Below are 57671 nucleotides of genomic sequence, written 5' to 3'. Positions count from 1 at the left end.
GGCGCTTCGCGCATCGGCTGGGTGATGGGCGGCGACTCGGCCAACAACATCCTGTTCGCCCGCGAGGTCGTCTACCGCGGCGGCATAGTGTTCGGCCCAGAAGAGAACCCGGTTCCGCTGACGTCCGTGCTCATGGGCGTCTCCATCGCCTCCGGGCGCGACGGGGTCGCCCCGCAGCAACTGCTCGAGCACGACCTCTCTGCATTCGCCGGGCTGTGGGCGTTGCTCGTCGCCCTCATCTGTGTGCTCGCGGGTACCGTCGCCGCATCGATCGTGCGGTCGCTGACCCTTCGCCCGCTCACCATCGGAATCGTCGCGGCTGGCGCATCCTGCCTTCCCCTCACCTGGTTCGTGTCCGGCTACCCGATCGAGTTCGGCTTCTTCAACACGATGGTCGCCCTGGTGGTCGTGCTCGCCGCGTTCCTGTGCTTCCTCAGCTATCGCACGGGCCCCGCTCTGGTGCTCGCCGTGCAGGCCTTCGCCGCCACGCTGCTGCTCGCGGTCTGGAGCCCGCTCGTGCTGCTCCCGGCCGCGCTGGGGCTCGTCGTCGTCGCATTCAGCTGGCGCGGGCTGCTCTCCGTTCGCCGCCTCGGGCTCTGGGTGCTCCTGTTCGCGTTCGCACAGATGCTCGCCTTCGGCATCGCCGTGGTCCTGCCGAGCGTTCTCGCTCTGGGCGACTTCCTCACGGCGCAGGGAGGCGCGCACGGCTTCCGCAAGGTCATGCTGCCCTTCTTCGGGCTGGCCGCCGCCGTGCTCGCGATCATCGCCCTCCGCGGGCACCGCAGCTCCGCGCTTGCCGGCACCCTTGCGTTTGTCGCAGCGTCAGGGGCCGGGCTGGGCATCCTGCTCTTCATCTCCCGTAACGAGCCGTCACCGTGGACGTACTACCCCCTCAAGTTCGCGTGGCTGGCATCCGTCGTTCTCATCGTGATCCTCGCGGGGCTGCTCCCGGCGCTCGTCGTGCGCGTGCTGCGGTCGCACACGGCGCAGAATCTCGGCGTCGCGGCAGCAATGGTCGTCACGGTGTGTGCCGTCATCGTCATGCCCGCCGTCGCGTTCGGCCTCGACACGCGGGCACCCGCGGCGCGCATCATCGACGGCGACTACCTGGGGGAGGGCGATGTCGTGGCCGAGCAGGTGGTGGCGCTCGCCGACCCCGAACAGTCGCACATCCTGTGGGACTCGGGGGAACACTACGAGCCCGCCGTCAACTTCTGGCTGATGACCATGTGGGCCGACTCGATGAACGAGAACTTCGATCTGCGCTCGGCCGCATACGGCCTGGAAGGCACAGAAGACCTTGCCGTGCTCTGTCGCAACATCGAGCTGATGGGTGGCGGCACCATCGTGCACAGCCGTGTCCCGGGCCTTCAGCAGCAGCTCGACGAGGCCTGCCCCGGAACCGGGGCCGAGGTCGTCGATGCTCAGGCCGCGGCGGGCTGAGCGGCCCTACTCGGAGGTTTCGCGTTCCTTCTGCGCCAGCTCGAGCAGCGCAACACGCTCCGCGAGTGTTCGCGTCTTGCTTTCGAGTTGGGTCAGTTCGGAGCTGTGCTGCAGGCACACGAGGAACAGGATGGCGATGCTCACGAAGAACACGAGGTTGATGGGCACCTCGACCCCGACCAGATGCGACGCCCACACCAGCGTGTCGGGAAAAACCCCGGCGATGAGTGCCAGCAGCCCGGCGACGAACCACCAGATCGCGTGCCGCTCGCGCAGGTGGCGGCGGCGCAGCAGTTCCACCACGACGGCCAGGATGAGCAGGGCCGAGACGATGCCGAAGATGTAGCTGGTCAGGGTCATACGCTGCCTCCCACGCGGTAGGTGGACTTGGGGCGGATGAACGCGAAGACGAGCGCCAGCGCGGCACGCCCCAGGTAGGTGGCCGCCTTGAGCGGGTTGTGCGAGGGCACGCCGCCCGCGCGGGGCCTCATGGCGACCGGAACCTGGGCGACGCTGAGGCCGGAGCGGGATGCGATCACGAGGGCCTCGATCGTGTCACCCAGGTACTCGGCCGGGTAGTGCTCGGCGAACAGGGCGATCGCGCGGGGCCCGGATGCTTTGAATCCGGATGTCGTGTCGGTCAGTTTTGTGCCGGCGGTGCGGCTGAGCACGGCGGCGAGAAGTTTCATCGCCCACTGCCGCGGCCCGCGCACCGCGTAGTCGCCCTCGCCGGCGAAGCGGGCGCCGAGCACGAGGTCTGCCGAGTCGAGGCCCGCGAGCAGTGCGGGAACGCCCGCGGGGTCGTGCTGGCCGTCGGAGTCGACCTGCACGACCGCGTCGAAGCCGTTCTCCAGGGCGTAGCGGAAGCCGACGCGCATGGCCCCGCCGACTCCGAGGTTGAACGGCAGGGTGGCGACGAGGGCGCCGGCTTCTGTGGCGACCTGTGTTGTCGCATCCGCTGACCCGTCGTCGACGACGAGCACCGTCACTCCGGGGAGTTTCTGCTGCACTTCGCGCACGACGTCGCCGACGGAGGCCTGCTCGTTGAATGCGGGCATCACGATGAGGGCGCGGCGGTTGGGGGAAGACACGCTGACGATTCTACCGAGTCGCACCCGAGCGGGTTGAGTAGGCCCGCCAGGGCCGAATCGAAACCGCGCCCCGGCAGCTAGTACGGCAGCCCGAGAACGTGCCGCGTGAGGGTGCGCTTGCCGGTCTTGTTGTTTTTCACGATCGCACCGGGCAGTTCGGTGAGCGCGTTGAGCCGTGAGGTCACATGGTTGCGCGCGACGCGCGCGGCGCGCGCCCAGCCGAGTGCGCGGCTGGCGTCGGCGGCTTCGTAGAAGAGGGTGCGCTCCTGCCGGAACTTGGAGCCGTCGGGCCCCGTCACGGCCGAGACGCTGTTCGAGTGTCGCCGGTAGTTGAACACCACCTGGTCGTCGAGCACGAGTGTGCCGCCGGCTTTGGCGATGTCGAACAGCATGGCGAGGTCTTGCACGACGTCGAGGTCGGTGCGGAATCCGCCGCTGAGGCGGCTGGTGCGCCACACGAGTGACGGAAAGTAGGTCCAGTTGCCGCGCAGCAGGCTGACGGCGAGCGCTTCGCCGCTGAGGGTGCGCACGCCGGTGCCGCCGAGGCGGTACCAGCCTTTCACCCGGTCGGCGAGCGGCTTCGACGCTGCACCGTTTTCGTCGATGACGCTGACTCCGGGCTGGATGATGTCGGCATCCGGATGCTGTCTGATCAGTTCGCGCACGCGCCCCACGTAGCCGGGCAGCATCACGTCGTCGCAGCCCATGATGACCACGAATTCGCTGCGGGCGAGGCCGACACTTTTGTTGTAGTTGCGGCTGGGGCGCAGGTTCTTCTCGTTGCGGATGTAGCTGACGCGCGGGTCGTTGATGGCTTTCGCCCATTCGCCGGGCGCGAGGTCGGGGTAGACGTCGTCGACGATGGTGAGGCGCCAGTTCTGGTCTTCTTGCGCAAGCACGCTCTCCACGGCGAGCCGGAAGTGCTCGAAGCTGCCCCAGAACGGCATCATGATGTCGAGCGGTTCTGTCGCTCCCGGGTGGGTGGTGTTCTCAGCGGTCACGGTGATCCAGCCTAGCTGCGGCTACTGTGCGAGCGCCGCGCGGAAGCTGTCGAGCGTCTCGCGGGCGACTCGCTCCCACGAGAACTGTTTCGCCCGCTCCCTGCCGCGCACCGACAGTTCGGCCAGCTGCTCGGGTGCCGCCATGAGTTCCTGTACGACGCGGGCGAGGTCGGCCGGGTCCTGCGCGGAGTAGAAGACCGCAGCATCCGCCCCCACCTCCTTGAGTACGGGGGTGTCGGCGAGCACGGGCGGCAGGCCGATGTTCATCGCCTCGAGGGTGGGCAGCGATGATCCGCCGGCGAGCGTCGGGTCGATGATGGCGGTGGCGGTGTCGAAGAGCCGGGTGAGTTCTTCTGTCGACACCCACTCCTTGAGTTCGACGGTGTCTTCGAGTCCGAGTTCGCGCACGAGCGGCACGAGCGGGTCGTCGCCGTGGCTGCCGGTGATGACGAGTCGCGGCCGCCGATCGGCAGGGATCTCGGCCCAGCCGCGCACCACGTTCTCGAAGCCCTTGTAGGGGCTGCGCTGCCCGATCGAGATGAAGAGGTCGCGTTCGCGTTCGCCGCCGCCCCCGCCGAGGGTGTTGGTGCGGCCGGCGAGCGGAATCAGGTCGATCCGGTCGGCCGGGAACCGCAGGTGTTTGCGGATGGCCGCGGCCGACACTTCGCTGATGGTGATGAGGCGGGCGGCTTTCGCGGCGGCGCGCCTCTCCATCCATTTGACCGGCTCGGTGAAGAGCTTCGTCTGCATGAGGTGCGGATGCGTGAAGTACAGCAGGTCGTGCATGGAGATGACGACGGGCACGCTGGGGTTCAGCGGCCCGAGCATTGCCGGCCCGTGGATGAGGTCGGCCCCGGCGCGGCGGGCGGCTTTGGCGACGCTGAACAGTTCGCCGAACGCCCAGCTGAGGCGGTTCTCGCCGCTGATGCCCGAGTCGATGACTTTGCCCGGAAACCAGGGGGCGCCTTTCGCGGCCAGCTCGCTGCTCGCGTAGGCGACGTACTCGAATTCGCTGTCGACGGAGGCGAGCGTTGAGTACAGTTCGCGCGCGTAGACCTCGATGCCCCCTTTGGTTCCCGTGGATTGCAGCAGGTTGACGAAGACGAGAGGCATGCAGCAATGGTATCGGCGGGCGGGTGCGCCGGGCCGCGCCCGGTAGTCTCGTGCCGTGGTCACCATCTCCGTCGCGCTGTGCACCTTCAATGGCGCGCGCTTCGTCGAGCAGCAGCTGCGCAGCATCCTGGACCAGTCGTTGATGCCGCGCGAGGTGATCGTCGCCGATGACGGGTCGACGGATGCAACGCTCGAGCTGGTGCGCGCCGTCCACGAGCAGTATGGCGACGGCGTCGAACTGCGCGTTCTGCCGTCGGAGCGCAATCTCGGCGTGACGGCCAATTTCGAGCGCGCCGTTCGGGCGTGCACCGGCGAGTTCGTGGCGCTCAGTGACCAGGATGATGTGTGGCACCGCGACAGGCTTGCCACGGCGGCCGCCGCACTCGACGCGGACCCGGCGCTGTTGCTGCACCACGGCAATGCGCGCCTTGTTGATGCGGAGGGGCATCCGCTCGGCGTCTCGCTGCTCGATGCGTTGTCGGTGTCGGCGGGCGAGCGCGAGCAGATCGCCTCGGGTCATGCCTTCGACGCTCTCGTGAGGCGCAACCTGGTGACGGGTGCGACGGTCATGTTCCGGCGTGAGCTGCTCGAGCACGCGCTGCCGTTCCCCAGCGAGTGGGTCCACGACGAGTGGCTTGCGATCGTCGCGGCCGCCGTCGGGGGAGTGCGGCTCGATGATGCGGAGATCATCGACTACCGGCAGCACGGCGGCAACCAGATCGGTGCGCAGAAGCCCACCCTCCGGTACCGCATCGGCCGGATGCTCGAACCTCGCGGTGACCGCTACACCAGGCTCGCCGCCCGTGCGGGGGCGCTCGCCGGCCGCATCGACGCGCTGCCGACCAGCAACCACAACCGGCAGCTGGCCCACGACAGGGCGCGCTTCGATGAGCTGCGCGCAACGCTGCCCGCCTCGCGGCCGGCGAGGCTGCGCACGGTGGTGCACGAGTGGCGGGCGGGCTCCTATGCGGCGCTCTCCAGCCAGGGCAACCTCGACGTTGTGCGCGATCTGCTTCAGCCCGCCTGACATCCTTCAGCCCCCGCTAGTCTTGACGAAGCTGAAACGCGCAACACCCCCACGACACGACGGAGAACTTGGATGCCTCGGGCCCTCATCACAGGAATCACCGGCCAGGACGGCCTCTACCTCGGTGAGCTGCTGCTCTCGAAGGGGTATGAGGTATTCGGTCTCATCCGCGGCCAGAACAACCCCAAGCGTGAGCTGGTCGAGACCACCCTGCCGGGCATCACGCTACTCACCGGCGACCTGACCGACCTCTCCAGTCTCATGCGCGCGCTGCAGGCGAGCCAGCCGGATGAGATCTACAATCTCGGCGCCATCTCTTTCGTCGCCTACTCGTGGGAGAACGCGAGCCTCACCACCGATGTGACCGGCAAGGGTGTGCTCAATATGCTTGAGGCGGCCCGCATGTATGCCGGCGATGATGTGAGCGGCATCCGTTTCTATCAGGCGTCCAGCTCGGAGATGTTCGGCAAGGTGCAGCAGGTGCCTCAGAGTGAGGAGACCCTGTTGTGGCCGCGCTCGCCGTATGGTGTGGCGAAGGTCTTCGGTCACTACATGACCATCAACTACCGCGAGTCGTATGGCATGCACGCGTCGTCGGGCATCCTGTTCAATCATGAGTCGCCTCGCCGTGGCCCCGAGTTTGTCACGCGCAAGGTGTCGCAGGCGGTCGCCCGTATTTCGCTGGGTCTGCAGGATGAGATCGTCATGGGCAACCTGGATGCGAAGCGCGACTGGGGTTTCGCCGGCGACTATGTGGAGGCCATGTGGCGGATGCTGCAGCAGCCCACCGCGGATGATTACGTGATCTCCACGGGTGAGACGCATTCGATCCGTGAGCTGCTGGATCACGCTTTCGCCGCGGTCGGCATCGAGGACTGGTCGGGTTATGTGCGCCAGGATCCGGCGTTCATGCGGCCGGCTGAGGTTGATCTGCTCATCGGCGATGCGAGCAAGGCGCGCGATGTGCTCGGTTGGACGCCCACGGTCAGCTTCCCTGAACTGGTGAAGATGATGGTCGAGTCGGATGTTCATGAGCAGAAGGCGTCGGCGACCCGCTGAGCGAGCCCACACAGAGCAGACCCATGTCGATCGCATTTGTCACCGGAATCACCGGCCAAGATGGCAGCTACCTCGTCGATGACCTTGTCGCTGATGGCGTCGAGGTTCACGGGCTGGTGCGCTCCTCCGACGAAGCCGTCGAAGAACTACGTGCCCGCCACCCCGGAATTGTGCTGCACGAGGGAGACCTTGCCGAGTCTGCGTCACTGAAGCAGCTTGTGCTCGATGTGGGCCCCGACCGGGTCTTCAATCTAGGCGGCATCAGCTCTGTGGCTTTCTCGTGGCAGCATCCGGAGCAGACGGCCCGCATCACGGGGCTGTCGGTGGCGACGCTCCTGCAGGCCTGCCTCGAGGTGCAGCAGCGCGATGACCGGCCGGTGCGTTTCGTGCAGGCGTCGAGCAGCGAGATTTTCGGCAACCCGCCGAGCTCTCCGCAGGATGAGAGCACGCCTATCCGGCCGACGTCGCCGTACGGCGCGGCAAAGGCGTATGCCCACCATCTGGTGGGCGTGTATCGGGCGCAGGGGCTGCACGCGTCGTCGTGCATCTTGTACAACCATGAGTCGACGCGCAGGCCGGAGGCTTTCGTGACGCGCAAGATCACCGCTGGTGTGGCGCGCATCGCCGCCGGGCGTCAGGATGTGCTCAGCATGGGCAGCCTGGATGTGCGTCGCGACTGGGGTTGGGCGCCCGACTATGTGCGAGCCCTGCAGTTGGCGCAGCAGCACGAGACCGCCGATGACTATGTGGTGGCGACGGGCGAGACGCACACGGTGGAGGAGTTCGTGGGCGCTGCCTTCGCGGCGGCCGGTATCGATGATTGGCGGCAGCTGGTCGAGATCGATCCGAGGTTTATCCGTCCGGCCGAGATTTCTTCTATGCAGGGGGATGCGTCGAAGGCGCGCGAGGTACTGGGTTGGTCGCCGTCGGTCGCGTTCGATGAGCTCGTCGCGCGCATGGTGCGCCACGATCTGACTCTGGTGGAAGACACGCGGCACTAGCCAGCACGGCACGCACCGCACCGCACGCACCGCACCGCACCGCACGCACAGCACCGCACAGGCCTGCCTGCCTGCCTGTCTGCCTGCCCGACCGCCGCCACGCCTACGCGGCCAGCCCGCCCGCCAGCACGCCCGGCTGCCCAGCCCGCAGCCAGCCTGTTTGCCCAACTGCCCGTGTCGTCGATGGTGCAGCCGCGCATACAGCCGTGCGCCGTGGCTGTCGGGTGTCGCTTGCTGCCGGCATCGAGTCACCCGGCTTCGCTTTGCAGGTCGCGCAGCGCCGCGCTCTTGTGCGGCATCGGTTGCGGGGTCTGGTGCGGGTCTTCGCTCGTCGGTGGGATGAGCCAATAGTTTGCTCCGGTGCGTGTGATCTCCCAGCGGTTGTTGTGGAGCAGCAGGTGGTGGTGCCGGCAGAGAAGTATTCCGTCGGCAAGGTCGGTTCTGCCGCCGTCGCGTTTCCATTGGTCTATGTGGTGGGCTTCTGACCAGGAGGGCGGCCGCTCGCATTCGGGCCAGCGGCATCCGCCGTCTCGCGCTGCGAGGCCGAGGCGTTGTCGAGTAGTGAACAGCCGGTGCTCGCGGCCGACATTCACGCACTGCCCATCGTCATCGAATGCGATCGGAACGATTCCCGTCTCGCAGGTGATGCGTTCGACTGTCTCGATCGACACCGGATAGTTCTGACCTTCGATTCGCCCGAAGTACGCCTCGCCCGGGCCCGGGCCCGGGCCCGGGCCCGGTCCCGATGCCGATGCCGCGCTATCGTCCTGGTTCGCTTTCCCGAGTGGACCTGACTGGTTGTGTGCTTCACGTTCGCGGTGCTTCTGGGTGGCACGCCCGCGCAGGGTGCGCTCGGTGACGAGTACTCTCATCGCGGGGCGGCGGGTGCCGAGTACTGCGGTGCCGGCGGAGCTCTGGTCGGTGTCGGCCCCGATGCGCAGCACTGCGAGCAGCCCGTCGAACGCGAGCTGTTCGTGACTGCGCGGGTCGCGGCTGATCGTCTGAGCGTGCGCCCGATCGTCGGCGTCGACCATTCTGACGGCGCCGCGCCGCGGTGAGGTGAGTTGGTCGTAGACGTCGTCGAGGAAGGCCGCGTTCTCGGGGTCTGCCAGCAGGCTGTACGACGTCATGCCGTCGGGTCGCCGGTATCTCTTGAATGATCGCTGCGCGTGCCTGATGGCTTCACGTTCGGCTATGCCGGCGGCGTCCAGTTCGTCGCGCATCATTCGGGCTTCTGACAGCATCTGGTCGGCGTTCAGTGTCGAGGCCAGCTGCACCAGCACCTCGGCCGCCCGTCTCAGGGCTGAGGCGGTCACTCCGGCCGCGTCTGGATGAGAGTCAGGCCCGCCGGTCGGCTCGCCCAGCCCGATGCGGATGCTCTCTGCCGCGTCGAGCGACAGCTTGCCTTCTGCGACCGCCTGGCCGACTGGGGTGAGCCATTGCCGGGGAAAATGGCCCAGAGCATCCGGAGCTGGCTCGACGATGCCACTGGCGATCTCAACGTCGCGCATCATGCCGCCGATGCGCACGAGCCGCCCGGCCTCGCGGCTGCTCACGCCGGTGACGTGTTGCAGTAGTTTCTCGGGCGTACGAAATCCGGAGCGCTGCGCCAGGCCGTCGGAGCCGATGCTCACCGCCGAGCGGCGGGCGACTTCGCCGGCTGCTGCTGCCGCACTGGCCTCGATGGTGCGGCGAACGGCGGCGAACACGCTCGTCACCTCGAGCAGATGCTCGGCCTCGAGTTCTTCGTAGGCCGCTGAATCGACGGGCAGCATGGATGCTGCCTTCGCCAGGCTGGCGAGCGATTCGGTGAGGGAGGACATGCATCCATCCTCACAGATTCGAACAAACTTTCGAAGGAATGCCGGCAATCTGTGGAGAACTACTTTTCGAACGCACCGGTGAGGAGTAGAGCCGCCAGAGCGGCCGCGCCGACCACCGGGCATGTTCCGGATGCTCGGCGCAGCAGCCCAGCCCGCGCAGCAACTCGGGGTCTGCTGAAAACGAAGGAGAATCGCCCGTTTGTGGCCGATTACGGACGTTCTGGGGTCATTCCGGCGAGGAACTCCTTCGTTTTCAGCAAGGCACGATCGGAGTGTGCTCCTCAGGGCGAGCGCCGCCACCTCACCCCAGCGGCTCCTGCTCCAGCGGCCGCTCGAACGCTCTCCGCCAGCTGAGTTTCTGTGATGCTTTGACGCAGCAGATCACGAAGGTGAGCCATCCGAATTCGACCAGCAGGCTGCTTTCGGCCAGGCCGGCGGTGATGAGCGCCGCCAGTACGATGGCCGGCCACGTGTACATGACGCTGCGTTGTCGTGCCGCGAGCAGCCATGAGCGCGTGAATGCGAGGCCGAGTACGCCGATGAAGGCGACCAGTCCGACGAATCCGAGCTGGAACCACACGTCGAGGTAGGCGTTCAGTGCTGAGCTGGTTTCGCGCATGTCGCCGGTGACGAACAGCACGTAGGGGGGCAGTTGGTTGTTCCATTGTCCGATGAAGCCCCAGCCTTCGAGCGGGTGCAGCGGGATCAGGTCGAGCATTTCGCGCCACCGGGTGAGGCGGTAGGCGAGTTCGCCGCCTCCGTTGAGCGCGGTGATGATGGGTGTGCGGAAGCTCCATGCGAGCACCGCCAGCACGGCGGCGAGGGCGAGCGTGCCCAGCTGCCAGTACCGCCGGTATCGTGGCGCCAGTTTGCGCACCCCGTACAGCACTGCGGTCGCTGCGGCCGCGACGAATGCGGTACCCCACGCGATGGGAGACGCCGTCAGAACGAGCGTCACCCCCGCCAAGGCCAGAGACCCGACCGCGAATGCGGGTTCGACGGCGCGGGTGCGCCATTCGATCACGAAGCTGATTCCGGCGATGACGGCGAGCATCCCGAGTTCGTTGCGGTTGCCAATGATGCCGGAGATGGGGCCCAGCTGGTCGAGGTGCGCGCCGATGCCCAGGAACCGGATGGGTGTGTCGATGAGTAGGCCCGACAGCACTTCGAGCGCGAGCGACACGATGAAGGTGAACCGCAGCACGTCGGCGAATGCGCGGATGATCTGGATGGTGTCTCGTAGCAGCGCCACGTGCATCCCGAGCACGCCGAAGCCGAACAGGTAGGCGAGGCTGCCGAGTGTCGCCCACTGGTATTGGCTCCAGAAGACGGATGCGGCGGCCCACAGCACGAAGACGGCCAGCGAGATTGGCACCAGGCCGGTGAGGTTGAGGCTTTCGCGGCGTGCCCAGAGCGACAGCAGGCTGAGTAGTGCGAGCAGGCCGAGCATGGCGTGCAGCGCGGGCCAGCCCATGGTGCGGTGAAGTGCGAATGCGAAGACGCCGAGGCCGACGGATGCCGTCGCCAGCGCGGAGGCGAGCCGCGGGCTGCTGAAGAACGCGGTGTAGGCCTCTTTGGCGGCGGCGGCGTGGGTCATCGCCTAACGTTATCGTTTCGTTGAGTGCGGCTGTGGCTGTGGGCGGGTACAGCCGCGGGCGGGTCCAATTGGGGAGTGTTCATGCTGGCTGAGCCCGCCGTTGGCGCGGCGAGGTCACACAATCCAATATACGAGTCTCGCGTTTGTGACACGCATCAAACCGTCGCCCGTGTCTTCTGTGGCAAACTGATTACCGCACACCTTTGTTTTTCGGCGGAACCATGTCGTTAGAGGGGTCGGGCTGACATTGCGGGATGCTGGATGCATGACGTCGGGCAGTCACCGGATGGTCAGTTCGTTTTTTATTGAATTCACCGTCGACGTGCGATGAAATACAGGAAGGCGAGTACTCTCTCGTGGCAGTAACCGAGCCGGAGTTGTCAGCCAAGGGTTCTGAGGTCAAGTACGCGGGCGGGCCGATGTCGCGCGTGTGGGCGAAGTTCCTTGTGGACGCCTTCGCTTGGGTCGTGGCGATCGTGTTCGCCGTGGTGCTGCGCTATGACCTCGATGTGAGCAAGGTGGTCTGGGAGCCGATCGCGGTGCTCTGTGTCGCCGCCGTTCTCGTGCAGCTGGTCGTCGGCTGGTTCGTCTACCTCTACCGCGGCAGGCACCCCTACGGCAGTTTCAGCGAGGTTCTGGCGCTTGTCTGGGTGATGGTGGCCGGAGGCGTGGTTCTCGGGCTGCCTGTTGTTTTGTTCGGCGTGCATTGGCAGATTCCGCGCAGCACGGTTCTTCTCGCTCTGCCGATCGCTTTCGTGCTGATGGGTGCGGTGCGCTATCTGAAGCGGCTGGTCACTGAACAGCTGATCACGCCGTCGGCCGCTGCAGAGAAGGCCTTGGTGTTCGGGGTCGGCTATCTCGGCGGCGTCATCGTGAAGCGCATGCGTACTGACAGCAACTCGCCCTATGTTCCTGTGGGTCTGATCGACGATGACCCGTTGAAGCGCAATGTCTGGCTTCATGGGGTGAAGGTCATGGGCACCCGCAGCGACCTCGGTGAGGTTGCGGCCCGCACGGGGGCGACCGTGCTGGTGATCGCTGTCGGTCGTGCCGATTCGGTCGTGTTCAGAGCTATTTCGGATGCCGCAGATGCCGCAGGGTTGAAGGTGAAGGTTCTGCCTCCTCTGCTTCAGGTGCTTGAGGGGCATTCTCGTCTGCGTGACCTGCGCGATATCTCGATCGAGGATCTGATCGGCCGGCATCCGGTCGACACTCAGATGGAGTCGATTGCCGGTTATCTGCAGGGCAAGAAGGTTCTGGTGACGGGCGCTGGTGGTTCGATCGGTTCGGAGTTGTGCCGGCAGATCACTAAATTCCGCCCGGCGGAGCTGATCATGCTTGATCGTGATGAGACGGGGCTGCAGTCGACGCAGATCTCCATTTCGGGTCATGGTCTGCTTGATACGAAGGATGTGGTGCTGGCCGATATCCGTGACGCGGATGCCCTGGCCAAGATTTTCGCGGAGCGCCGCCCAGATGTGGTCTTCCATGCTGCGGCGTTGAAGCATCTGCCGATGCTGGAGCAGTATCCGGAGGAGGCGTGGAAGACGAATGTGATCGGTTCGCTCAATGTCTTGCAGGCGGCGATGAACATTGGCGTCGATACCTTCGTGAATGTTTCGACCGACAAGGCAGCGAACCCGACGAGCGCGTTGGGCCATTCCAAGCGTGTCGCCGAGAAACTCACCGCCTGGGCTGCCGAGACGACGGGAAAGGCTTACGTATCGGTGCGCTTCGGCAATGTGATCGGCAGCCGTGGTTCGATGCTTCCGACGTTCACGTCGTTGATCGAGGCGGGGGGGCCGTTGACCGTGACGCATCCGGATGCGACGCGCTATTTCATGACGATCCCTGAGGCGTGCCAGTTGGTCATCCAGGCGGGCGGCATCGGCCGGCCTGCAGAGGTGCTGATTCTGGACATGGGGGAGCCGATTCGCATTCTGGATGTCGCGGAACGCATGATCGAGATGTCTGGCAAGGACATCGCAATCGTGTATACGGGCCTGCGCCACGGCGAGAAGCTGCACGAGATTCTGGTTGGGGACAACGAATCGGACAATCGGCCGATCCACCCCAAGATCTCGCACACTACGGTGAAGGTCATCACGCCTGAGCGGCTGAATCAGCAGGAGTGGGAGGCTCGGTGTCGAGTCGAAGACGGTCGCACTGAAGTCGAGCCTGCGACTTTGGGTGGCAGCTAGTCGTGATCATCGGCGTCGGCGCGGGTGTCTGCCTCGTAGTGAGTCTCCTGCTGCCTCCACTTTTGAGGCCGTTGCTGCGTCGTGTGGGTGTGATGGACGTGCCGAATGGGCGCTCGTCGCACACGACCCCGACGCTTCGGGGGGCAGGATTGGCCGCGCTGCTGGCACTCGCAGTGACCTTCGGCGTTGTGCTGCTGCTCGTTGACCCGAGGGTCGAGTCCGGGGCGATTCTGCTGGTGCTGCTCGTATCGTTGGCGGCAGGCGTTCTGGGCTTGTGCGAGGACGTGTGGGGCGTGCCAGTAGCGATTCGCGCGGCCATCCAGCTCGCGCTGGGGTTGGGCGGCGCGCTGGCGGCGGCCAGCCTGTTCGGCTTGGACTGGTGGTGGGTTGCCCTCTTTGCTGTGGGAATCGCGGGCTATATCAATGTCGCCAATTTCATGGACGGCATCAACGGTATTTCGGGTTTGCACGGCGGGGTCGTGGGCGGGGCTCTAGCCGTGGCAGGCGCATTCACCGGAGAGGTCTGGCTGGCCGTGGCGGGCGTTGTTATCGCAGCCGCATTCGTGGGCTTTTTGCCGTGGAACTTTGTGCGTTCGGGCATGTTCTTGGGCGACGTGGGCAGCTACCTGCTGGGCGCGAGCATCGCCATCACGATGACCGTCGCGTTCGCGCGAGGCGTGCCCTTGCTTGCGCTTGTCGCCCCGATCTCGATCTACCTAGTCGACGCGGGAGTCACGCTGCTCCGCCGGGTTCTGCGGGGTGAGAAGTGGTACGAGGCTCACCGAAGCCACGTGTATCAACAGCTGACCGGTGGGGGGCGGCCGCATGCCCCCGTTGCGATCGTGGTTGCCGTATTCTCCGCTCTGGCTGCCGCCGCCGGGCTTCTCTCGCTGGCCGGGCCCCAGGGTGGGCTTATCGGTGGCGCGCTCGTCATCGTTGTGGCCTTGGTTTATTTGGGGCTTCCGCGACTTGTTGGCACTGAGGCGGCGGAAGTCGTGGCTTTGCCTGAGTCGGAACTTCCGCGGAATGCGGTCATGGATGGTCCGCTTCGCTGGGCGGTGGTCGGTGCTTCGGGGTTCATCGGGTCTGCTGTTGTCCGCGCGCTCGAAGCAGAGGGGGCGGATGTTGTCGAGGTCAAAGCCCCCAGGCTCCGTGTTGAGGGAGGCGCGTCCGTGCCAGAACTGCTTGCCCTCGCCGAGAAGTCTGAATTGGCGACCAAGGAGCTTGCAGACCAGCTGAGGGGTGTCGATGTAGTGGTGAATGCTGCTGGGCTCGCCACCCCGGATGCTTCGGATGCAGCTCCGCTGTTTGGAGCTAATGCTCTTCTCCCCGTCGTGCTGTTGACCGCCGCGGGCCTGGCTGGTGCGATGCGCGTGATTCATTTGAGTTCTGCAGCCGTGCAGGGGCGGACTCCTCAGCTGGATGAGACGGCGACTTTTCGGCCGTTCTCCGCGTACTCACGTTCGAAAGCGCTCGGGGAGATGGCGCTCTTCGCGCGAGTAGAGGACGCTTCAGATGGTCGTAGCCCAGAGCTTGTGGTGTTGAGGGCGACCTCGGTGCAGGGCGTGGGGCGGGAGACGACGCGTCAGCTGCGGCGTCTTGCTCGGTCGCCATTGTCATCTGTTGCGGCCCCTGGCGATCGGCCGACCGTCGTTAGCTCTGTAGATGGACTCGTTAGCTTCATTCGATTCGTTGGAAGCCACATATCGTCGGTGCCGACTGTTGTGCTTCAGCCCTGGGAGGGGATGACGACGGCAGAGGTGCTTCATGCGGCGGGCGGCCGGGCCCCGCGCATGCTACCGAAGCCACTATGCCGTTTCTTCGTTTCATCAGGTTTTCTGCTCGCCACGATTGTCAGGCCGCTTCAGGGGGGCGTTCGTCGTGTGGAACTCATGTGGTTCGGCCAAGAACAGGATGCGGCGTGGGCTCGTCGTGTCGGGGCTGAGGGCGTCTCGTTCGTGGTGGAAGCATTTCAACACGGGCAGGACAAACTCGAATGAAACTCGGCGTCCTTTCCCAGTGGTTTGACCCGGAGACCGGGCCGGCAGCTCTCCCGGGAGTCTTCTCCCGAGAATTCATGGCGGCGGGCCATGAGGTGAGCGTGCTCACCGGCTTTCCCAACTACCCCAATGGTGAGATCTATCCGGGGTTTCGACAGCGGCTTCGCCACAGGTCAAACGTCGATGGCATCGATCTCACCAGAGTTCCTCTCTACGCAAGCCATAACTCTTCAGCGATTCGTCGTATCGCGAACTACACAAGTTTTGCTGCGTCCGCCACGTTGCTAAGCAGAGGCGCTCTTGCCGGCGTTGACGCCATGTGGGTTTATAACTCGCCGGTCACGATTGGACTTCCGCTTCGCTGGCACAGTCATGGCGGCGGGGTGCCCTACTTTCTCCACGTGCAGGATGTTTGGCCCGATTCTCTGATTGAGAGTGGGATGTTCCCTGGCGGTGCCGTGGGCAAGATCGCCGACAATGTGATTAGGCGGATGGTACGTGCCGCTGAACGGCGCGCTACGGTCGTCGGGGTCATTTCTCAGGGTGTCCGTGAGTTGATCCTCGAGCGAAATCCGAGATTGGATCCGGCCAAGATCGTCTACGTGCCGAATCCGACGGATGAAACCTTATTCGTACCCGCACCGGAGTTACGCCGGCAAGGCTTCTCGGAGCTTGACCAAGACCACTTCACCCTGATGTATATGGGTGCGATCGGCGATGTACAGGGCCTGGAGACATTGCTTGACGCCGCTCAGATATTGATGGGTTCGGCGCCACATGTTCGCTTCGAGCTTGTTGGCGACGGTATCGCGCGTGACCGGCTAGAAAGAGAAGCCGCAATTCGGCAACTCGACAATGTTGTTTTTCGAGGTCGAGTTGCAAAAGATGACGTGCCTGCAGTGATGGCGTCATCGGATGCTCAGTTGGTTTCATTAGCTGATTCGCCATTCTTACGTTTGACCACTCCAAGCAAGATTTCATCGATACTCGCCTCAGAAATCCCCGTTATTGGCGCGATAGCGGGTGATGGCGCGGCTACATTGCTGGCATCGGGGGCAGCGTTTGTGGTTGATCCGGGCGATGGGGAAGCGCTCGCTGACGCAGTGGAGCGCATGGCCCGGCTGAGCACTAGTGACCGCGAGCGGATGGGTAGGCGAGGCCGCGAGTTCTACGAAGAGAACTTCTCCGCTGCTGCCGCTGCTGAAAAGATTGTCAGTTCACTGAGAGGATCAATGCATGGAGACAAATAGCGCAAGCTATCACGGCAAGAGGGTCCTGATCACGGGCGGAACTGGCTCTTTCGGCCACACTGTGGCGGAGAAACTGCTCACCACAGGTGTCGAGCAGGTACGAATTCTCAGCCGAGACGAGGCCAAGCAAGATCTCATGAGGCATGAGATTGCTGATCCACGATTACGCTTCTACGTTGGTGACATTCGTGACTATCTCAGTGTGGAACGCGCTATTCGCGACGTCGACTATGTGTTTCATGCGGCCGCGCTCAAGCAGGTCCCTTCGTGCGAGTTCTTTCCGCTTGAGGCCGTCAAGACAAACGTACTTGGGAGCGAGAACGTTGTGCGCGCCGCAGACAATGCAGGGGTCGCATCACTCGTTTGTTTGAGTACTGACAAAGCGGTGTACCCGGTTAATGCCATGGGCATCTCGAAGGCGATGATGGAGAAGGTCGCGCAGTCTTACGGGCTGAACAACCCCAACGCTGCGACCACTGTCTCTTGCGTGCGGTACGGCAACGTCATGTACTCACGAGGGTCCGTCATCCCCCTCTTCATCCGCCAGCTCAAGGCCGGCAAGAACCTCACGGTGACGAATCCTGAGATGACGCGGTTCATGATGTCCCTTGCGAGTTCCGTCGATCTCGTCGAGTTCGCTTTTCAACATGCCGAGCAGGGGGACCTTTTTATCCGAAAGGCGCAGTCGTGCACGGTGGGCGACCTTGCCCAGGCCGTGATTAACCTCTTCCAGTCAAAGGCGAGTGTTGAAGTCATCGGCACGCGGCATGCGGAGAAGCTTTCTGAAGCGCTTGCCAGTCGCGAGGAGCTTGCGCGAGCTCAGGACATGGGCGACTATTTCAGGATTCAGGCGGACAAGCGAGACCTCAACTACAGCGCCTATTTCGATGAGGGCAACGTCGCCCAGGCGCAGTACAGCGACTACGACTCCCACACGGTTGATCGTCTGACCGTCACTGGAGTCGAGGACTTGCTTCTAACCCTTCCGGAGGTTCGGGCCGAGTTGGCCGCAGCTGGATTGCCGTTCGAGAGAACGAGCTAACCCTTGGGCCACGTCGCGCTCACGGGCGCCAATGGATTCCTCGGCTTCCACGCGCGCGCTGCACTGCTCGAGGCTGGCGTTGAGTGCCGCCCAGTTTCGGTAGGTAGCAACTTTGATAACAACAGCGCACAAAATGCGATAAATGGGAGCTCCCGGCTCTTGCACATCGCGGGGGTGAACAGAGGCACGGATGATGAGGTCCGTGAAGGAAACACGCGTTTCGCCACACAGGTCGCCGAGTCGCTACGCCGAGTCGCAGCGCCGCCGCCGGTGGTGGTCTTCGCCAATTCCACGCAGGTGGGCAACGGGAGTGTTTACGCAGATGCCAAGTTCGCGGCATCCGACATTCTTCGGGCTGCTGCAGAATCGCTCGGTTCAACCTTCTACGACGTGAAGCTGCCAAATCTTTTCGGGGAGCACGGCCGGCCGTTCTACAACGCCGTCACCTCGACCTTCAGTCATATGCTGGCGAGTGGTGAGACACCGACGGTGGAGAACGACAAGGAATTGACGCTTCTGCACGCACAGGATGCGGCGGACATCCTGCTGGGCGGTGTCGCTCCCGAGGCTCAGCTCGAGTTGGAGATGCGGGAGAGCGTTAGCGGGCTGCTTGCACGTCTGCGTAGATTCGCCGAGATCTACGCCAGGGGGGAGATCCCCGACGTAGCGCACAAGTTCGACCGTGATCTCTTCAACACTTACCGTTCCTACACTTTCCCGCAGCAGACGCCTGTGCGTCTCACACGCCATGCCGACGCACGGGGCTCGTTCTTCGAGGTCATCAGGTCGCATGGTGGGTGCGGGCAGTCGTCGTTCTCCACTACTGTGCCGGGAATAAGCCGGGGGGACCACTTCCACCGCCGTAAGATCGAACGCTTCACGGTTCTCTCTGGCTCGGCCACCATTTCGTTGCGCAAGCTGTTCACCAACGAGGTATTCGAGTTCGCCGTCACGGGCGACGAGCCCGCGGCAGTTGACATGCCCACGATGTGGTCGCACAAGATTACCAACACCGGCTCCGATGTGCTTTACACATCATTCTGGTCCAATGACATTTTCGACCCAGAGGCTCCCGACACGATTGCAGAGGCAGTTTAGGCATGAATGACCGTTTGAAAGTAGTGACCGTCGTCGGCACTCGCCCAGAGATCATCAGGCTCGCCGCGACCATCAAGAGGCTCGACAAGTACACCGATCACGTGCTGGTGCACACCGGTCAGAACTACGACTATGAACTGAACGAGGTCTTCTTTGAAGACCTCGGTCTACGCCGTCCCGACCATTTTCTCAACGCCGAAACCTCGTCGCTTGGCGCGGTTCTCGGTTCGGTGCTTGTCGGGGTGGAACGTGTGCTTCTCGAGGAACGGCCTGATGCTGTTGTGGTCCTTGGCGACACGAACAGCTGTATCTCTGCGGTGATGGCGAAGAGAATGAAGATTCCCGTCTATCACATGGAGGCAGGCAACCGCTCCTTCGACGAGAACGTGCCCGAAGAGACCAACCGGCGCCTCGTTGACCATGTGTCCGATTACAATCTCGTCTACACGGAGCATGCTCGCCGCAATCTGTTGGGGGAGGGCATTCACCCGTCTCGCATACTGTTGACCGGCTCGCCGATGCGCGAAGTTCTTGAGGCTAATGCCGCCGCGATCGCGTCGAGCACGATCCTTGCGGATCAGGGTCTCGATGAGCGAGGTTACTTTCTTGTCAGCCTGCACCGAGAGGAAAACGTCGACAACCCGAAGCGGCTTGCTTCTGCTCTCGAGTCGCTTGGACAACTCGCGGACAAGTATGGCCTTCCTGTTCTGGTGTCGACGCACCCTCGCACCCGTAAGCAGCTAGAGGGCCAGTCGGATGAGTTGAAGAGCCGGATGATCTTCCACCCGCCGTTCGGGTTCAACGACTATGTTCGCCTTCAGCAGGCGGCCAAACTCGTACTCTCCGACAGCGGAACGATAAGCGAAGAGTCTTCGCTTCTTGGATTTCCCGCAGTGTCACTCCGTGACGCGATTGAGCGCCCCGAGGCGATCGACACTGGGGTGACTATCACCTGCGGCGTCGAGGCGGAGAGTGTGTTGGGGGCTGCCGCGATCACTCTCCAGCAGTTCGAGGAGGATGGCCCGGCAGCCGTGCCCGCTGACTACCAGATCGCGGATGCGTCGCGTCGCGCCGTCAGCTTCATCCGCTCGACAGCCGCCACACATCATGTGCGCCGCGGGATTCGTCGGGGCTAGTTGTGAGTTTTATCGCCCCTTGACCTGGCAAGTTCGTATAGATGTCGGCGAGGCCCAAATGCTACGAACGTAAAGTCATAGTGTCGGCCGGTGTCTCTCGCGCCCACGCATCACCACGTAAATCAGCAAAGTCGTCATCAGGATATACATCGTGAAGGGACCTAGCCACAGCCACGAAGTGCCGAGAAGAGTGCCTGATACAGCCAGAGCAATGAGACCGCTCCCTACTGAAAAATACCCCACCCGTGCGACGGATCCCGGTCGTTTTTCAAAATAGAGGTAGGACTGAAGTACCTGACTCGGCACACTTACTGCAGCAGCTATCGTTATACCGATGAGCAGTGGGCGTGCTGCCGAATATTCCGGCCCAAGCAGCCAAATGGCGATCTCAGCTACTAGTGGCGATGCGATAGCGATGACCACACCGAAAGCGGCCACCCACATTGTGAGGCGCAGGAATGCCTTAAGGCGATGCCTAGCGTCTTGAATCGTACCCAGCTTGGGGGCGACAACAACGACTACTGAATTGACAAGGATCCCGAGGGGGCCAACGAGCCTATTTGCGGCGCTGTAAAGCCCGACACCAACCTCACCGACAACCAACCGAACAACCGGCACATCAAATTGTTGAAGTGCTTGAGAGAGCGAAGCGATCCAGTATCCGAGTGACCCACGTAAAGCGTCTGGGAGGTCTAAGCGGCCATCAAATCGACGTATCGGCTTGACCAGAACCAGTATCATCACCAGCAAAGCTGCAGCCGCGTACCAGACGATTACGTTGCCTTGAAAATACCACCCAATACAAACGGCAATGAAGGGCAATAACCGCTGGATTAAAATGACGTAGGTTGATGAAGCCTGTTCGAGGAAACCAGCGCGAGTCGCCTGCTCAACTTCGCAGACCTGATCAGTGGCCGCGATGAGTCCGACAGCGAGCGCGATCGGCCACGGTGCGCCGAGGCCCAATAAAATGCAGGCCACGACTAGCCATGAAAATGCAGATCCCACCAACCGGACTAGTGCCAGCGAACTTGCCATGACTACGGGCTCACGTTCACGCAAAATGCGAAGCGCTCGGGACGACGACCCCAATCCGAGAATGGTGCCAGAAATTGCGCCGGCCGCGATGCCGATTGCGTATAAGCCAAAAACAGCGGGGCCTTGCTGGCGAGCAATAAGAACCATACACACTGCCTGCATCGCGACTGCCACACCGCGTACCCCGACGCGGCCGATCACTTGCCTAATCATGCGGTGTGCTCACGAACTTCAATATCGTTCACTTGGGCGGTATCGCTCGAGACCGAACGCACCTTCGATCACATGCAGGTAAACCTGACAGGTGCCTCCCTCTCTCGGCTTCGCATAAATCATCGCAATTCCCTCTCGCCCGCTACTGTTTTGTCGATATCACGAACCAACTCTCTGATCACAACCGGAGTCGTAAGGGTTTGCGTGCGAGTAATACGCGTCTCGCGTTCTCGATCGTTTGGGGCATGATCTGCTTCCTCGGCCATCGCTGCACTGAGCGCCGACCAGTCGTCAGGTGCAAATGTCGTACCAAACTCGCCCCGGTTTGCCAAAAAACCGACGAGGTCATTGTCCGGGACCACTACGCGACACCCCATGACAAGCGACTGTTGGATGGTAATCGCCGGTTGCACCGGCCAGACACATACATCGATTCCGGATAACAATTCAGAAAGTTCGGCCGATTTCAGGAAGCCGAGCAGCACAACACGTTTTGAAAGGACAGGATCGTCTTCAACCCGCTTACGCAGGTCCTGGGAGTAGGTGTCGGTTCCTAAACCGGCGATGACTAGACGCGAAGCAGGACGCCGCTCAGCGATCTCCGCGAACCCTTCAATGACACGTTCGATCTGTTTCTCCCGCGATACCTTTCCGACAACACCGATGACCATGCCGGACAAGTCGTAACGATCCCGAACTCGAGTACGGGAGGTGCGGTTGTAACGGAATACCTCGGGATCAACGGGGAGCGGCAGGAGCCTCATTTCGCTTCCGGTAGAAAAGGGCTCGAGCCGAGTGAGTGTGTTAGGGGTGACTCCGTACAAGAGGTTAGATCTCTGCATCACCAACCAATACATAACCCCCTTAGTCAGCGAAAATGCCACCCACTTAAGAGGCCTAACGGCTGCCGGTACTCCTGCCCACTGCGCCCTGTTATCACCGAAAATTGAAACCCTGACGCCCAGACGGGAGAACAGCGCGGCGGGCATGGAGAATCCCTGACCAACTCCCATGATGAACACAGCCTGGGAGGTTTCGGCTCGCAACGTACGAATTAGTCCTCGCGGGAGAAGAAGAGAACCAAATTTAATGTAAGGCAGTCGAATGATTGCGAGCTCTTGGGTGCCTGACCTTCCAACCCGGTAGTACGAATCTTGGTCAAGTAACCGAAGCGTTTCGGTGTCGAAGATGGGCGCGACCCGGTTTCCCGTGACGACCGTTACATCGAAGTGCTTGCTAAGTTCGCGCGCTAGCGAAACTTCGTAGTAGCCAGAAAACTCATCGAAATATCCAGTGACTATCGTGATGCGCTTTCGGCTTCGCTCTGACCCTCCGGATGGACCAGGCTTCTTCCGATAGTCGTCGCCAGCTAAAAGCTCCGTCGGGCTAAGCCACATCAAAACGATGAGCGGGAGTATTCCGCCCGAAAGAATCGCGGTGAATGGGCTTCCGTTGCTCAGCGCCACCGCTGGCATTACCATCAGCGGGGCCGTGACCCACAACGGGAAACGTTGGGCTGCGAGGCCGACTCCGTACAGAATCGCGACAAGTACTGCAGCCTCGACAAGAATGCCTGCAAGCCCCATGTTTGCATAGCCATTGCCCAGGAAAGATGCGTTTGCAAAGACTCCATCATTTCCCGTAAGTCCGTGACCCACGAGCAACTCGGCAACCTCACCCGGGCTTTGATCAGGTACGAAGCCCTGGAGAACGGAATCACTCCAAAAGTTGAAGGGTCTTGACTCAAACGTCTTGTGATATTGCATGGGCAAGAACCCAGGCCAGAAGAAGAAGCGATCGATGACGATTTCGGTGAAGTACACGCGCCCTCGCGCCCAGTCGATCACACTGGTGGCGATAGTCATTAGAAGAACCACAAATGCGATTACCCGCTGATCTGCATTCCGTACTAATCGAAATATCAGGTACGCGGCGACAATGGCAAAGATGGAAAATAGTGACTGCTTGGCAAGCGTTGTCGCAAAAATAAGGTACTGACTCAATACGGCGATGGCAATGAGTGGGCGCCAACGCCGAGAGGCCAACCCGATCAATAGCAGAACTGGCCCGATGACCTTCGTCTGAATGGCAATCAGATACCCCATGTACTCGGGGGCATTGCGAATCATTTCCGAGTAACCGGCACGGTCATCGTAAATGTCCGTGACGCTGTTAGCCCACCAGCTCACCCCGACGTAATACTGCAACAGTGAGAAAGTGGCGACTGTGAATACAAGCAGGAGACCGACGATGGACCATTCGGGGGTGCGTATCTTTGGCAGGTTAAATCGCGGAATCACCCTGACGCCAAGAATAATCGCAGCGAAGCAGCAGAAAAAGAAGAAGACCAATCCGAACGAAGTGGTTCTGTCCTCGATGTCAATGATGTTCGGGATGATCAGGGCAGGAATTCCAAGGAGATACACCAGTATGGCTGTGAGAATCCGCGATCCACGTAGCGAGCCTGGGCCCAGAATTAATAGGAGTGCCCAAACAAGCGCGAACGAAAGACCGAGAAAGATGTAGTTGGGTTCCCGGTAGACGATGCCGCCGTAGGAAAATGTGGGTGCAATCTGAAATTTGAAGACAATCACGAAAGCCGTACAGATCGCCACTGCCGTCAAAGCGGTGCTTGCAAGCCACCGGCGGGATAACCCATCGGAGCGGCGCAGCGGCGCATGCCACCACGGCTCCGTTAGCGTCGGCGAGTCTTCCGAGTCGTCAGAGTTCTCCAGATGACTATCTGGGCCGCTCACTGAATCATTCCTAGTCCACCTCGGCCTTTGCGCCTAACGGCAAATTGTGTCGAGCTGCCTCATATGCATTCGCCATGGGCCTCCCCCAGCGCAATGACCGTGATCAGGCGCCCATCCAATCCCTGCTAGCTCATCATAAAGCAGGTACGTTGGTGGCCGATCCCCGTGAGAACCTACCCTCCTGCCTCCTCGGCAGGGGCTGCCGTCCGTGTCTATTTCGCCGCAGCGAGCAGACTCGTGGTTGCCGGAATAGTCCCAACATGCGGGGCGAGAGACTGAGGTGCTTTCAATCATCGTCGTGAAAGACTCGTTACGTGAAGGTATTACTTTATGGGGACTTCAGGAGTCCCCACGCCCGTGGATGGCATCAAGGTTTGATAAGTGCGGGCATCGACGTCATCGCAGTGAGCAGCGAAACAGTCAGCGACTATGAAGCGTTGAATCCGGAAGACGTCGTGAGCAGGCTTCGGCAGCGGTTCGTGGATTCACGCGCAACCGTCAAAGGCAGTGCGGTGAAGGATGGAGGTCAAAGCGCGGTCACAAAGTTTAAGCGGACCCTCAGTTGGCTTGCGAGATCTCAAGTTTTCCATTCGATCGTCCACCTGTTGCGCTCTCGAGCACTACGTTCCAGGCTCGAACGGCTCTGTGAGCTGGAAAAGCCGGACATTGTGCATGCACTGCGAATACCCTACGAGGGAGTCACCGCACTCGACGTTCACAATGACATTCCGGTCGTTCTGTCGACTTGGGGTTCCGACTTTGTGCCCCAAGCATCGAGTGATCCACTTCTCGCCAGATGGATACGTAGGCGGCTCCACCGGGCATCGGGATATCAGTACGATGCCCACGAAGACCTCCTTCGGGCGGGGCAATATGGCCTCGACGCTCGCGTACCCGCTCTCTACGCGGCGGGAAATTTCGGAGTAGATCTGGAGCTTTTCTTCGTCGAGCAGCGGGGGCCGATGAGAACGGTTGTTTATCCGCGCCGGGCCACGCCAAACAGCAATTTTCGGGGCTTTGTCGCGGCAGCTATTTCTCTGCAATCGCTCCCAAACACTCGATTCATAGGGGTTGGACTGGCTTCGATTCAAGCCGATATGGAGAGTGAGTTCGGTCGCGATGCTGTAGCCCGGCTCACGCTCACAGGCAACTTGAGCCGCAAGGAGATGGCGGAGCTCATGAGGAGCGCGGACGTCGTCGTATCCCCAACCTTTTGGGACGGCACCCCACTCACCGTGCTTGAGGCTTTGGCCTCCGGCGCCCGAGTGGTCGCCGGTGACCTTGCAGAGCTGCGGGAACTCCAGTCGCAAGGGCTGGCAATAGACCTCATCAATGCCGGGGATACGACAGCGATTGCGTCTGGGATCAGGCGTGCTTTAGAAGCTGTGTCTGTCACGGCCGAGCAAACTGTCCTGCCGGCTCCTTTCAATAGAGCAGCAAACGTGTCTCGTGTCACTGATTTCTACACGAGAGTCCTTCTGGCATCGAAGAGCGCGTGACCCGGTGCCTATCGCAGAGCCTGCGCAAGTGACACTGCCGTTGGAGCGAGAGGAGACAGGCCGAGTATCCGCTTCGCGGCGTCGATATTTGCGCAGCTGTAGCTGTATTCGCCGTCTTCAACCGTGAAATGAAGGGGTCGATTTGCGCCGAGCAACTGTGTCAAATCCCGGTTGGATAAGGCAACTCCGCTTCCAACGTTCAGGGTGGTAGTCGGGTCGGTGACCGTCACGGTAGTCGCTGCCAGAATCGCATCCGTGGCCGAGGAGACATGTGTATAGTCCCGCGAAAAATTGTCCATCCCTTTTAGTACGACCGGAACCGACTGTGAGTCCCATAGACGCGAAACTAAGGACTGGTCGAACCCCCAACCGTAGATATTGAAGATCCGCAGCACGATCGCGCTCAGTTGGGGTGCGTTAGCCGTGATTTCGGAAATCGCTTGCTCGGCCTGATACTTCGACTCCGCATACCAAGAGTTGAGGCTGATAGCGGCATGCTCGCTCGCAGGCACAGAGTACTTGTCTCCGTAGACGGCACCAGTTGATGCGAATATTAGGCGGCCTACACCGAGTGCAGATGTGGCCTCTGCAAGGTTTCGAACTGCGTCGGTATTGACGGCAAAAGTCCGGTCGCGATCGTCATTGCAAACTGGGCCTGCAAGGGAGGCTAAATGCACCACAACGTCGGGCCGCGTTGCCGCGATATGGTCATGCACTGCGGTCTCGTCGGTTACATCCAGAAACCCTGGCCCGCTTCGTGACGATCCTCGCGCATTTGCAACGAAATCCCACGTCGTCGTTGAATCGCGGCGCACTGATGCTTGAAGGTTTCGGCCCAGTCGACCAGAACCCCCCGTCACAAGGATTCTCATATTCTGGGGCTCACTCTTTGCTCTCAACTTATTCTCATGGTAGCCATTCAATCCCCGGCGGTAGGGCATGGGAAGGTAACTGGTCTGGCGTTCAGCATACTTTTGGTCCAGTTGTCTGTTGCGATTGACCCGTCGAAAAGGATGCACTTCGAAGCGCCTGAAAATTATCGCTGAGGCGGGTGACCCGTAAGGCGAGGACAGGCAGCGATCAAAGCCCTTCGGCCGGAGGGGTCTGCATCTGCGACTAACTCCGTTGGCCCTGGCCAATTGCAATGTAGGTCGCTGATGGCCACGAATCCGATTGGAGAACTCGTCGACCGTCTAGAATCACCTTGACCCCGGGTAGCTCAGCTTCTCCCCAACCGAGATATTCAGTATGGTCAGCCTGCACAATGACGGCGTCTGACTTGGCACCTTCGGCAAACGGGATAAAGCCCAATGCTATGAGCTCTTCGGCGGTATACATCGGGTCATGAACCTGGACAGTCGCGCCGGCAGTGATAAGCGCCGATACGGTATCGAATACGCCAGAGAACGCTGTTTCTTTTACGCCACCTCGGTACGCAGCTCCCAGTACCGTCACGCGTGCGCCGGTGAGAGCGCCATAAGCGCCCTCCAGCAGCTGAACAGCATAGTTGGGCATGTCTGCGTTGCGAGCCCTCGCAGCACGCACAATCGTCGCCTCTGGGTCGTTCCAGAGGTAGAGGCGCGGGTAGACCGGGATGCAGTGGCCGCCAACGGCGATTCCCGGCCGATGAATATGACTGAATGGCTGAGAGTTGCAGGCCTCGATGACTTGGTAGACATCGATTCCTGCCTTATCGGAGAAACGTGCGAATTCATTGGCGAGTCCAATATTCACGTCACGATAGGTTGTCTCGGCAAGCTTTGCCAATTCGGCAGCCTCAGCCGTTCCGAGATCCCAAACTCCGTTTTCCCGCGCGAGGTCAGGTCGCTCATCAAAATCAAGCACCTGCTCGTAAAAGTCCCGCGCCAGTGCGGCACCTGTTTTGGAAAGCCCGCCGATGAGTTTGGGGTACTTGCGGAGATCCTCAAAGACGCGCCCGGTGAGTACGCGTTCAGGTGAGAAGACTAGATGGAAATCGACGCCTTCGAAGAGACCACTACCAGCCTCAAGTTGTGGCTTCCACCGATCGCGGGTCGTGCCAACGGGAAGTGTCGTCTCGTACGAAACAAGAGTCCCGGGTGTCAGGTGGGCGGCCAAAGAATCCGTAGCCGCGTCCATCCATGCGAAATCAGGCTTCGCATCTTGATCGACAAAGAGCGGTACGACAAGCACCACGACATCTGCTTCTGGGATGGCGTCCGCATAGTTCGTTGTTGCGCGAAGGGCGCCCGACGGTACAAGCTCAGCCAGTTTCTCTGCAAGGTGGGCTTCTCCCGGGAACGGCTCGATTCCACGGTTAATTAGATCAACTACCGCCTCATTAACGTCAACGCCGATGACCTCATGCCCCTTGCTTGCGAACTGAACGGCGAGCGGGAGGCCGATCTTGCCGAGAGCGATGACTGCGATCTTCACAAAAGAACCTTTGCTAGTTGAAAATGGGGTGAGGTGGAGAGCCGGTCTATAGCTTTACAGAGTTGCCAGTACGAGAGGACTCAAGAATCGCCTCCGCAACACGGAGTGTTTCGAGCCCTTCGCGCATGGTCACGATGTCCTGGCGGATTCCGAGGATCGCGTCTCTGAAAGCTTCGTGCTCAACTCTGAGCGGCTCACGCTTAGTGAGGGCATACCGAATGATGCGACCCTCTGACATGCCGCGAAAGGCTGCGATTGAATCCCAAGCGGTCTCAAGGACGCCATTCTCATAGAACGTGAGATCCGCCGAAATGGTGTCTGCCACAAGCGACCCTTTTTCGCCCGTGGCGATGGTCACCCGTTCTTTGAGGGGGGATAACCAGTTCACAAGGTGGCTGGTGACTATCTTGTTGGAGAGTCGGCCGGTCGCCACCACGAGGTCCTCGTGGGGGCGACCGCTCTTTAGCGCGGTCTGGGCGTAGACGGACTCGTAGGGGCTCTGCGCAAGCCACGACGTCGAATCGATGTCGTGGGTTCCGAGATCCTTGACAACCCCGACATCGGCGATGCGCGAGGGGAAGGGCCCCTGTCTCCGTGTGGCGATCTGATAGACGTCACCCAATTCGCCAGCCTCGATGCGTTCACGCATGTTCTGCAGAGATGGGTTGAAGCGCTCGATGTGCCCGACAGCACCCACAAGGCCACGAGACTCGAATGCGTCGACCAAGTTGAGACCCTCATCCAAGGTGTTGGCTAGAGGCTTTTCGATAAGCGCGTGTACGCCGGCTTCGGCGAACTTCAGTCCGACCGCTTCATGGAAGATTGTCGGGACTGCGACGACAACCATGTCCAAGTTGTGTCCGAGCAATTCCTCGACCGAATTGCATAGCGGAGTCGAGCCTGCGACGTTGTGGGGATCGCCCATCGCATCAGCAACAGCGACCAGCCGGACCCCGTCAATTTCGCGTAAGACTCGAGCGTGGTGCCGTCCCATCATGCCCAGGCCGACAAGCCCCGCCCGCAGGTCACCCATTATGCGCCAGCCCCAGTCAGCTTGTTCATGGCAGTCACAATTCGCTCCAGATCGTCTTGGCTGAGGGACGGATGCACGGGCAGGGAAATGACTTCCTTAGAGGCCGCTTCAGTGACCGGCAGGTCTTCCGCGCGGCTAAACGAAGGTAGCCGATGGTTTGGGATCGGGTAGTAGACGCCGGAGCCGATCTGGAATTCATCGCGAAGCGCGGCCGCTACCCCGTCACGGTCATCGGTGATTCTGACCGTGTACTGGTGGTAGACGTGCTCCACTCCATCGGCGACCTTTGGCACCACTGCGTTGGTGAGGTTCTTCGAAAGAAAAGCTGCATTGTCTTGACGCTGTTTGGTCCAACGCCAGATCTTGGTTAGCTGTACGCGACCAATCGCAGCGTGCAGGTTGGTCATGCGCGCGTTGAAGCCGACGATCTCGTTCTCGTACTGCTTCTCCATGCCCTGGTTGCGCAGTAGTCGCAGCTGTCGCTCGATCTCGGGCGAACCTGTACTCACCATGCCGCCCTCGCCCGACGTCATGTTCTTAGTCGGGTAGAGGCTGAACATCGCGAATGCCCCGAAGGTTCCCACGCGGCGTCCATTGATGCTTGCGCCGTGGGCTTGGGCGGCATCCTCGAAGAGCTGAAGTCCGCGATCATCGGCAATCTGTTGCAGCTGATCCATGTTCGCCGGGTGCCCGTAGAGATGCACCGGCATGATTGCTGCAGTGCGCTCTGTGATGACACTCTTGACCGATTCAGCGCTGAGGCAGAAATAATCGGGTTCGATGTCGGCGAAGACTGGCGTCGCGCCCGTAAGTGCAACCGAGTTGGCGGTGGCGGCAAAGGTAAACGAAGGAACGATCACTTCATCACCGGGGCCAATACCAGCGGCGAGAAGGCCAAGGTGAAGGCCGGTGGTGCCCGAGTTGACGGCCACCGCTGCTCGCTCGTCAAGCAGAACCTTCGAGAACTCCTCCTCGAATGCAGCTACTTCTGTTCCCTGCGCGAGTTGGCCTGACTGTAGAACCGCATCAACGGCGCGTCGTTCGTCCTCGCCAATGATGGGTCGGGCCGCTGGGATGAACTCGTTACTCATTCGTATGCCTCCGTCAGGCCGTTTTCACTTTCTTGATACTTTTCGCCCGTCTGCGGACATACCCAGACATCGTCGACTTGAGTGAGGGGATGGCCAGCCTTGCCGACCCACCCAATCCGACGAGCAGGCACCCCTGCCACTAAGGCGAAATCAGAGACGTCCTTCGTCACTACCGAGCCGGCTGCCACAGTCGCCCATCGTCCGATACGGACAGGTGCCACACAGACAGCTCGCGCACCGATTGCGGCACCGTCGCCGATGGTCACCCCGGTTGGTGTCCAGTCCGTTGCTGATTTCTGGGAGCCATCGGGATTGATCGCTCGCGGATAGGTGTCATTGGTGAGGACTACCGCAGGGCCGATGAAGACTCCGTGCCCCAGAATCGCCGGCTCGTAGATGAGAGCGTCGTTTTGGATTTTCGAGTTCGCTCCGACCGTGACACCGGATCCGATGTAGGCACCGCGCCCAATGATGCAATTGGAACCGAGATCAGCGAGCTCGCGAACCTGAGCTAAGTCCCAAATCTTACAGCTGTCGGCAATGGAAGCGGATTCGGCAACTTGTGCGCTCTGCGCAATGTGCATGTGGAATGAACGACCTTTCGAGCATCAGATCTGTTGGGACAATTGTAATGGCGAGAATTATGAAGGACTCTCTCTTCCGTATGCCCTTACGGCCGTAGCTCTGTATGTCCATGCGGCTCTCGGTACATGACGCATCTGCGACCGCTGACGAATCGAATCTGCGATCACCATCGAGAATGGAACTGTCATTAGCTAAGGCCCAGAGCCGGTTCTCGCAGGGCTGGCATTGGGAGTTGGCAGAGGGCTTCGGTGAACCAATTGAAGTTGGTGAAGGGAGTGTCTTGATGGGTGGCGTCATGACGGATGCGCTTTACCGAGTCCATGACGGGCTGACTGTTTCTCCGTGGAGCTTGCCCATCAATGTTGTGCCCGGCGGATCCTACATAAGCGCCATTCATTGCCCGGACAACACAGATGATCCAGCTCGTTGATGGGCTTTCGGTGCTGGACTGTCCGATGGTGCTGTGGCTCACCCTCGTCTCGTCTCGTCGCTCTCGCATCACAGCACGGAATCGGGCTCGATCGAGGTGCATTCAACTTCAGACGGATTCTGCTTCTAGGCATCCTTCGATTGGTGGTGGACGGAGAACGAGGCCGGTGGGAGCTGTTGCCCATCTTCGGTCTGGTTGAATATGGGAATGACTTCATATGCCCATGCGCCCGGCGCCCGTCACCGGAATGCCGAGCAGCGGCGAGTGCCCAAATGGCTGCCATGGACAATTCTCGCCGTCGTCCTCCTCCTGATCGCTGCTGCCGCTTGGATCGGCCTCCGGGCGCTCCAGGCCAAGACCGAACTTGAAACCGCGCAAGGTCTCGTGGGAACGCTGAAGACCCAGCTCGTCACTTTCGAAATGGACGGGGCGACCGAAACCCTCGACAATTTGAAGCAGCACACGTCGAGCGCGCGTGACCTCACCGGCGACCCCATTTGGCGGGTCGCCGAGGTGTTCCCCGGTTTGGGTAAGAATCTCACCGTCGTGCGAGAACTCGCCGAGGCCACCGATGACGTAGTAGTCGACGTGATAGCGCCGCTCATCGGAGTCGCCGAAACCATTGACCCCTCAAGCCTCGCTCCCGTCGACGGCGCTATCAACCTGCAACCCCTCCAAGACGCACTCCCCGTGCTGTCGGGCGCCAATGGGCAGATGCAAACCATCGTCGCAAAAGTCAAGAACGTCGACTCCGAAGGCACCATCTCACAGGTCTCCGCTGCGCAGAAGCAACTAGCAGGCCTCCTCGACAGCGTCGCGCCCACACTCGACACCCTCGACAGGATGTTGGCCGTCGTCCCCGGGCTGCTCGGTGCAGACGGACCCCGCAACTACATCGTCATGTTCCAGAACAACGCTGAAGCGCGCGCCCTTGGCGGCACTGCGCTCTCCTTCGTCGGGGTCAGTACCGACCAGGGCAGGATCACCATTGGCCAAGCACTCCCGGCAGGGCTCGGTAATTTCGACAGGTACGAAACCTCCGTGCTCCCCATTCCGGATGGCGCTGAGCAGATTTACTCCGGCGGAGCATACGGAACGTTCATTCCGAACGTGACAGTCCGTCCAAGCTTCACGACTGCCGCTCAACTGACACAAGAGATGTTCAGCCGTAAGTATGGCGACGTCTCCGACGGCGTTATCTCCATCGATCCGGTTGCCCTCAGCTATGTGCTGGGCGCGACGGATCCGGTCACTTTATCGACGGGTGATGTACTCGATCGGGACTCGCTCGTTCCCTTCCTTTTGAATGGCATTTACCAGAAATACAGCGCCCTTGCCCAGGACGCGATCTATGCGGAGACCGTTGATGCTGTGGTCGACCGCATACTCGGTGGCTCGCTCGATCCGGCCGAGCTCATCAAGGCGCTCGTCCGAGGGTGGGACGAAAATCGCGTCCTCTTCTACAGCAACCACGAAGATGTGCAGGCCGTGCTCACTGAACTCGGGCAGAAGGGCGAACTGCCGCTCAGCGACAGTGAAACAGACAGAGTCGGCGTCTACTTCCAGGAGAACGTCGGCTCCAAGCTCAACTTCTACCTGCAGCAGAAAGTCACCCTCGCCAAGGCCACCTGCCGCGACGACGGGCGGCAGACCTACCGGGTCACAGTCGACCTCACCAGCACCGTGCCCGCCGACGCAGGCAGCACGCTTTCGCCCTCCATCCTCGGCAACTACGAGCACGAGGGCCTCAACCCCGGCGCGCAGCGCATGGTGCAGCTCATCTACGCGCCGCCCGGCTCGACCATCAACAGCGCAACAGTCAACGGCGGCCCGCTCGCCCTCGGCAGCTACCACGACGAGGCATACCCGGTCTCACGAGTCCAGCTGCTCGTCGAACCGGGCGCGACCGTGACTATCAGCTACGACATCACCGCGCCGGAAGCTGGCGAGAAGGCGCTCGAAGCCCAGATCACACCCATGGTCAACCCCACCACGATCGAAGAAAGCACGCTCGACTGCGCCACAGTACCCGTGCCATAGCGCACCCACCGGCGGGCGGCATCCGCACCACGACGACGGATAGTCTGGACGCCGCAGCACAGCCATAGAACGGGGGAGGGGGAAGCCATGGACGAAGGGCCCAGGGCGTCACGCTTCAGGCGGCGGCTCACCATGCTCCTGCTCGTGGTCTACGCCGCCTTCGTCATGGTAATCACGCTCACCCCGCAGATGCCCGGCTCTGGCTTCGTCGGCCGCGTCGTCCACCGCGTGCTCGCCTCGCTCCACGCTCGCGGACTCTTCGAAAGCGTCAACTTTCTCACCATCGAATTCCTCGGCAACATCCTCATGTTCGTGCCGCTCGGCATATTCGTGGCGCTGCTCGTCTCGCGGCGACACTGGTGGGTGCTGCTGTTCCTCGGCACGATCTTCTCCGGCGTGATCGAACTCGGGCAACTGCTGTTCCTGCCCGACCGGTTCCCCGAAGTGCGCGACCTTATCTCCAACAGCACCGGATTTTTGCTCGGCGCCACAGCATCCGTCACCTTCCGGCTCATCGTCGCCCACCGCGACGGGCTCGTCGAACGCGACAGGCGCGAAGCAGCACAGCGCGCCGCCAACAGCCGACACGACCACCAGCGGCAATAAACCTCAGGCGCTGCGGCGAGCCGTATCCGTCAACGGGCGATCAGCCGGAGCGGCCGGCGTGATCTTCGTACGGATCGCCACAAACACCAACAACGCCCAGCCATACTCAACCAGCAGGCGACTCTCCGCAACGCTCTGCACGAGCAACGCCACCATCAACAACAGCGGAAGCATCGACAGGGCAGGATGCGGCTTCGGCGCAAGCCCCGCATCCGAATCACCCGGATGGTTACGAGGCAGCGAACCATCCACCGCCAAAAACCACGACCGCAGCAGTGTCGACAACACCAACGCCGCAAACACGATCATGCCCACCCAGCCCAGCTGCAGCCAGACATCCAGCCACGCATTGTGGGCATGCAACTGCAGCACCCCATGGCGCACCTCAAGAGTGTCAAACGGCGCCACCCACGGCGCCCAATAACTCACCCAACCCCAACCGAACACCGGGCGCTGCTCCGCCAGGCCGACAACAGCCTCCCAGATGCCCAAACGGCCCGTCAGGTCACTGCTCTTACCCAGAAGGCCCAGGATGCCGTCACGCCCCACAAGCGACACCGTCGCCACCGCCGCGAGAGCCGCAGCGAACACCACATACGCGATCGTGCGCGGGGCACCCACGCGGATGCGCCGCATCGTCCACACCACCGCCACCACAATCGCCAACACCACCAGCGCCAACAGGATCGTCGCCGACCGCGTCAACACCACCACCAGCGCGGACACCGCCAACCAGAACACCATGCCCACACCGTGACGGCGCAACGTCGTATGCGTCGGCAGATCGATCGCACTGCGCGCCGCAAACTGCACCGCAAACACAATCACACCCAGCAGCGCCACAAACGCCAGCAGACTCGAATTGCCCACAATGCCCTGAATGGGCCCACCATCGAACAGCACATTGCGCGACCAGAACAACTGCAGCGGCAGCTTGCCATCCGGATACTCCACCCACAACGGCAGCACCGGCACGCGCACCACAGTCGCCACCATCAACTCGAACAGCAGCGACAACGCCAGAATGTACTTGATCGCGCGACCCAGAAACCGCAGCAGCTCAGCCCAATCCAGAATCAGCGCCAACGCGAACGCCCCCAGCGTTGTCACCCACTGGCCCGCAATGCCCAACGCCGACGCGCCCGGATAGAAAGACCAGGCGACGGATGCTGTGGCCAGCAGCATGAACAACACCAGCGGGTACGGCGCAGCACCCAGGCGCAGCACACCCCTGCGCTGCCACACCAGCGTGGCCGACACCGCCACGATGAACGCGACCACCACACCCCAGCCGTACCAGCTCAGCGTGTACCGCAGGGCGTCGCCGGCGAGCAGCGTGAACAGGGTCAGCGTCGCAAAAAACGACAAGAACGAACGGCTCTGCAGCATGGCCACGAGTTTACGGCGCGGGCGGGGTGCGCTCCCGCCCGTGCCCGCCTCTGCCCGCCGAAAACGAAGGAGATATCGGCCGAAGCGTCCGCAAATCGTCCTCACGGGGACGTTATCGACACGATCTCCTGCGTTTTCGGCGCACTCACCACGCCACGTACCGTTCGCCGCACCGAGCGCATCCGATCGTTGATTGCGCGCAGTTGCCCGCCGAAAACGAAGGAGATCCTCGCCGAAACGACCCCGGATGCGCCCCACGGGGACGAAAACGGCACCATCTCCTTCGTTTTCAGCGCGGCCGTCGCAGTGAGCCCGTCACGGCGAACCCGTCACAGCACGTCCGTCACGCGGCGGATGCCACAGCACGCCGAGCCGGGGGAGCGCTGCAGCGCCGGCGTCAGACGAACGCGGCCGTGCCCGTGATCGCGCGGCCCACAATGAGCGTGTTCATCTCGCGCGTGCCCTCATACGAGTACAGCGCTTCCGCATCCATGAAGAACCGGATCACGTCGTAGTCGGTGACGATGCCGTTGCCGCCGAAGATCTCGCGGCACCACGCCACCGTCTCGCGCATGCGGCTCGTCGTGAACGCCTTCGCCAGCGCAGAATGCTCGTCCCGCTGGATGCCCTCGTCCTGCATCTGCGACACCCGCATGCACAGCGCCAGTGACGCCGTGATGTTGCCGAGGCTCTTCGCCAGCAGGTCCTGCACCAGCTGGTGGCTGCCGATGGTCTTGCCGAACTGCACGCGCTCGCCCGCATACTTCACGGCCGCCTCGTACGCGCCGATCGACGTCGCCACGGCACCCCACGCCACGTCAGCACGTGTCGCCCTCAGAACACGCGCCGTGTCCTTGAAGGAGTTCGCGTCCGCCAGCTTCAGGGCATCCGGAACCACTACATTGTCGAGCGTGATGTCCGCATTCTGCACCATGCGCAGGCTCTGCTTGTTCTCGATCTTCGTCGCCGAATAGCCGGCCGTGCTCGTCGGAACAATGAAACCCTTCACCTGGTTGTCGGCCTCATCTTTCGCCCAGATGATGGTGATGTCGCTGAAAGTGGCGTTGCCGATCCACCGCTTCGAACCATTCAGAATCCAGTTGTCGCCGTCACGCCGCGCCGTCGTGCGCAGCCCCTGCGCGCTGTCGCTTCCACTCAGCGGCTCGGTCAGGCCGAACGCGCCCACAACCTCGCCGGACGCCATCCGCGGCAGCCAGTCGGCACGCTGCTCCGCGCTGCCGCACGCCGCAATCGACCCCATCGCCAGCCCGTTCTGCACACCGATGTAGGTGCTCACGCTCGCATCCACACGACCCAACTCGATGGCAACCCACCCGCGGAAGACCGCCGAATTCTCGAACGGACGCGTCTCCTCCCAGGCGAGACCCGCAACACCCAGATCGGCGAGACCCCGGATGAGCTGGGTCGGGAACTCGGCACGGTTCCAGTGATCATTCACAATCGGCCGGATCTCAGAGTCAAGGTACTCGCGCAACCGCAGCAGAAACCCCTTCTCCTCATCGGTCAGGGTGTTCTCGAAACCATAGAAATCGGCGGCCAAAGAATCGAACGACATGAAAGCTCCATTGCGTATACGGACGGTGTCAACAGTGAGACTACGGATGCTGCGCCCGCCACCCCAAGCAGATTGGTACTTTGGACTAACCCGCCGACGGTGCCACCGTGCCCCGTTGTAGAACCCCTCTTGAGAGGCCACAGCATGTTCCTGCGCATCGCCAACACCCCGCGCCCGTACGCGTGGGGGTCGACGACGGCCATCTCCTCGCTGCTCGGTACCGAAGCATCCGGCGGCCCCGAAGCGGAACTGTGGCTCGGCACGCACCCCGGCTCGCCGTCGCGGCTCGTGCAGCCCGTCGACGGGGCGCAGACGCTGGCCGAATGGCTGGAGCGACAGGGGGGCGAGGTCGCTGCGTCTGCTGGCGCTTCTGTGCCGGCGCTGGGGGCTGTGCCGGTGGATGTACCGAAAACGAAGGAGATTCGCGACGAAACGACCGCTGCGGGCACATCTGCGGCAGAAAAGGGAGAGAACTCCTTCGAATTCGGCGAGGGTCGGCTGCCCTTTCTGTTGAAGATCCTCGCGGCGGGTGGCCCGCTGTCGTTGCAGGCTCACCCGACTCCTGAGCAGGCGATCGCCGGCTTCGAACGCGAAAACGCCGCCGGCATCCCGCTCGACGCGCCGCACCGCAACTACAAGGACCCGTACCCGAAGCCGGAGATCATCTACGCACTCAGCGACACCTTCGACGCATTGTGCGGCTTCAGAGACCCGCAATTGTCGGCGCAGATCGTGCGCGCGCTCGGGCCCGACGATCGGCTCGAGCAGCTCGCCGCGCGGATCGAGTCGCGCCCGCTGGCCGAAGTGTTCGAATGGCTGATCACGCGCGGCCCCGGCGTCGACGAACTGGTCGCGGCCGTCACGCGCGCGGCTGCCGCGACCGCTGCTGCCAGCTCTGCTGCTGGCGCCGCCGCATCCGCCGCGCCCGCCGCATCCGCCCCGCCCGCCGCATCCGCCCCGCCCGCCGATGGCCTGCCGAAAACGAAGGAGATACCCGGCGAAACGACCCCGCAGGGCGTCGACGGGGCAGAAAGCGGCCACAGCTCCTTCGTTTTCGGCAGCGCAGCAGCGGATGCCGCGGCAGGCACCGTGCGGATGCTCGCCGCCGAATACCCCGGCGACCCCGGCATCGTCATCTCGCTGCTACTGAACCGGGTCACACTGCGCCGCGGCGAGGCGCTCTACCTGCCGGCCGGCAACATCCACGCCTACCTGCACGGGCTCGGCGTCGAACTGATGGTCGCATCCGACAATGTGCTGCGCGGCGGGCTCACTCCGAAACACATCGACGTGGGCGAGCTGCTCGCCGTGCTCGACTTCGCACCGCAGCCGGTGCCGTGGCTGCGGCCGGTGCGTTCGGGCGGCGCCGACATTTTTCGCCCTACGGACGCCGGCTTCGAGCTTGCCGTCGTCGACGGGAGCGCGTCACTCGCGCTCGAGACGTCGGCGATTGCCATCTGCACGCGCGGCGAGGCGACCGTGACCGGGCAGGAGTCGTCTGTGCGGCTCGTGCGCGGAGACTCGGTGTTCATCACCGCGTCGGAGGGCGCACTCACCGTCGAGGGCGACGCCGAACTGTTCATCGCCAGCGGGTCGTAACGCCGGGGCCGATTCGGCTGCGGTGCGTGGGCCCGCCGAAAACGAAGGAGATGCGGCCGGAAACGTCCCCGCGGGCGCACGCCGGGGTCGTTTCGCCGCGAATCTCCTTCGTTTTCGGCAGGCACAGGCCAGCGTCGTGGGGCGGGTCGCGCGACTCGTCCCCACCAGGGCGCGTCCGGGCACGCGAGTGCACAGATGCGTGTCACCAGCGAGAAGACGCCGCGCCCGGCCGACAGCATGGGGTGATGCGATCGATCGACCAGAGCATCCGCAGAGCCGGGTGGTTCCTGCGCCGTCGCGAACTACTGGCGCTCGGATACGCCGACCACAGCATCCGTCACGCGCTCGAGATGAAACGCATCTTCAGGGTGCGCCACGGCTGGTATTCGGTTCCGGATGCGCCAGAGTCGGCGATCATGGCCGTGCGCGTCGGTGGCCGGCTCACGTCGGTGTCCGCGCTGCTCAGCTACGGGCTGCGCGTACCCAGGGGTGACATGCTGCACGTGGCCGTGCCCGCCACTGCGGCCCGGCTGCGCAGCCCGCACGACAAACACACGCGTCTTCACTTCGGTGCGATGGTGCGGGTGCACTGGGCCGACACGCGCGACGGGGGAGAGAGGTGGCGGGTCTCTGTTGACGATGCGCTGTTGGCGGTGCTGCTCGAACGTTCCCGGGACGTGGCGGTCGCATGCCTGAGCGCCGCCCTGCACCACAGGCTCACGACCGTGAGGCAGCTGGATGCGATCTTCGCGCGTGCTCCCGCGCGAGTGCAGCGGTGGCGCTGCCTGGTGAGCACGCTCGACGAGTCACACGGTGAGACCTTCGTGCGGCTGTGGCTGCTCGACGCCGGAATTCACTTCGAGCAGCAGTCGACCGTTCGGGGTGCGGGCCGGTTCGATTTCCGTGTCGGCCCGAGCACTTACGTGGAGGTCGACGGGGCGCAGCACGACCCCGACTGGACGGGGGAGGGGCCCAGCTCTTGGGCGGGCGATCTCGACCGCGCGCTCACCGTCGTTGGCGGCAACGGCACCGTCATCCATGTCGGCTACCAGTTGCTGCATCAGCAGTGGGGTCGGGTGTGTGCGGCGATCCGTGTCGCCATCGCTGACGACCTGGTGCTTGCCGCGTACCGTCGCCGCCAGTCGGCCCGGGCATCCGCCGCCGGCTCGTCTGGTTCGTTACCCGTCGCATCCGCTGCGCCCTCTGCTGCTCGCCGAAAACGAAGGAAATCCCGCGCAAAACCGCCTTGGTGAGCGCATATGGGGCCGTTGTGTGGCGACACTCCTTCGTTTTCAGCACGCGGCGTCGGATGCACAGGGCGCGACGAAACGGTGCCCGGATGCGCACGGCCAGGCAGCAGCAGGAGGCCCGCAGCTACGCGAGCGCGCGCTCGCCGAACAGGCGCCGGTACGCGGTGGGGGTCGTCTGCAGCGTCTTCACGAAGTGGTGCCGCATGACGGCGGCCGTGCCGAAGCCGCTGTCGGCGGCGATCGACTCGAGCCCGCGGTCGCTGCGTTCGAGCAGCTGCTGCGCGTGGTTGAGCCGCTGCCGGTTCAGCCAGGCGGCCGGCGTGGTGCCCATCTCGGAGCGGAACCGGCGCGCGAATGTGCGCGGGGACATGAGCGCCCTGCGGCTGAGCTGGTCGATGGTGAGGTCCTCGCCCAGATTTTCGAGCATCCATTCGGCGACCGCCGCGAACGAGTCGCTCTGGCATTCGGCGACGGGGCTGGAGATGTACTGCGATTGGCCGCCGTCGCGCTGCGGCGGCACCACCATGCGGCGGGCGATGACGTTGGCGGCCGCAGCGCCGAGCTCTTTGCGCACGATGTGCAGTGCGGCGTCGATTCCGGCGGCGGTGCCGGCGCCGGTGACGACTTTGCGGTCGTCGACGAACAGAACATCCGGGTCGACCTCGGTGTTCGGAAATTCGGATGCCAGCTGTGCCGCATGCATCCAGTGGGTTGTGCTGCGGCGGCCGTCGAGCAACCCCGCCTCGCCGAGCACGAAGGCACCGCTGCAGACGCTGAGCACCCACGCGCCACGCGCTTCCGCCGCGCGCACCGCCTGCAGCACGCGCGGGTCGACGGGCAGCCCGATGGTGTGGGCTGGCACGGCGATCAGGTCGGCCTCCGCGACGACGCTGAGATCCTGCGTGATGACCATGTCGTAGCCGAGGCTGGTGCGCACGGCACCCGGCTCGGCGGTCGCGATGCTGAAGTCGAACTTGGGACCGTCCATGTCGCTGCGGTCGATGCCGAAGACCTCGCAGATGACGCCGAACTCGAAGGGCGCGACGCCGGGCAGGGCTATGAGAGCGATCTTGCGTAGCATCCGGATGCTCCTCAGTCGTCGGCAAGAGAACTCGCCTTGGCAGAATATGGTCGAACTGTGGCTATCCTGCCACTCGTGGCGCTTCCTCGCAATACGTAGATTTACTGCCATGGTTACAGCAGTGATAGTCGGAACCCTGGTCCTCGTGGCGGTGGCGGTGACCGTCTGGGAGATTCCGCGAGACGGGTTCCATCGCATGCCCGCTAAGCTTCGGTGGCGGGGGATCAGATAACGTTTGGCCGCTCCGTGGGCGCGTCGAAACCCTCAATGCAGAGTTGAGTCTTTACGATTTGCGACTTGACTAAGCCGAACTACACCGGTGTAATTACCCGTAGCGCGTTTTAGCGCACGTCGTTCGCAAGGCAGAGGGGAGAGTGTGATATGGCGCCCGAACTACATCGCGGAGTTCCGGACAATTGGTTTGTCGATCCTGTTTCTCTCGGCGTTCCCGGGGTTCGCAAACGCTCGATCGATGATGACGACAACGCTCTCGCCTGGCAGGCGGACTCGCTGTGCGCTCAGACCGACCCGGAGGCGTTCTTCCCCGAGAAGGGCGGATCGACGCGCGACGCGAAGAAGATCTGCACCTCCTGCGAGGTTCGCACCCAGTGCCTCGAGTACGCGCTGCACAACGACGAGCGCTTCGGCATCTGGGGCGGGCTCTCCGAGCGTGAGCGCCGCAAGCTCCGCAAGAGCGCTGGCTAGCACCCCCTTTCTCGGCCATCTCTGCCGCCGCCGCGGTGCTCCTTGTGGTGACCCTGAGCATCCGCATGTCGTCGTCTGCGACGTCGCTCGCTGAAACCGGCGCCCGTCGGATCGGCGCTCATGCCGAACGCGCTTGCTGAAAACGAAGGACATCCTGCCGATTTCGTCCCCAAGCGGCACCATCGGGGCGCTTTCCGCCGGATTCTCCTTCGTTTTCAGTGGGCTCGGCGAGGCAGGCGCGGCGTCGCTGCGGGGAGCGCGCGGGCGGGCCGGGCCGCGTGTCTGAGCGGCCGCGCCGCGGGCAGCACGTAGTCTCGAACGGATGCGCCAGAGAGTCACAGCGATACTTGTCGCCCGAAACGGGGGCGACCACCTCAAGCGCACCCTCCCGGCGCTTGCGGCGCAGACGCGCGCGCCCGACACGATCATCGCCGTCGATGCAGCATCCGATGACGACAGCGAAAAGCTGCTCGCCGCATCCGGCCCCACCCAGCTGGTGAGCCTGCCGCCGCGCGCCAACCTGGCGTTCGGCGCGGCCGTCGCGCAGGCTGCGCGCGTACTCGGCGACACCGACCGAGCCGACACGGCTGGCGCCAGCACCAACGCGCAAACAAAACAAGCACAGCCCGAACCAGCCGACCCCGATTCCGAGTGGCTCTGGCTGCTCGCCCATGACAGCGCCCCGCATCCGCGCGCGCTGCAGCAGTTGTTGGCGGCGGTGGAGATCGCACCGTCGGTGGCGATCGCGGGCCCCAAGGTCATGAGCTGGGATCGGCCGGATGTGATCGCCGAGTTCGGTGAGGCCGTCACCCGTTTCGGCACGTCGCTTCTGATGGTCGAGGATGAGCTCGACCAGGCGCAGCATGATGTCACGGAGGACATGCTGGGTGTGGCCATGAACGGCATGCTCGTGCGGCGCAGCGTCTGGCAGGCTTTGGGTGGTTTCGATCCGGGGCTGCCGTCGGTGGATGCTGGACTCGATTTTTCGATCAGGGCGCGTCTGGCCGGGCACCGCGTGATTGTGGTTCCGGGTGCGCGTGTGTCGGCTGCGGGGGGTCCGGAACATTTTGGGCGGCGGTCCGTTTCGGCGGCTCGCCGTGCGCGTGTCGCGCGCGCGGCCCAGCTGCACAGGCGGCTCGTGTATGCCCCGCTGGTGGCGGTGCCGTTGCACTGGTTGTCGCTGTTGCCGCTTGCGGTGCTGCGCGCTGTGGGGCAGCTGTTGGCGAAGCATCCGGGGTTTGTGGGCGGCGAGTTCGCGGCCGCTCTGGCCGCCATGTTCGATGCTGGCGTTGCGGGTTCGCGCGCGCGCTTGAGGCGTAGTCGCCGGCTCGGGTGGGGGGCGATCGCGCCGTTGCGCGTGCCTGCGGCGCAGGTGCGGGAGAAGCGAGCGCAGGCGCGGGAGGCGTCGCTGCCGGGCGGTGGTGTTCCGGATGAGCCGAAGGTCGGGTATCTGGGCGGCGGCGGTCTTTGGGCTGCCGTGTTTGCGGGCGTTGTGGGTGTTGTCGCGTTCGGGCCGCTGTTGGGCGCTCAGGCCGTGTCGGGTGGCGGGCTGCTTCCGTTGAGCGCGACGGTGGGTGAGTTGTGGTCGAATGTCGGCTACGGCTGGCGCAGCATCGGCACAGGCTTTGAGGGGTTCTCTGACCCCTTTGCGTATGTTCTGGCTGTTCTCGGCTCGATCACGTTCTGGTCGCCGTCGTTCAGCATTGTGCTGCTTTACCTTCTTGCTTTGCCGTTGGCGTCTGCGGGCGCGTGGTTCGCGGCCCGCCGCATTTCGCGCAAGGGCTGGATTCCGCTGGTGGCGGCTGTTCTGTGGTCTGCGGCGCCACCTCTTTTGTCGTCGCTGATGATGGGTCATTTGGGCGCGTCGATCGCGCACATCCTTCTGCCGTGGTTGGTGCTTGCCACGGTGAGCGCGGCGCGCTCGGTGCCGGCCGCTGCGGCCGCCGGTTTGCTGTTCGCTGTTGTGGCGGCATCCGCCCCTGTTCTGGTTCCTGCGCTGCTGGTGATGTGGGTTGTGTGGATGGTGGCGCAGCCGCGGGGTCTGCTGCGCATTGTGAACATCCCGATTCTGGCGGCAGCCCTGTTTGCCCCGCTTGTGGTGGAGCAGATCATGCGCGGGACTCCGCTTGCGCTGCTTGCCGACCCGGGTGCGCCTGCGGCGGCTGGTGCGAGTTCGGGCTGGCATCTGGCGCTGCTGAGTGCTGCTGAGGGGCTGAACGGCTGGACCTCTGTCGTGCAGGGGCTTGCTCTGCCGGGCGTTTCTGCGCATGTCGTGGTGGCGGTCCTGTTGGCGCCTGTGGGCATCCTGGCGCTCCTCGCCCTGTTCGTTCCGGGGTCGCGGCGGTCGATTCCGTCGCTGGTGATCGCCCTGCTCGGTTTCGTGACGGCGGTCGCGGCGTCGCGTATCGAGCTGTCGTCGCTGGGCGCTGAGTCGGTTCCTGTGTGGCCGGGTTCGGGTCTGAGCCTGTTCTGGTTGGGCCTCACGGGCGGTGTCGTGGTGGTGTTGGGCGCGCTCGGGCGGGCGTCGGCGGCTGCTGGCCTTGCGGCGTCGCTGGCGACGGTCGTGTTGGCGGTGCCACTGTTGGGGGCGATGCTCTCGGGCGAGTCTGCCGTGCAGGCCAGTTCGGGGCGTATCGTTCCGGCGGTCGTTGCCGCTGAGGCGCGCACGAATCCGCAGATCGGCATGCTGCGGCTTGTTCCTGCGGGCGAGGATGCGCTTGTCGTCGAGTTGCAGCGCGGCACCGGGGCGACGCTCGATGAGCAGTCGACGCTTGCCGCGACGGCGCACGATACGACGGATGCGCAGCGTCAGGCGGCGACGCTGGCCGCGAACCTGGCCTCCCGCGGCAGCTACGATCCAACCTCCGATCTTGCCGAGCTGTACATCGGTTTCATTGTGCTCGCCGATGTGGATGCGGCGACGGCCATGGATGTCGGGGCCGCCGAGCAGGTGCACAAGCGGGCGGCGGATTCCCTCGACGGCAATCCCGCGGTGACGCCGGTCGGGCAGACGAGTTCTGGCCTGCTGTGGCGTGTGACGGAGCCGCCGACGACGGCCCCGGATGCCCCGGAGGACGCGATCGACAGCCTTCAGGGCCGCGTGCTGCTGGGCGTGCAGGCACTGTTCTTCGTGGTGACGGTGCTGCTCGCGATCCCCACGCAGCGCCGCCGCCGTGTGCGTTCCACGCTGAGCGGGGACGGGCCGGCCGCGACCTTCGACGAGGAGAGCGATGACTGAGCGCGGCCAGGGGCAGTTCCCCTCCGACGACCGTTTCTCTGGGCAGGACGAGCAGTTCTCCGGCCCCATCGAGATCGGGCCACGGGCGGATGCCGACGAGCAGGAGAGCCCCGGCACGAAGCCCGGTAAGAAGCCGAGCAAGAAGCCGCGTGAGAAGCGCGACAAGAAGCCCGCCGAGCCGAAGGTGCGGCGCCCCGGTTCCGTCAAGGGCGCCGTGCTCGTCTCGGCGCGCCTCGTCGCCGGCACGGTCGGCCTCGCCGTCGCGGCGGCGACGCTGGGCGCGGCCGTCTTCCTGCCGCTGCCCACCGCCGACAGCGAACCGCTGGCACTCGATGTGACGCCCGTCGCGGCTCAGCAGCAGAGGGTGTGCGCTGGCCCGCTGCTGCGCCTCGGCGACGACACGGGCGCGCAGGCGAGCACCGCATCCGCGCTCGGATCCCCGCGAGTCACCGACGCCGCCGACGAGGGCAAGGTGGCGATCAGCCGCCCGCAGACGAGCGACGGCGACCCCGACAACGCAGCCGATGTGCTGACCCTCGCCGCCACCGGCGGCGCGGGGGAGCAGCCCCTGCTCGCCGGCAGCCAGGCGCAGCGGGCAGCCTCCGGCGACTTCGTCGGCACCGCGGCCGCCGAATGCACCGAACCGTCCGACGACATCTGGCTGGTCGGCGGCGCCACCACCACCGGCCGCACGACCCTGCTCAGCATCGTCAACGCCAGCGAGACACCCGCAACGGTCAGCATCTCCATCTACTCGGAGAACGGCGAGGTCACCGCACCCGGAACATCCGCCATCGCCGTCGCCCCCGGATCGGAACGCATCTACTCGCTCGCAGGCCTCGCCCCCGGCGTGAGTGCGCCCGTCGTTCGGGTGCAGAGCAGCGGCAGCCTCGTCGCGGCATCGATGCAGCAGGCGACCGTACGCACGCTCGCCGCCGGCGGTCTCGACTTCGTGACCGTGGGCGTGGCTCCCGCCACGACGGCGGTCATCCCCGGAGTCGTCTTCGGCGACCACGAGCTCCTCGAGGAGGCCATCGCCGGCGAGGACTTCCTCGACCTGAACCCCGTGCTCCGCGTCTTCGTGCCCGGCGAGAACACCGGCCACGCCACCATCACCATGGTGCGCGAGACGAAGCCGGGCGCAGCCCCCGCAGAGCCGGTCGACATCACCGTGTCGATCGACGGCGGCAGGGTCACCGAGCTGCCCCTCGGCGGCTTCGACGCCGGCAGCTACACCGCCACCATCACAGCCGACACCCCCTTCGTCGCGGGCGTGCGCACCACCTCGGCGGCAGCATCCGGGGTCAACGACTTCGCCTGGCTGGCGACGAGCAGGGCACTGCGCGAGCGCGCCCTCGTGCCGGTCGCCAACGGAGGAACCGCCTCGCTCCACCTGTCGAACCCCACCGACACGGATGCCCGGGCCACGCTCACGAACGAGGCCGGCAAATCCGTCACCGTCGAGGTTCCTGCGGGGTCCGCCGTGGTCACCGCCGTCGCCCCCGGCTCCACCTACACCCTCGACGACTTCGACAGGCTCAACGCCTCCGTCGGCTTTGTGGGAGAGGGCACGATCGCCGCGCACAGCGTGTCGCCGCGCGGGCCCACCTCGACACCGCTGACCATCTACCCCTGAGCCGATGAGCAGGGCATCGGATGCTGCGGTGCCAGATTCAGCCGTCGCATCCGTTCAGAAATGGTGCGGAGCATCCGCCCAGAAGTCTGCCCAACGGTCAGCTCAGAAGTGTCTGAAGCGCTCCGGCGCGAGATCCCACGGGTCCTTGCCGAGCAGCTCGGCGACCGCGCGAAACACACAACTCTCGATCATCATGCGCCTGTGCAGCTCGTCGTCGCGGTGCAGCCGTGCGAGCCGCTCGATCGGCAGCCGGTACAGAACGATGCGCTGCTCGGCGGCGACAACAGACCAGCGCTCCACGAAGCCGGCCGGATTCGCGCCCATCGGCAGCGCAGCAACCTCGAAGCGCACCCGGGCCAGCTCGCGCGGCCACAGATCCTTCAGATAGCCGGCGGCGGATGCGACGCTCATGTCGAAGACGTCGGCCCGCGTGTGAAGCAGGGGCAGGTGCGGGCCCGTCACCGCCGAACGGATGCCACGCCCGTGGCGGTCACGCGAGCCGGGCCGCGCAGATGCGCGTGTGCTGCGAGAACGGGCCATACAGCCAGTCTAGGCTGGAGCCAAATGAATGGACGGCCCTGCAGCAAAGTCGCCTGCGCACGCGACGCGATCTCGACGCTCACCTACGACTACGCCGACTCGATGGCCGTGCTCGGGCCGCTCAGCCAGAAGGCAGAACCGCACGCCTACGACCTCTGCGCGGTGCACTCCGAGAGGCTCTCCGTGCCGCAGGGATGGCAGGTCATCCGTCATGTAGCTTTGGGTGCATGACCGCCGCAGCAGCCCCCACACCGATCGACCTCGCACCATTCATCAAGGCATATGACGTCCGCGGACTCGTCGGCAGTCAGCTCACCGCATCCGTCGTCGAAGCGCTCGGTGCGGCATTCGTCGACGAGGTCGGCGCGGCCGGGGCAGACGTCGTCGTCGGGCACGACATGCGCGACTCCTCGCCCGAATTTGCGGCCGCATTCTCGGCCGGCGCGCGCGCCCGCGGCGGCAACATTGTGCTCATCGGGCTGTGCTCAACCGACGAAAGCTACTTCGCCTCCGGCAGCCTGAACGCGCCCGCCGCCATGTTCACGGCCAGCCACAACCCGGCCACCTACAACGGCATCAAGTTCAGCAGGGCAGGCGCGCAGGGCATCAGCTTCGACACGGGACTGAAGGAGATCAGGGACCGCGCGCAGCAGTACCTGGCCACCGGGATCACCGCCGTCGGCACCCCCGGCGCGCTGCGCGAGCTCGACGTGCTGGCCGACTACGCGGCCTACCTGCGCTCGCTCGTCGACCTCTCGGGCATCCGGCCGCTGCGCGTCGTCGTCGACGCGGGCAACGGGATGGGCGGGCTCACAGTGCCCGCCGTGCTCTCGACCGCCGCAGGGCTGCCCGCGCTGCCGCTCGAGATCGTGCCCCTCTACTTCGAACTCGACGGAACGTTCCCCAACCACGAGGCCAACCCGCTCGACCCGGCCAACCTGGTCGACCTGCAGAAGGCCGTCGTCGCGCACGGCGCCGACCTGGGGCTCGCCTTCGACGGCGACGCCGACAGGTGCTTCGTCGTCGACGAGACGGGCGCACCCGTCACCCCCTCGGCCGTCGCCGCGGTCGTCGCACTGCGCGAGATCCGGCGCGTGCAGGCATCCGACCCCGACGCCGACATCGCCGTCATCCACAACCTCATCACCTCCCGCGCCGTCGCCGAGACCATCACGGCTGCCGGCGCGACGCCCGTGCGCACACGCGTCGGCCACTCGCTCATCAAAGACGAGATGGCGGCGACGGGTGCCATCTTCGGCGGCGAGCACTCCGCCCACTACTACTTCAAAGACTTCTGGGGCGCAGACAACGGCATGCTCGCCGCCATGCACCTGCTCGCCGAATTCGGTGCGCACGCGGCAGGAAACCCGGATGCTGTGCTGTCGACGTTCGCCGCCGAATTCGACCCGTACTCGCAGAGCGGCGAGATCAACTCGACGGTGACGGATGTTCCGGCCGCGTACGCGCGCATCGTCGAAGATTTCGCCGGCGAGGGAGAGCTCGACGAGCTCGACGGGCTCACCGTCAGCGGTGGCAGCCCGGACGGCTTCTGGTGGTTCAACGTGCGGCCGTCGAACACGGAGCCGCTGCTGCGCCTCAACGCGGAGGCCGCCACGGAGCCCGAGATGCGGCGCATCCGCGATCGCGTGCTCGCACTCATCCGCGCCTGACGCGCGCCCGCTCCCTCCCCGCCCGCTTCATCGCCTCCGATCGCCTGCCGAAAACGAAGGACATCCTTCCGAATTCGACCCCGCGGGCGCACTTTGCGGCACATCCGGCGCGTATCTCCTTCGTTTTCGGCGGGCACGTTCGGCGAGCGACCAGGGGGTGGCATGGGGGAGCGGCACCGCCGCCGCGTCTGCGAGAATTGGGGGATGCCCTCCTCCTTCGAATACCAGGTCGCCGATCTCGCCCTCGCAGAGGCGGGTCGCCACCAGCTGCGCCTCGCCGAGAACGAGATGCCCGGCCTGATGGCCCTGCGCGCCGAATTCGGCGACAGTAAGCCGCTCGCCGGTGCCCGCATCGCCGGCAGCCTGCACATGACCGTGCAGACGGCGGTGCTCATCGAGACGCTCGTCGCGCTCGGCGCGCAGGTGCGCTGGGCGAGCTGCAACATCTTCTCCACGCAGGACGAGGCGGCGGCGGCCATCGTCGTCGGAAACGGAAGCCCCGAGCATCCGGCCGGCGTTCCCGTCTTCGCCTGGAAGGGTGAAACCCTCGAGGAGTACTGGGCGTGCACGGAGCGCATCTTCGACTGGTCGGCCGAGGCATCCGCTGCCGGCGCCGACTTCACGGGACCCAACATGATCCTCGATGACGGCGGCGACGCCACGATGCTCGTGCACAAGGGGCGCGAGTTCGAGCTGGCGGGTGCGGTTCCGGATGCTGCGGAGGGCGACAGCCACGAATGGCGCGTCGTCCTCGGCGTGCTGCGCGCATCGCTTGCCGTGAGCTCCGACCGCTGGACGCGCGTCGCATCCGAGATCCAGGGCGTCACCGAGGAGACCACGACGGGCGTTCACCGCCTGTACGAGCTGGCGCGCGACGGCGAGCTGCAGTTCGCCGCCATCAACGTCAACGACTCGGTCACCAAATCCAAATTCGACAACAAGTACGGCATCCGCCACTCACTGCCCGACGGGCTGAACAGGGCGACGGATGTTCTCATCGGCGGCAAGGTCGCCTTCGTGTGCGGTTACGGCGACGTCGGCAAGGGTGCCGCGGAGGCGCTGCGCGGCCAGGGCGCCCGCGTCATCGTCAGCGAAGTCGACCCCATCAACGCACTGCAGGCGGCGATGGACGGCTACCAGGTCACCACGCTCGACGCCGTCATCGGCGACATCGACATTCTCGTCAGCGGCACCGGCAACAAGGACGTCATCACCGTCGACCACCTGCTCGGCCTCAAGCACCTCGCCGTCGTCGCCAATGTGGGGCACTTCGACAACGAGATCGACATGGCCGGGCTCGAATCGCTTGCCGGCGCGGAACGTGTCGAGATCAAGCCGCAGGTGCACGAGTGGCGTCTGCCGACCGGACGCAGCGTGCTCGTGCTCAGCGAGGGGCGGCTGATGAACCTGGGCAACGCGACCGGGCATCCGTCATTCGTGATGAGCAACTCGTTCGCCAACCAGGTGCTCGCGCAGATCGAGCTGTACGCGCACGGTGAGGACTACGACCGGCAGGTGTACGTGCTGCCGAAGCTGCTCGACGAGAAGGTCGCGCGGCTGCACTTGGACGCGCTCGGCGTGAAGCTGACGACGCTCACCGCGGAGCAGGCCGACTACATCGGCGTGCCCGTTGAGGGCCCCTACAAGGTGGACCACTACCGCTACTAGCGCTCACGCGCTCCGGCGCCGCCGCATCCGCCCGACCGCGCCACCACGTGCCCGCTGAAACGTGCCTGCTGAAAACGAAGGACATTCTCGGCGAATCGACCGCGGCGGGACGTTTTGCGGCACGTTTGGGGCGGATCTCCTTCGTTTTCAGCGCACCCGCACCGAGCAGCGCGCTCCGTACGGCAAGAACCGCGCGACAAGCACGCGGGCCGAGGGCACGGATGCGGGAGGCGGCAGGCGCGTCAGCGCTCCGGGAAGCGGTGCGGCAGCCCCTGCAGCACCGGGTCGAGCACGGCGAGCCGCTCGCGCTCCGCATGCAGCGCCCGGTACTCGCGATCACGGCGCACCGCGGCGACACCGGCGAGGAAGAGCTCCGCGTCGACATCCGGCAGCGGCGACACATAGCGGGCCGCCTCCGACGCGAGCTGCCGTGCGATGCGGATGCGCGACGCCGCGCCGTGCCCGCGCGCCTGCCTCAGGAACTGGGCGATGCGGCGTGCCAGGCTGCCCGGCATCCGCGCCACATCCGCCGTCTGTGACCACTCGACCAACTCGAGCGGCACCCCGTGCACGGGCGGTGACGTCTTCGCGACGCGCTCATGCTGGCTGTATGTTCCCGCGATGAGGTCGCCGAGGCGCTTCGAGCGGGGGTTCAGCAGGGCGACCGCCGTCGCGACGCCGCCCAGTGTCATCAGGATCTCGAACAGCCCCACCATCGAGCGGGTGAACGCGTGCCGGAACCCGATCGCGCCGCCGTCGTCGCGCACGATGCGTGCACCCACCGCCAGCTTGCCCAGCGAGCGCCCCTGCGTGAGCAGCTCGACTGTCGTCGGGATGGCGACAACACACAGCACGAGCGCGATCACGGAGATCGCGGTGAGCGTCGCCTCATCGAGGAGCGACTGCATGAGCGGCGTCGCCAACACCAGCACGACGCCGAGGTAGACGGCGAAGTAGGCGATCCAGTCGATGATGGCGCCGGCCGCCCGCAGGATGAAATCGGCCGGACGCAGGTCGAGGACGACGGCCTCACCGGTGATCAGCTCGTCATCCTCAGCGATGTTCGGCGCGATGGACATGCTTCGACCCTATAGCTCTCCTAGGATCGACAGCGATGGATATCGACGCCTACGCCGCAGCCCGCAGTGCCGAATGGGATGAGCTCGAACGCCTCGGCGCGAAGCGGCGCTTCACAGGCGGCGAAGCGGATGAGCTGATCGAGCGGTACCAGGCGGGCGCAACAGACCTGTCGGCGCTGAAGACGACGACGGGTTCGTCCATCCAGGCCGACCGCCTCTCGCTGCGGCTGTCGCGCGCGCGACTGCGTTTCACGGGGGCGAGCAGCAATGTGCTGCACCAGGTGACCGTGTTCTTCGGCGCGCAGTTGCCGGCGGCGCTGTTCCGCATCCGGTGGCTGTCGCTGGCGGTCACGCTCGGCACGGCCATCATCGCGGTGCTGTACGGGTGGTGGGCGACGCAGACGCCGGGCGTGCTTGCAGGCTTCGGCACGGAGGAGTTTCGGCGGCAGTTCGCGGAGGAGGACTTCGTCGAGTACTACTCTGAGCATCCGCCGTCGTCGTTCACCGGCCTGGTGTGGACCAACAACGCCTTCCTTGCCGCCCAGTGCATCGCGTTCGGCATCGTGGGCGTGTACGCGCCGTACCTGCTGATGGCGAACGCGCAGAATCTGGGCGTGTCGGCGGCGATCATGGCCGACAACGGGCGCCTGGACGTGTTCTTCCTGTACATCGCGCCGCACGGTCAGCTCGAGCTGTACGCGATCTTCGTCGCCGGGGCTGCCGGCATGCGCATCTTCTGGGCGTGGGTGGCGCCGGGTGCGCGCACGCGGGCGCAGGCGCTCGCGGAGGACGGGCGCGCGCTCATCACGGTTGCGGTGGGTTTGACGCTCGCCCTGTTGGTCTCGGGTGTCATCGAGGGTTATGTGACCCGGCAGGACTGGCCGTGGGTGATCAAGATCGGCATCGGCACGGTCGCGCTGGGCGGCTTCCTCTGGTACCAGTGGTTCGTCGGTGGCAGGGCGTTCCGGGCCGGCCAGACGGGCGATCTGGACGAGTTCGAGGCGGGAGCGAAGCGGCTCATCGCCGGCTGACGAGGGCCGGGCCGGTCAGTTTTTGGGTCGCTCCCAGGAGGCGATCGGGCCGTCGACGACGACGAAGAGCGGATGCGGGTCAGCCGTGGCGATGTTGGCCCATCTGGCGTGTGTCTCTGGGCTTCGAATTGCGAGCTTTGCCATGAGGTGTTGCCACTCGTAGTTGAGTTGTTCCGTGGTGACGGGGATGGGGGCGACCTCTTCGTCGAAGGGCAGGATCTTGGAACGGGTGAAGGAGTAGCCTCGGTCTTCGGCCTCGTCGGCGATTGCACTGAGAAATGTGGCGACGGCGGCTCCCGGGCTGGGTTGTTCCCGAAAACGTTCCAGTTGGGGATGCCGAGAGTATCCGCCAGTGCTTCGCCCGATCACGGTCTGGGCGAGAAGAGCTTCCCGCCAGCCTGCGATCAGGGCCTGGCGGTCGAGGTATCGCGGATGCACCGACCACAGTCTCACGGGCTCACAATATCAGCCGCCACAACTCGTTTTTCTGTTGCGGCCAGCGAAGCGAACTAGGGTCGTCGCATGGGAATCACACATTCCAGCACCGTTATGTCTCCGATCGCGGATGTGTTCGCCTGGCATACCAGGCCCGGTGCGTTCACTCGGCTTGCGCCGCCGTGGCAGCCTGCCGAGTTGACGAAGGAGAGCGAGTCTCTCGAACACGGTGAGGCGGTGCTCAGCCTGCCGGGCGGGCTCCGCTGGGTTGCCCGTCACGACCCGAACGGGTTTGAGCCGCCGTTCCGATTCGTTGACGAGCTCGTGCGGGATGGGGTCCCTGGTGTGCTGTTCCGCTGGCGTCACACACACGAGTTCGTTGAGGCGGGGCCGGATGCGACGGCGGTCACCGACCGCGTGGAGACACCGCTCGGTTCCCGCATCCTCAGGCCAATGTTTGTGTACAGACACCGGCAGCTGGCCGATGACCTGAGCGCACACCGGTGGGGGGCCGCTCTGTCGCCGGCGCCGCTCACTGTGGCGGTGACAGGGTCGTCGGGCCTGGTGGGGTCGGCGCTGTGCGCATTGCTCAGCACGGGCGGCCACCGGGTGATCCGTCTCGTCAGGAGGGCCGCAGTGGGGCCGGATGAGCGCACCTGGGATCCGATGGCGCCCGCCGCGGACCTGCTCGCCGACGTGGATGCCGTTGTTCATCTGGCCGGCGAATCGATCGCCGGTCGTTTCACCGAGCAGCACAAACGCGCCATTCGGGAGAGCAGGATCGAGCCGACCCGGCGCCTTGCCGCGCTCGCCGCGTCCACGGCAACGAGCGTCCGTACCTTTGTCTGCGCATCCGCTATCGGAATTTACGGTGCGGAGCGCGGCGACGAGGTGCTCACCGAGCAGAGCCCGCGCGGCGAGGGCTATCTGGCGGATGTCGTGTCTGAGTGGGAGTCAGCCACGCTCCCGGCAGAGGAGGCGGGCATTCGGGTCGTCTCTGTGCGCACTGGCATCGTGCAGTCGCCTCGCGGTGGCACGCTCAGACTGTTTCGCCCGCTGTTTTCTGCAGGTTTGGGTGGCCGCGTCGCATCCGGTGAGCAGTGGCTCTCCTGGATCGACATCGACGACCTCTTGGATGTTTATCTTCGCGCCCTCGTCGACGCGTCAGTGTCGGGCGCTGTGAACGCTGTCGCACCGCAGCCGGTGCGCAATTCGGATTACACGCGCACGTTGGCGCACGTTCTGAGGCGTCCGGCGCTTCTGCCGGTGCCCTCGTTCGGCCCTCGGATACTGCTGGGCGCAGAAGGAGCCCAGGAGCTCGCGGAGGCCGATCAGCTCGTCTCGCCTGCTGTGCTGGTGGATCGCGGCCACCGATTCAGACGCCCCGACCTTGAGTCGTCGCTGCGGCACCAACTCGGCCGCGTCATCCGCTGAGCCTGACTCTGCCCTGCTGAAAACGAAGGACATCCTGGGCGAATCTGCCGCACATGCGTTCCGCGGGGACGTTTTGGGCAGAATGTCCTTCGTTTTCGGCAGCCCATTGAGGGAGCACCGGCAGCGTGAGGCGCGGGGACGGCTCGAGCTGCGGCTCTACAGCCGCCCCGCCGCCTTGAGCGCGATGTAGCGGTCCGCGACGGCGGGTGGCAGGTCGCCCGGCGCGCCGGTGACGACGTCGGCGCCGAGCTGCCGGATGGCGGCCGACACCCGCGCCGTGTCGAGCATGGCCCGTTCTGCGGCCGCCGCGCGGTACACGTTCTCGCGGTTCTCGCGGTGCCGGGTCGCATCCAGCACGTCCGGGTCGGTGACGGATGCGACGAGTACCGTGTGTTTGCGGCTCAGCTGCGGCAGCACCGACAGCAGTGCCCGCGAGTTGCCGGGCGCATCGATGGAGGTCATGAGCACGACGAGCGCCTGCCGGTTGGTGACGGAGTTCACGAGGGCGGGCACCGCATGCCAGTCCATTTCGATGAGTTCGGGTTCGATGGGCGCCATCACGTTCACCATGCGGGAGAGCAGTTCGCCGCCGCTGGCCCCTTGGATGCGGCCGCGCACGCGCCTGTCGTAGACGAGGGTGTCGACGCGGTCGCCGGCGCGTGTGGCGAGCGCGGCGAGCAGCAGCGATGATTCGAAGGCGGTGTCCATGCGGGTTTCGTCGTCGATGCGGGCGGCGGATGTTCGTCCGCTGTCGACGATGATGACGATGCGTCGGTCGCGTTCGGGCCGCCAGGTGCGCACGACGAGGGTGCGGCTGGGGTCCGGGTCGGGTGCGCTGCGCCGGGCTGTGGCCCGCCAGTCGATGGAGCGCACGTCGTCGCCGCGCACGTATTCGCGCAGTGAGTCGAATTCGGTGCCCTGCCCGCGGATCATGACGCTGGTGCGGCCGTCGAGTTCGCGCAGCCGGGCGAGCCGGGAGGGCAGGTGGCGGCGCGAGTTGAACGGTGGCAGCACGCGCACGGTGCCTGCGGCGGCGAGGGTGGCCTGCCGGGCTACGAGCCCGAGCGGCCCGAATGAGCGCACGGTGACGTGGGCGCTGCGGCGTTCGCCCCGACGGAACGGGGTGAGGGCGCTGGTGACGGCACGGCGTTCGCCAGCGGGCACGTCGATGCGGTTCCTGCTGGGGTTCGGCGCGGCCGTGGGCTCCCAGCCGTCGCGCATGATGCCGTGGATGCGGCGGCGCCCCGTGTTGGTGAGCAGAACGGTGGATGCTGCGGTCTCGCCGAGGCGCATCCGTTCTGGTGTTTCGCGGCTGATGGCGAGCGCGCGTGGCGAGCCGGCGAGGGCGAGGTCGAGGGCTCCGAGCAGCAGGGCGAACCCGATCCAGGCGGGCAGCGCCCAGGGCTCGCCGATGAGCACGATCGGCACGATGCCGGCCGTGAGCAGTGCGATGTACCACCCGGAGAAAGCCACTAGATCGGCACCCGCACCTGCTGGAGCACGGAGCGCAGGATGGTGTCTGCTGTGACTCCTTCGAGTTCGGCTTCGGGGCGCAGCTGCAGGCGGTGCCGCCATACGGGCAGTGCCATGGCCTGCACATGGTCGGGGGTTATGGCGTCGAATCCGCTCAGCCAGGCCCAGGCTTTGGCGGCGGCGAGCAGTGCTGTGGTGCCGCGGGGGCTGACGCCGAGGCGCACGGATGGCGACTGGCGGGTGCCGCGCGCGAGGTCGACGATGTAGGCGAGCATGTCTGCGCTGGCGCCGACCCTGGCGACGTCGGCCTGGGCTTCTGCGAGGCGGTGGCCGTCGAGCACGGCGGTGACTCCGGCGGCGTCGAGGTGGCGCGGGTTGAAGCCTGCGCTGGAGCGGGCGAGTACTTCGATCTCGTTGTCGCGTTCGGGCACGTCGAGCACGAGCTTGAGCAGGAATCGGTCGAGTTGTGCTTCGGGCAGCGTGTAGGTGCCTTCGTATTCGATGGGGTTCATGGTGGCGGCGACGACGAAGGGGGTGGGCAGCGGGAGGGTGCGCCCGTCGACGCTGACCTGGCGTTCTTCCATTGCTTCGAGGAGCGCCGACTGCGTTTTGGGTGGGGTGCGGTTGATTTCGTCGGCGAGCAGGATGTTGGTGAAGACGGGGCCTTCGCGAAAGTCGAATTCGCCGAGTTTGGCGTCGTAGACGAGCGAGCCGGTGACGTCGCCGGGCATGAGGTCTGGCGTGAACTGGATGCGTTTGGTGTCGAGCGCGAGGGTGCGGCTGAGCGTGCGCACGAGCAGCGTCTTGGCGACTCCGGGAACGCCTTCGAGCAGCACGTGCCCGCCCGCGAGGAGGGCGATGATGAGCCCTGTGACGGCCCCGTCCTGGCCGACGACGGCCTTGCCGACTTCGTCGCGCACCCGGCCGAATGAGTTGCGCAGCTCGCCGGTTGAGGCGGTTGAGGCGGTTGGGGCAGCGGAGGCCGAGCCGCTCGAGGCGTTCGAGCCGGCGGAGGTCGTCGTGTCGGTGCTCTGCTCTGTCATTCCTTCATTCTCCATGGGTGTCTGGCGGTGCGGGCGGGCTGGGCTGTTCAGTGGGGGCGGATGGCGTCGCGCAGCTCGCGTTCTAGCTGCAGCAGCGCATCCGACATTCTGATGAGGTCGCGATCGTTCTCGGGCAGTTCGTCGATGAGTAGTTCGCGCAGGGGTGTGGAGGGGCGGCCGAGCGCTGCGGCGACGGTGTCTACGATGTCGTCGACGGATGCGCTGCGCGGCTGTTTGACGGCGATGGCGAGCCGGTCGAGGGTTCCGATGCGCAGCGCGTCGAGCGCCCTGAGGCGGGCGGATGATCTCTGGTAGAGCCGCGCGCGGCCTTCCATGGTTTCGGTGGAGCGCACGGTGACGGGCAGCCGTTCGATGACGAGGGGGCCGAGGCGGCGCCCACGCCAGATGCCGGCGGCGATGACGACGAGCAGGAGCAGCACGAGCACGGGTGTGACCCAGGGCGGGGTGAGTTCGGCGATTCCGGGGGCGTCGGATGCGCTCAGGTCGCCGGTTCCGGGAACGTACCAGACGAGGCGGTCGTGGTGGCCGAGAAGTCCGAGCGCGTAGGCGGCGTTGCCGTCGGCGAGCACCTGCCCGTTGCTGAGCGCACCGGTCGCTCCGACGATGACGAGCCGTGTGTCGTCGCCGTCGATCTCGATGTGGGAGTAGACGTCGTCGCCGCTGCCGAGGCAGGCGGTGATGCTGCTGTCGGCGTCGGCGTCGGTGTCGTCGACGATGCGGTAGCCGCTGGCGTCTCCGCTGACGGTGCCGGCCCGGGCGATCTCGCCGCTGCTGTTGTCACCGCCTCCGCAGTCGGCGTCGAGCCGACCGCTGACGATGCCTGCCGGGGCGATGGCGGGCGCGAGGGCGTCGAGTTCGGCGTAGGAGGGGTCGATGAGGATGGTGCGTTCGGCGAGGCGGCCTGCGGTGCGCAGTTGCTCGGTGTCGAGGATGCCGTCGCGGTCGTGCAGCAGCAGGGTGGCGCGCCCGTCGGCGGTGGCGGCGTCGGCCTTGGCGAGGGTGTCGACCACGTCGACCTCGATGCCGTGCGTGCGCAGCGTCTCGACGACGGCGCGGGCGCCGGCCGGGCCGGGGCCTTCCGGGTCGAGGGGCACGCCGCTGGGCCGGTTGGCTCCTGTCATGAAGAGGGAGAGCACGGCGATGGCGAGCGCGACGAGCGCGAACAGCGCCCAGAACAGCCAGCGTTTCGCTGTGCGCCCGATCGTGGGGGTCATG

The 57671-nt window shown here is 64.4% G+C and carries 45 protein-coding genes (2 of these 45 cut by a window edge); 23 read left to right on the top strand and 22 right to left on the bottom strand.

The genetic code is table 11. From position 1 onward, the window contains the following. A protein-coding gene (locus tag FB562_RS08590; RefSeq protein ID WP_141880718.1) for a hypothetical protein crosses the window boundary here: on the top strand, positions 1-1443 show its 3' portion. 429 nt of this gene lie to the left of the window's left edge; the window shows 1443 of its 1872 coding nt (coding positions 430-1872); the start codon falls outside the window, past its left edge; it ends in the stop codon at positions 1441-1443. Positions 1444-1449: 6 nt separating this feature from the next. On the opposite strand, the gene FB562_RS08585 is transcribed toward FB562_RS08590, so the two are convergent. From FB562_RS08585 to FB562_RS08570, 4 genes are all read right to left on the bottom strand, one after another. Continuing rightward, positions 1450-1803 (bottom strand): DUF2304 domain-containing protein, encoded by a 354-nt coding sequence (locus tag FB562_RS08585; RefSeq protein ID WP_141880717.1) that lies wholly within the window; start codon positions 1801-1803, stop codon positions 1450-1452. Then, positions 1800-2501, bottom strand: a complete 702-nt coding sequence (locus FB562_RS08580; RefSeq protein ID WP_141881165.1) for a glycosyltransferase family 2 protein — start codon at positions 2499-2501, stop codon at positions 1800-1802. The genes FB562_RS08585 and FB562_RS08580 overlap by 4 nt, the downstream gene beginning before the upstream one ends. A gap of 110 nt (positions 2502-2611) precedes the next feature. Then, positions 2612-3535 (bottom strand): glycosyltransferase, encoded by a 924-nt coding sequence (locus FB562_RS08575; RefSeq protein ID WP_246081404.1) that lies wholly within the window; start codon positions 3533-3535, stop codon positions 2612-2614. Positions 3536-3556: 21 nt separating this feature from the next. Then, positions 3557-4648: a glycosyltransferase family 4 protein gene (locus tag FB562_RS08570; protein WP_185740494.1), complete on the bottom strand. Its 1092-nt coding sequence runs from the start codon at positions 4646-4648 to the stop codon at positions 3557-3559. 55 nt (positions 4649-4703) lie between these two features. Here FB562_RS08570 and FB562_RS08565 point away from each other — a divergent pair, with 55 nt between their 5' ends. The 3 genes from FB562_RS08565 (at position 4704) to FB562_RS08555 (ending at position 7735) form a co-directional block, all read left to right on the top strand. Beyond that, positions 4704-5675, top strand: coding sequence for a glycosyltransferase family 2 protein (locus FB562_RS08565; RefSeq protein WP_141880715.1), 972 nt, complete (start codon positions 4704-4706; stop codon positions 5673-5675). A 72-nt stretch (positions 5676-5747) separates the two neighbouring features. After that, a complete protein-coding gene (locus FB562_RS08560; protein ID WP_141880714.1) occupies positions 5748-6734 on the top strand; it encodes a GDP-mannose 4,6-dehydratase in 987 nt (328 codons plus the stop codon). 23 nt (positions 6735-6757) lie between these two features. Next, positions 6758-7735, top strand: a complete 978-nt coding sequence (locus FB562_RS08555) for a GDP-mannose 4,6-dehydratase (RefSeq protein ID WP_141880713.1) — start codon at positions 6758-6760, stop codon at positions 7733-7735. 248 nt (positions 7736-7983) lie between these two features. Here FB562_RS08555 and FB562_RS08550 read toward each other — a convergent pair whose 3' ends face one another. Together FB562_RS08550 and FB562_RS08545 are read right to left on the bottom strand one after the other, a co-directional pair. Continuing rightward, the gene (locus FB562_RS08550) at positions 7984-9558 is read right to left on the bottom strand and encodes a DUF222 domain-containing protein (protein WP_185740493.1); all 1575 of its coding nucleotides are present in this window, start codon (positions 9556-9558) and stop codon (positions 7984-7986) included. A 301-nt stretch (positions 9559-9859) separates the two neighbouring features. After that, the gene (locus tag FB562_RS08545; protein WP_246081403.1) at positions 9860-11155 is read right to left on the bottom strand and encodes an O-antigen ligase family protein; all 1296 of its coding nucleotides are present in this window, start codon (positions 11153-11155) and stop codon (positions 9860-9862) included. Positions 11156-11511: 356 nt separating this feature from the next. Here FB562_RS08545 and FB562_RS08540 point away from each other — a divergent pair, with 356 nt between their 5' ends. From FB562_RS08540 to wecB, 6 genes are read left to right on the top strand one after another with little or no spacing between them, the layout of a single operon-like run. Then, a complete protein-coding gene (locus FB562_RS08540; protein ID WP_342777291.1) occupies positions 11512-13356 on the top strand; it encodes a polysaccharide biosynthesis protein in 1845 nt (614 codons plus the stop codon). A gap of 2 nt (positions 13357-13358) precedes the next feature. Continuing rightward, positions 13359-15356 carry an NAD-dependent epimerase/dehydratase family protein gene (locus FB562_RS08535; RefSeq protein ID WP_141880711.1) on the top strand — a complete coding sequence of 666 codons (1998 nt, stop codon included), beginning with the start codon at positions 13359-13361 and terminating at the stop codon, positions 15354-15356. After that, positions 15353-16606, top strand: coding sequence for a glycosyltransferase family 4 protein (locus FB562_RS08530; RefSeq protein ID WP_141880710.1), 1254 nt, complete (start codon positions 15353-15355; stop codon positions 16604-16606). Before FB562_RS08535 ends, FB562_RS08530 begins: the two co-directional genes overlap by 4 nt. Then, positions 16593-17648, top strand: coding sequence for a polysaccharide biosynthesis protein (locus tag FB562_RS08525; RefSeq protein ID WP_141880709.1), 1056 nt, complete (start codon positions 16593-16595; stop codon positions 17646-17648). Before FB562_RS08530 ends, FB562_RS08525 begins: the two co-directional genes overlap by 14 nt. A gap of 3 nt (positions 17649-17651) precedes the next feature. Then, positions 17652-18746 (top strand): polysaccharide biosynthesis C-terminal domain-containing protein, encoded by a 1095-nt coding sequence (locus FB562_RS08520; RefSeq protein WP_141880708.1) that lies wholly within the window; start codon positions 17652-17654, stop codon positions 18744-18746. A gap of 2 nt (positions 18747-18748) precedes the next feature. Continuing rightward, positions 18749-19882, top strand: coding sequence for a non-hydrolyzing UDP-N-acetylglucosamine 2-epimerase (gene wecB, locus FB562_RS08515; protein ID WP_141880707.1), 1134 nt, complete (start codon positions 18749-18751; stop codon positions 19880-19882). Positions 19883-19957: 75 nt separating this feature from the next. Here the strand turns inward: wecB and FB562_RS08510 are convergent, their stop codons facing one another. After that, entirely contained in the window at positions 19958-21121 is a 1164-nt protein-coding gene (locus tag FB562_RS08510) for a lipopolysaccharide biosynthesis protein (protein ID WP_141880706.1), read from the bottom strand. Positions 21122-21252: 131 nt separating this feature from the next. Then, positions 21253-23889 carry a glycosyltransferase gene (locus tag FB562_RS08505; protein ID WP_141880705.1) on the bottom strand — a complete coding sequence of 879 codons (2637 nt, stop codon included), beginning with the start codon at positions 23887-23889 and terminating at the stop codon, positions 21253-21255. 314 nt (positions 23890-24203) lie between these two features. Here FB562_RS08505 and FB562_RS08500 point away from each other — a divergent pair, with 314 nt between their 5' ends. Continuing rightward, positions 24204-25388, top strand: a complete 1185-nt coding sequence (locus tag FB562_RS08500) for a glycosyltransferase family 4 protein (RefSeq protein ID WP_141880704.1) — start codon at positions 24204-24206, stop codon at positions 25386-25388. Between the two features lie 8 nt (positions 25389-25396). Here FB562_RS08500 and FB562_RS08495 read toward each other — a convergent pair whose 3' ends face one another. The 5 genes from FB562_RS08495 to FB562_RS08475 form a co-directional block, all read right to left on the bottom strand. Further along, positions 25397-26260 carry an NAD-dependent epimerase/dehydratase family protein gene (locus FB562_RS08495; RefSeq protein WP_185740492.1) on the bottom strand — a complete coding sequence of 288 codons (864 nt, stop codon included), beginning with the start codon at positions 26258-26260 and terminating at the stop codon, positions 25397-25399. Positions 26261-26504: 244 nt separating this feature from the next. Continuing rightward, on the bottom strand, positions 26505-27803 hold the full coding sequence (locus FB562_RS08490; RefSeq protein ID WP_141880702.1) for a nucleotide sugar dehydrogenase: 1299 nt from the start codon (positions 27801-27803) through the stop codon (positions 26505-26507). A 46-nt stretch (positions 27804-27849) separates the two neighbouring features. Beyond that, a complete protein-coding gene (locus tag FB562_RS08485) occupies positions 27850-28836 on the bottom strand; it encodes a Gfo/Idh/MocA family protein (protein ID WP_141880701.1) in 987 nt (328 codons plus the stop codon). Continuing rightward, the gene (locus tag FB562_RS08480; RefSeq protein ID WP_141880700.1) at positions 28836-29927 is read right to left on the bottom strand and encodes a DegT/DnrJ/EryC1/StrS family aminotransferase; all 1092 of its coding nucleotides are present in this window, start codon (positions 29925-29927) and stop codon (positions 28836-28838) included. The genes FB562_RS08485 and FB562_RS08480 overlap by 1 nt, the downstream gene beginning before the upstream one ends. Next, on the bottom strand, positions 29924-30511 hold the full coding sequence (locus tag FB562_RS08475; protein WP_141880699.1) for an acyltransferase: 588 nt from the start codon (positions 30509-30511) through the stop codon (positions 29924-29926). The genes FB562_RS08480 and FB562_RS08475 overlap by 4 nt, the downstream gene beginning before the upstream one ends. Positions 30512-31149: 638 nt before the next feature. On the opposite strand from FB562_RS08475, the gene FB562_RS08470 reads away from it, so the two are divergent. Further along, positions 31150-32982, top strand: coding sequence for a DUF4012 domain-containing protein (locus FB562_RS08470; protein ID WP_185740491.1), 1833 nt, complete (start codon positions 31150-31152; stop codon positions 32980-32982). 87 nt (positions 32983-33069) lie between these two features. Next, positions 33070-33588, top strand: a complete 519-nt coding sequence (locus FB562_RS08465; RefSeq protein ID WP_141880697.1) for a VanZ family protein — start codon at positions 33070-33072, stop codon at positions 33586-33588. 3 nt (positions 33589-33591) lie between these two features. Here FB562_RS08465 and FB562_RS08460 read toward each other — a convergent pair whose 3' ends face one another. Continuing rightward, a complete protein-coding gene (locus tag FB562_RS08460; protein WP_141880696.1) occupies positions 33592-34977 on the bottom strand; it encodes an O-antigen ligase family protein in 1386 nt (461 codons plus the stop codon). Between the two features lie 397 nt (positions 34978-35374). Then, positions 35375-36553, bottom strand: coding sequence for an acyl-CoA dehydrogenase family protein (locus FB562_RS08455; protein ID WP_141880695.1), 1179 nt, complete (start codon positions 36551-36553; stop codon positions 35375-35377). A gap of 144 nt (positions 36554-36697) precedes the next feature. Here FB562_RS08455 and FB562_RS13805 point away from each other — a divergent pair, with 144 nt between their 5' ends. Continuing rightward, positions 36698-38152: a type I phosphomannose isomerase catalytic subunit gene (locus FB562_RS13805; protein ID WP_246081402.1), complete on the top strand. Its 1455-nt coding sequence runs from the start codon at positions 36698-36700 to the stop codon at positions 38150-38152. Positions 38153-38397: 245 nt separating this feature from the next. After that, positions 38398-39405, top strand: a complete 1008-nt coding sequence (locus tag FB562_RS08435) for a hypothetical protein (protein WP_141880694.1) — start codon at positions 38398-38400, stop codon at positions 39403-39405. 121 nt (positions 39406-39526) lie between these two features. On the opposite strand, the gene FB562_RS08430 is transcribed toward FB562_RS08435, so the two are convergent. Then, on the bottom strand, positions 39527-40483 hold the full coding sequence (locus FB562_RS08430) for a GlxA family transcriptional regulator (RefSeq protein ID WP_141880693.1): 957 nt from the start codon (positions 40481-40483) through the stop codon (positions 39527-39529). 381 nt (positions 40484-40864) lie between these two features. On the opposite strand from FB562_RS08430, the gene FB562_RS08425 reads away from it, so the two are divergent. The 3 genes from FB562_RS08425 to FB562_RS08415 all read left to right on the top strand — a co-directional run bounded on the left by FB562_RS08425 (position 40865) and on the right by FB562_RS08415 (position 46062). Beyond that, the gene (locus FB562_RS08425; protein ID WP_141880692.1) at positions 40865-41188 is read left to right on the top strand and encodes a WhiB family transcriptional regulator; all 324 of its coding nucleotides are present in this window, start codon (positions 40865-40867) and stop codon (positions 41186-41188) included. Positions 41189-41510: 322 nt separating this feature from the next. Next, the gene (locus FB562_RS08420) at positions 41511-44426 is read left to right on the top strand and encodes a glycosyltransferase family 2 protein (RefSeq protein WP_141880691.1); all 2916 of its coding nucleotides are present in this window, start codon (positions 41511-41513) and stop codon (positions 44424-44426) included. After that, on the top strand, positions 44419-46062 hold the full coding sequence (locus FB562_RS08415; RefSeq protein WP_185740490.1) for a DUF5719 family protein: 1644 nt from the start codon (positions 44419-44421) through the stop codon (positions 46060-46062). The genes FB562_RS08420 and FB562_RS08415 overlap by 8 nt, the downstream gene beginning before the upstream one ends. 102 nt (positions 46063-46164) lie before the next feature. Here FB562_RS08415 and FB562_RS08410 read toward each other — a convergent pair whose 3' ends face one another. Next, entirely contained in the window at positions 46165-46602 is a 438-nt protein-coding gene (locus FB562_RS08410) for a metallopeptidase family protein (RefSeq protein ID WP_141880689.1), read from the bottom strand. 24 nt (positions 46603-46626) lie between these two features. Here FB562_RS08410 and FB562_RS08405 point away from each other — a divergent pair, with 24 nt between their 5' ends. The 3 genes from FB562_RS08405 to ahcY all read left to right on the top strand — a co-directional run bounded on the left by FB562_RS08405 (position 46627) and on the right by ahcY (position 49940). Continuing rightward, positions 46627-46833: a DUF3499 family protein gene (locus FB562_RS08405; RefSeq protein WP_141880688.1), complete on the top strand. Its 207-nt coding sequence runs from the start codon at positions 46627-46629 to the stop codon at positions 46831-46833. Beyond that, positions 46830-48272: a phosphomannomutase/phosphoglucomutase gene (locus FB562_RS08400; protein WP_141880687.1), complete on the top strand. Its 1443-nt coding sequence runs from the start codon at positions 46830-46832 to the stop codon at positions 48270-48272. Before FB562_RS08405 ends, FB562_RS08400 begins: the two co-directional genes overlap by 4 nt. 204 nt (positions 48273-48476) lie before the next feature. Continuing rightward, the gene (gene ahcY, locus FB562_RS08395; protein WP_141880686.1) at positions 48477-49940 is read left to right on the top strand and encodes an adenosylhomocysteinase; all 1464 of its coding nucleotides are present in this window, start codon (positions 48477-48479) and stop codon (positions 49938-49940) included. A gap of 242 nt (positions 49941-50182) precedes the next feature. Here the strand turns inward: ahcY and FB562_RS08390 are convergent, their stop codons facing one another. Then, positions 50183-51019 carry an RDD family protein gene (locus FB562_RS08390; RefSeq protein ID WP_141880685.1) on the bottom strand — a complete coding sequence of 279 codons (837 nt, stop codon included), beginning with the start codon at positions 51017-51019 and terminating at the stop codon, positions 50183-50185. A 35-nt stretch (positions 51020-51054) separates the two neighbouring features. On the opposite strand from FB562_RS08390, the gene FB562_RS08385 reads away from it, so the two are divergent. Continuing rightward, entirely contained in the window at positions 51055-52050 is a 996-nt protein-coding gene (locus FB562_RS08385) for a stage II sporulation protein M (protein ID WP_141880684.1), read from the top strand. Positions 52051-52065: 15 nt separating this feature from the next. Here the strand turns inward: FB562_RS08385 and FB562_RS08380 are convergent, their stop codons facing one another. Further along, positions 52066-52503, bottom strand: coding sequence for a pyrimidine dimer DNA glycosylase/endonuclease V (locus FB562_RS08380; RefSeq protein WP_141880683.1), 438 nt, complete (start codon positions 52501-52503; stop codon positions 52066-52068). Positions 52504-52572: 69 nt separating this feature from the next. Here FB562_RS08380 and FB562_RS08375 point away from each other — a divergent pair, with 69 nt between their 5' ends. Further along, on the top strand, positions 52573-53919 hold the full coding sequence (locus tag FB562_RS08375; RefSeq protein WP_141880682.1) for a TIGR01777 family oxidoreductase: 1347 nt from the start codon (positions 52573-52575) through the stop codon (positions 53917-53919). Between the two features lie 156 nt (positions 53920-54075). Here FB562_RS08375 and FB562_RS08370 read toward each other — a convergent pair whose 3' ends face one another. The 3 genes in view from FB562_RS08370 to FB562_RS08360 are tightly spaced (at most 47 nt apart) and all read right to left on the bottom strand, a layout consistent with a single transcriptional unit that may run on beyond the window. Then, on the bottom strand, positions 54076-55392 hold the full coding sequence (locus FB562_RS08370; RefSeq protein ID WP_141880681.1) for a DUF58 domain-containing protein: 1317 nt from the start codon (positions 55390-55392) through the stop codon (positions 54076-54078). After that, complete coding sequence (locus FB562_RS08365; protein WP_141880680.1) at positions 55392-56435, bottom strand: AAA family ATPase; 1044 nt, start codon at positions 56433-56435, stop codon at positions 55392-55394. Before FB562_RS08365 ends, FB562_RS08370 begins: the two co-directional genes overlap by 1 nt. 47 nt (positions 56436-56482) lie before the next feature. After that, positions 56483-57671: the 3' portion of a DUF4350 domain-containing protein gene (locus tag FB562_RS08360; RefSeq protein ID WP_141880679.1), read on the bottom strand. It continues 23 nt past the right edge of the window; only the last 1189 of its 1212 coding nucleotides appear in the window; its start codon lies off the right edge, out of view — the gene reads right to left on this strand; its stop codon occupies positions 56483-56485.

The sequence above is a fragment of the Homoserinimonas aerilata genome (assembly GCF_006716125.1).
GTDB lineage: Bacteria > Actinomycetota > Actinomycetes > Actinomycetales > Microbacteriaceae > Homoserinimonas > Homoserinimonas aerilata.
This window is presented reverse-complemented; position numbering and strand designations above follow the sequence as displayed.

Excerpts from the sequence above, each read along its gene's own strand:
- FB562_RS08585 (WP_141880717.1), bottom strand. The coding sequence starts at position 1,803 with ATGACCCTGACCAGCTACATCTTCGGCATCGTCTCGGCCCTGCTCATC.
- FB562_RS08580 (WP_141881165.1), bottom strand. The coding sequence starts at position 2,501 with ATGCCCGCATTCAACGAGCAGGCCTCCGTCGGCGACGTCGTGCGCGAA.
- FB562_RS08570 (WP_185740494.1), bottom strand. The coding sequence starts at position 4,648 with ATGCCTCTCGTCTTCGTCAACCTGCTGCAATCCACGGGAACCAAAGGG.
- FB562_RS08560 (WP_141880714.1), top strand. The coding sequence starts at position 5,748 with ATGCCTCGGGCCCTCATCACAGGAATCACCGGCCAGGACGGCCTCTAC.
- FB562_RS08555 (WP_141880713.1), top strand. The coding sequence starts at position 6,758 with ATGTCGATCGCATTTGTCACCGGAATCACCGGCCAAGATGGCAGCTAC.
- FB562_RS08550 (WP_185740493.1), bottom strand. The coding sequence starts at position 9,558 with ATGTCCTCCCTCACCGAATCGCTCGCCAGCCTGGCGAAGGCAGCATCC.
- FB562_RS08545 (WP_246081403.1), bottom strand. The coding sequence starts at position 11,155 with ATGACCCACGCCGCCGCCGCCAAAGAGGCCTACACCGCGTTCTTCAGC.
- FB562_RS08530 (WP_141880710.1), top strand. The coding sequence starts at position 15,353 with ATGAAACTCGGCGTCCTTTCCCAGTGGTTTGACCCGGAGACCGGGCCG.
- FB562_RS08525 (WP_141880709.1), top strand. The coding sequence starts at position 16,593 with ATGGAGACAAATAGCGCAAGCTATCACGGCAAGAGGGTCCTGATCACG.
- wecB (WP_141880707.1), top strand. The coding sequence starts at position 18,749 with ATGAATGACCGTTTGAAAGTAGTGACCGTCGTCGGCACTCGCCCAGAG.
- FB562_RS08495 (WP_185740492.1), bottom strand. The coding sequence starts at position 26,260 with ATGAGAATCCTTGTGACGGGGGGTTCTGGTCGACTGGGCCGAAACCTT.
- FB562_RS08485 (WP_141880701.1), bottom strand. The coding sequence starts at position 28,836 with ATGGGTGACCTGCGGGCGGGGCTTGTCGGCCTGGGCATGATGGGACGG.
- FB562_RS08480 (WP_141880700.1), bottom strand. The coding sequence starts at position 29,927 with ATGAGTAACGAGTTCATCCCAGCGGCCCGACCCATCATTGGCGAGGAC.
- FB562_RS08475 (WP_141880699.1), bottom strand. The coding sequence starts at position 30,511 with ATGCACATTGCGCAGAGCGCACAAGTTGCCGAATCCGCTTCCATTGCC.
- FB562_RS08470 (WP_185740491.1), top strand. The coding sequence starts at position 31,150 with ATGACTTCATATGCCCATGCGCCCGGCGCCCGTCACCGGAATGCCGAG.
- FB562_RS08465 (WP_141880697.1), top strand. The coding sequence starts at position 33,070 with ATGGACGAAGGGCCCAGGGCGTCACGCTTCAGGCGGCGGCTCACCATG.
- FB562_RS08460 (WP_141880696.1), bottom strand. The coding sequence starts at position 34,977 with ATGCTGCAGAGCCGTTCGTTCTTGTCGTTTTTTGCGACGCTGACCCTG.
- FB562_RS08455 (WP_141880695.1), bottom strand. The coding sequence starts at position 36,553 with ATGTCGTTCGATTCTTTGGCCGCCGATTTCTATGGTTTCGAGAACACC.
- FB562_RS13805 (WP_246081402.1), top strand. The coding sequence starts at position 36,698 with ATGTTCCTGCGCATCGCCAACACCCCGCGCCCGTACGCGTGGGGGTCG.
- FB562_RS08435 (WP_141880694.1), top strand. The coding sequence starts at position 38,398 with ATGCGATCGATCGACCAGAGCATCCGCAGAGCCGGGTGGTTCCTGCGC.
- FB562_RS08430 (WP_141880693.1), bottom strand. The coding sequence starts at position 40,483 with ATGCTACGCAAGATCGCTCTCATAGCCCTGCCCGGCGTCGCGCCCTTC.
- FB562_RS08425 (WP_141880692.1), top strand. The coding sequence starts at position 40,865 with ATGGCGCCCGAACTACATCGCGGAGTTCCGGACAATTGGTTTGTCGAT.
- FB562_RS08420 (WP_141880691.1), top strand. The coding sequence starts at position 41,511 with ATGCGCCAGAGAGTCACAGCGATACTTGTCGCCCGAAACGGGGGCGAC.
- FB562_RS08415 (WP_185740490.1), top strand. The coding sequence starts at position 44,419 with ATGACTGAGCGCGGCCAGGGGCAGTTCCCCTCCGACGACCGTTTCTCT.
- FB562_RS08410 (WP_141880689.1), bottom strand. The coding sequence starts at position 46,602 with ATGGCCCGTTCTCGCAGCACACGCGCATCTGCGCGGCCCGGCTCGCGT.
- FB562_RS08405 (WP_141880688.1), top strand. The coding sequence starts at position 46,627 with ATGAATGGACGGCCCTGCAGCAAAGTCGCCTGCGCACGCGACGCGATC.
- FB562_RS08400 (WP_141880687.1), top strand. The coding sequence starts at position 46,830 with ATGACCGCCGCAGCAGCCCCCACACCGATCGACCTCGCACCATTCATC.
- ahcY (WP_141880686.1), top strand. The coding sequence starts at position 48,477 with ATGCCCTCCTCCTTCGAATACCAGGTCGCCGATCTCGCCCTCGCAGAG.
- FB562_RS08390 (WP_141880685.1), bottom strand. The coding sequence starts at position 51,019 with ATGTCCATCGCGCCGAACATCGCTGAGGATGACGAGCTGATCACCGGT.
- FB562_RS08385 (WP_141880684.1), top strand. The coding sequence starts at position 51,055 with ATGGATATCGACGCCTACGCCGCAGCCCGCAGTGCCGAATGGGATGAG.
- FB562_RS08375 (WP_141880682.1), top strand. The coding sequence starts at position 52,573 with ATGGGAATCACACATTCCAGCACCGTTATGTCTCCGATCGCGGATGTG.
- FB562_RS08365 (WP_141880680.1), bottom strand. The coding sequence starts at position 56,435 with ATGACAGAGCAGAGCACCGACACGACGACCTCCGCCGGCTCGAACGCC.